Source organism: Pseudoalteromonas sp. SWXJZ10B, assembly GCF_015864475.1.
GTDB lineage: Bacteria > Pseudomonadota > Gammaproteobacteria > Enterobacterales > Alteromonadaceae > Pseudoalteromonas > Pseudoalteromonas arctica.
In genome coordinates this window covers 403,700-452,643 of record NZ_JADYXD010000001.1, presented here as the reverse complement: position 1 = coordinate 452,643, position 48,944 = coordinate 403,700, and the positions used below count along the sequence as shown (strand labels likewise).

The following is a 48,944-nucleotide window of genomic DNA, read 5'->3' as shown; positions in this document are numbered from 1 at the left end:
AGTTAGTTTCCTAACTACGGATTTTGCATGATCGTTTGGATCGGTCAACCGGTCATTTTCTTAACTGATCGGCATTAGGCTAAATAGCCCACTTTATAGTTTTAACATGTTCTTCCCTGCAGAGCGCTTACGCGCTCTTTTAGATTAAGCTAATGCACAACGATTTTTTGCTTAATTGCTGGCATTAATGTTTTACCATTGCCGTCTACTTTGTTTAACAATTTAAGTCCCATCACTTTTGCAAGTACTGGGTAAATATCAAGGTTATTTACTTCTTTAAGGCTTACACCTTGTTTAAATGCAGGGCCTACAGCAATAAATGATGCTGCCATATCCTCGGTATATGCATAACCGTGAGTCCCTAAATAGGTTGGTTTTTTACCATTGGTAAATACCGCTGGCGCTGTAGTTTGCACCACAATATCGCCTACGCGAGTGCCTTTATTGTAATGATACGCTGCTAATTGCTCGTCAGTTAATACTGTATAACGACCGTTTGACGCATCTCGTAAACGTGCTTTGTAACCTTCAATATCAGCGTTTTTAGCATCCGGTTGGGTATAAATAAGTAAACGTGGGCCAGTATTTTTAACTAAAAAGTTTTCATCTTGAGGCAGTGTGGTTACATCAATGCTTTTATCTGGATCTATACTCGCCATACCATGATCCGAGACAATAACTAAGTTTACCTCTTGCTCTAATTTACTTAAGCGAGTTTGTAATTGCCCCATTAATTCATCAAGCTGTTTAACTGCATCACGCGTTTGTGGTGCGTCTGGCCCAAATTCATGGCCCATGCTATCAACTAGCGAAAAGTAACTCGCAATAAAACGTGGGCGCTGTGCTTTTGGTAAGCTTAACCACTGAATAATTTGATCAACACGGCTTTGGTAATCGCTGTATTTAGAATAGTGATAAAAGTAATCTGGTGTCATGCCGTTAAATAATGCATCTGACTCAGGCCAAAAATAAGTAGCCGATTTAAGTCCCTGCATTTTGGCTAAATTCCAAAGCGGAATACCCTTTACCCATGTGCTATCGCCCAATGCTTTGCCCATGCTGTAACAGTCGTTTTTACGCGCTTTATCACAAAAGCTATTATCAACAATGCCATGGTTTACTGGCAGTAAGCCCGTAATAATAGAAATATGGTTAGGAAACGTTTTAGTTGGATAAACAGGTATTAGCTTTTGTGCGCGAACACCGCGCTCGGCCATTGCTTTTAAATTTGGCGCGCCGTGTTTTTCAATATAATCCCAACGCAGGCCATCAATTGATACAAGCACCACAGTTTGCTCTTTTGCAGCAAATGCGCTGTTCATTCCTAACATTAGGCAAATTGATACTGCCTTTAAAATCCACTGTTTCATTATAAACACCTATAAATGCACAACAATTACTCAAAAAATTATTTTAAAGCAAGTTGTTACTTTATGATACAAACTGATAGATTAAACCCTGTATATTAAAGACAAATGACTATGTGCTAAAAACTATGCCAGTCATCAATTGTAAAAAAGGACAAGTATAAAGATGACCATAGATTTTAGTAAAAAAATAACGCCAGCACGAATGTACCGCACAACCTCTAACTTACAGATGGCGCTAGAAAGCGACCGTGGCCGTATTATTAACAGTGCCGCTATTCGCAGGCTGCAGCAAAAAACACAAGTGTTTCCGCTTGAGCGTAACGCAGCTGTTCGTTCGCGCTTAACTCACTCGCTTGAGGTACAACAGGTTGGTCGTTTTATAGTGCAACGTATTTTTGCTAATTTAAGCTACCAACAGCAAAAAGATTACGGCTTAACCGACCTAGAACGCCCGCTAGAAAGCTTAGTAGAAATGGCCTGCCTAATGCACGACATAGGCAACCCACCGTTTGGGCATTTTGGCGAAGCGGCTATTAACCACTGGTTTAATAACAACCTAGCAAGCGTAACACCCGAGCGCTGTAAAGAACCAAACACCGGTATAGGTGTTGTTTTTAAACACCTTGCGCTTGATATTTGTAACTTTGAGGGCAACGCTCAAGGCATACGTATAATTCATTCTTTGCAAACGCTTAATTTAACCTACAGCCAAAGTGCTGGTATTTTAAAATACACTCGCCCTGCTGGGCTTGATGTAAAAGACATACCCCAAAATAAAAACTACTTAATGAAAAAAGTGGGTTACTACTACAGCGAAAAAAACTTTGTTGAAGCGCTACAAAAAGAGCTCACTATTGAGCCTTACTGCCGCCATCCTGCAAGTTACATAATGGAAGCCGCCGACGACATTTCGTATTGCCTAGCCGACATAGAAGACGCCGTAGAAAAAGACATAATAAGCACTGAGTTGCTGTGCGAAAAACTTAAAAGTAGTTACAAAAAAGTATTAATAAACCTGTTAATCGACGACGCTCAACATCAAAATTTTGTAGACAAAGCAGTAGACTACGCACTAGAACGTGCACAAGCACAACCCTATAATTTTAATAGTGAATTTTTTATATACTTGCGGGTTGCATTGCTACATCCGCTAGTAAATCACGCCGCAAAACGCTTTATCGAAAATATAGAACCTATTTATCATGGCGATTTTAACCAAGCGCTTTTAGAAGATAGAAGCCATCTACATGCAGTAACTAAAACACTAAAGCAGGTAGCGCTTGAGCATGTATTTTCAAACAAAGAAGTCGAAAAATTAGAGCTACAAGGGTATCGCATAATTAATGGTTTGCTCGATTGCTATAAACCATTACTGCTACTAAACAAGGATGACTTTAAGCGTGCACTAAATGGCGATTCACGTTTATTAATAGAGTCGCGACTTGTTAAAAAGCTCTCTAAAAAGCACTTAAATAGTTACCAACACGCAATAGATGCGATGCAAGAAGAGCCCGATCACTTTGCGGCATACGAGTTTTATTATCGTTGTAGATTAATCCAAGATTATATAAGCGGTATGACCGACCAATTTGCTTACGATGAATATCGCAGCCTTATGGTTATTGATTAGTTGTATTACTCTGGATAATTTTTAATTTTGCGCTTAAAATCAAACTATTAATATTTAAGCGCGCATAACTTCATGATATCAAAACTAATTGGATTTACCCTTTGCTTTGCCTTATTTTATAGTGCGCAAAGTGCTGCATACAACGAAGCTATGTGCATTTTAATTAAACAAGAAATACAGCAAAATAGTAATAATAAAGCGAGTCAAAAATATCGTAAAGCTGCGCGTGATTACAAAAATAACTGTAATAAGCCAAAAGAAATTCAAGCACAACCTAAGCCCCAAATAATAGAGCCTGAACCGACTATTATTACTCAGCCACAACCTAAAATTGTTGAACCTGCCCCTGTAATTAAACCCACTGAAGAAGCTGTTAAAGAAAGCATCAACGAGCAAACCCTTAATTTAACTAATGATCAAAAACAACAAATAAACGATCAGCTAAATACCAACAGTAACGAAATAGTAATTGATGCAGAGCCAACAAAAGCAGCACCCGAGCAAGTAGTTACAGAGCAAAAAAACGAAGCTGTGATAGAGCAAGTAAAACCGGCAACGCCAGAGCAAAACGTTCAACCTACGCCTGAAAAGCCTGTACCTGTAAAACCAGCAGCAGTGTTAACTAAACCAGCGCCAGTAATTACGCCGCAACCTGTAGCGCAGAGCCCAAGCTCGTTACTTTTACCCACTTTAATACTTGTTATAGTGGTACTTATTGGCGCTATGATAGTCGTGCGCCTGCGCCGTGCAAAACAAAGCAAAGCGATGGCAGAACCGACTATAGCGGCTCCACCTAAAGTTAAATCAGAAAAAATTGCTACGTCAGCTAAACCTGAAATTAAAGCAACAAAGCCTGCACAAACAACAAAAGAGCCAAAGATTGAGCCTGTCGTCATTAACGAAGCAACTCAAAATAATAAAGCAGTTGAGAGCAGCGTAGCGACAAATGAAGAGTCAGTGGAACCTACTAACACAGCGCAAAATACTGATATTGAACATACAACAACGCAGATCTCAGATGAGCAAAACAACGTAGTTACTCCATCGCAAACAAGTGAAATTGAGTCTGCACAAATGGAGCCAGCAGATACTTTAGAGCAAACAAGTACCGCTACGTTTAACGAAGTAAAACAAAAACCTGAACCTAATACCGCCGAGTTTGAAGCCGCCGCCAAAACAACCTTAGAGCGCATTAAAAATGCCAGCAGCTTTAATGAGCCAGAGGTACGCGACTTTGACCCAGATGCAAAGCCAGTAAAAAAACAACGTAAGCACCATACAGCGCAAGTAACGGAATCTGCGCCAATAGAAGCTGAACATAACACTGTAGAGCCGGTTATTAGTACTCCCGAGCCAGTAACAGCGAGTGAGCCGGTTATAGATTTACACGCTCCAGAGCAAATATCTGACGCCCAATCGACTACGTATACAACCGAGCAAGACTTTAAAGAACCAGAGGTGCGTACATTTAACCCAGATGCACCATTACCTGGTGAAAAGCCGACGCCTAAAAAAGAAGACGCGATACCTGAGCAAGCACAAACAACACTGCTAGTTGATGAGCCAGTAATTGAGCCTAAAAAAGCGGACAGTAACAATCCATTTGCTAACTTATCGTTAGACTCAAGCTGGGATCCTGACTCGGCTGAAAAGCCCACAATAGAAGAGAAAAAACGCGCGCCAAAATCGCAAGCTTTAATAGATGCAGAAGAACGCGCTAAAAACATGCAAACCAAGTAGTAAGTTTTAAAATAACGCTTCATATTGTGAGGCGCTATTTTCGTAACCAAATAATTAACTGCTTTTCACCGTATTACTTACACTCTTATCCCATCCTAAAATGCGCCTTAGTAATTAGAAGCTTCGCTTCGTGCGCGAGCAAGCTCAGCGCCTAGTGCAATATTCAAGCTTGAGAGTCTTTTGTGAGCCTACAATTTGTTGACGCGATGGGTGCTGAGCATACATTTAACAGGTGGTATTTTTAGACTGGAGTTTACGGCTACGTTATCCGCAGCCATAAATTAAAGTAACTTGGTCAACATGCCCTAATTAAAAGTCCTAGTTAACAGCCCTAGCGGTACGTTTATTTTTAAGCTTTAACCCGCCAATTAATAGCAGTGGCCCTATAAACATAGCAAGTCCATACACGCCACCGGTAACCGCGTATTCTGGTTTATTCAAAAAGCTAATAGCAATTAAAATAGCTAACGATGCATTTTGAATTCCAACCTCAATTGAAAGCGTCAGCGTCAGCGTCAGCGTCAGCGAATCAGTTAAATTTAATTTTGAACACTTAGCAATTAACCAACCAACAACCATTGAACCAATATTAAGTGCTATGCACGCCCAAAATACATCGTTAAATGAGCTAACTAATAAATCGCGCTCTTTTATTACTAGTGCTGCAATCATCATAAGCATAAAAAACAACGAGAAGCGTCTAAAAAACGGCTCTGCTTTAATGGCAAAATCACTTTTAAAGTGACGTAACCAAATGCCTATAGCAACTGGCACTAAGGTAATAAAAAATAGCCCTAATGAAGTAATTAAAATAGAGAAAGTAGCATCGTCTGCTGGGGCAAACTGGCTCATAGCAAAGCCAATAATAAACGGTGTGGTTATTATACTAATTGCGGTAGAGGCAGCGGTTAAACTTACCGAAAGCGCTAAATTAGCTTTAGCAAGCTGGCTTACTACATTTGACATAGTACCGCCTGGGCAGGCAGCTAATATCATTAAACCAATAGCTATAGGCGTTGGTAGGTTAAGTAAATAACACAGCCCTAATGCTAATAAAGGCATTGCTACAAGTTGGCCTATTAAACCCATAACAATGGCGAGCGGGCTTTTAAATAGACGAGTAAAATCGTTTGTTGTGAGCCCAAGACCCATACCAAACATAATAAGTGCAAGGGCGAGCGGAAGTATTACTTCAGTTAATATAGATGCATTCAAATTAGACAGCCTCGTTTGTTATTGTTTTTAATTGGAGTGTTAATTTTTAAGTTAACTGTATACCAATTCGCTTAATTAAGTGATCTATTTTGAGGATAGAAAAACGTGTTGATAGCTAGGCAAAAAATTCGCTATTTAGTTGTTCTAAATGAGAATTTTTTAACACAGGTAGCGACACATTTAGCCCCGAAAAATGATTAAGTATTATTGCGGATTGGTATAACGCCCCTTTACAATAAATCCTAATGCTAGAAGTATTACTTATTTAAAATAGTCGCAATGCGTTTACCCAGTTCTGGAAGTACATCTTGCTCAAACCATGGATTCTTTTTAAGCCATATATTATTGCGCGGACTGGGGTGTGGAAGCACTAAATAATTTGGCCAATACTCACGCCACGATTTTACTAACTCCGTAAGTGGCATTTTTTTAGTCTCCGGTAAATGATACGCCTGCGCGTATTTACCTAATATTATTGTCAGCTCAATATTTGGTAGTGCAGCCAATAATTGCTCGCGCCATGCTGGGGCACATTCTTTTCTCGGTGGTAAATCACCCGACTTCCCCCTACCCGGGTAGCAAAAGCCCATAGGTAAAATTGCTATATTATTAGCGTCGTAAAATTCATCACGTGTTAGCCCAAGCCATTCTCGTAGGCGGTTTCCGCTTGCATCGTTAAACGGCACGCCTGTTTCGTGAACTTTTATACCCGGTGCTTGGCCTGCGATTAAAATACGTGCGTTTGGGTTAAATTGTATTACAGGTCGAGCCCCTAAAGGTAAATGAGGATCACAGATCACGCATTTACTAACTTGGTCTATTAATTGGTGACTATTCATGTTTATTTGGCCTTAAATGCTTAATTTTTATCCTAAATGGCCATTTAGGATAAATGAGTTGGTAAAAAATCGGTTTATTTTATCTAAAATGGCGATTAGTTAGTAAAATCCTGATCTTTAAGCCTAAATGCCCTACAGCCCTTATAGTACCTAGTGTTCTTTCGCCCATACCGCAAATTCGTTACCACTTGGTTCTGTAAAGTGAAACCGACAACCGCCAGGAAACTCAAAAATAGGTTTTAATATTACTCCGCCAAATGTCTCTACTTTTTTAAAGGTTGCGTGTATGTCGTCGCTATAAAAAATAAGTAATGCTGCCCCATGCTGAGTTAGTGATTTTAATGGAGCCTGAAAAATCCCACCATCTAACCCCTGCCCACTAAACGCCGTGTATTCTGGGCCGTAGTCAGTAAACTGCCAATTAAATACATGACTAAAAAAGGCCTTAGTTGCGGGTAAGTCGCATGCAGGAAACTCTACGTAATTTAGTTTTTCGTGATCGCTCATCGTTATTTCACTCTTTATTTTTACTCAGTTTATTAACCTTAAGCTTTACATGCAGCCTGTGCAATATCATTAAACAATAACAGATCAGTATTTTACTAAGTAATCTGAACTCTGGATAATAAATCTATCTCGAGCAGCTATTTTCAGCGCTAGAGAAAATAAATTTAAATATCACCATAATTCAATACGTATAAAACCTGTTAACCAAGGTTCAGGTTAAGTAAGAAGGATAATTTACTAAAAGTTAGTCGCCGTAAATGAGAATAGCTATCTTTTGTATTTGTAACATATATAATAGCGCCTTTGTTTTATCCTCAGCTTTAAATAAAGGGATTAATTAACTATGCAGGCACCTTTGCACAGTGCGCCATTCGATAAGGTGAACGTAATTGCGCTTATAGTAAAAAGCGTAAGCAGTTATCGAGTTTTGGTATTTTTACGTTTTTTTATTGCCATAATTGGTGGCTATGCCTTTACCTCTGCAAGTACTGCGTTATTAAGCTTTGTATTACCAATAGCTAAGCAAGACGCTGTACTGTTTAGTGTTTCAATCAGCATTTTAATTTATGCCGTCGTATTTATTTATGCCTTTAGCGTTAAATCATTAAGAAAAGTTTGGATCAGTATTTTACTAAGTACAGGTGCGTTTATCGGATTGCTTGTATTACTAAAGGGTTGGGTATGAAAGACAGCTTTTTTAGATCGATGACTTGGTTACACACTTGGGTAGGGTTACTCGTTTGTTGGTTATTATATTTAATATTTTTTGCAGGAACACTTAGCTTTTTTAGAGACGAAATAACGCTGTGGAATCAACCTGCCATACATAATGTACAAGCCCAAACACAGCGTATAGAAGCGCAAAAACAACAAATAATTACAGGGTTTGATTACTTAGCTAACCATGGAGCTAACTCATCAAGCTGGCGTATTACATTGCCTGAGCCGCGTATTCCTTATTTAATTTATGGTTATGCAAAGCCAAAAGAGCCAGGCCAGCGCCGCAGCCAGTTTAAAAACACACAGTTAAACCCTAATACCATGAAAGAGCTTGAGCCCTTTGTAGATACTAAAGGTGGTAACTTTTTTTATCGGCTACATTATGATTTACATTACATGGATGCAATAACCGCACGCTGGATTGTGTGCTTTGCTAGCTTTTTTATGCTAATTGCCATTATATCGGGTGTGGTTATTCACAAGCGTATTTTTAAAGATATGTTTAGTTTTAGGCGTAATAAAGGTAGCCGTACGTGGTTAGATGCACACAATTTAAGCTCTGTGCTTGCCCTGCCTTTTCATTTAATGATTACTTACACGGGCATGATTACCCTCATATTTATGTTGTTTCCCTATCCTGCTCAAACGTCTTACGATAACGGCATGCGTGGCTTTTTTAACGATGTAACCCCTCGCAACACCATGACCGATAAAGCCCAAGGCGAATCGTCAATGGTGCCGATTCAAAGCATTTTGGATCAGGTTTATACTAAGTGGCCTCATGCAGATATTACTCGCGTACAAGTTAACCAACCAAATATGGCAGCTTCAACAATTATCGTATTAGTAAGCGCAGGTAAAACACTACGTGACCAAGCACCACGCTTAATATTTAGTGGTGCTATAGGGCAAATGGTTGCTAAAACTGATGACGAGCTAACTAGTAGCAAAGCGCTTTACGAATCACTTAATTCAATGCATACGGGGCGTTTAGCTACGTGGTTGTTGCGCTGGTTATACGTATTAGGCGGTATTGCAGGCTGTGTAATGATTGGCTCTGGCTGTATTATGTGGGCTAAGCGAATTCGCGAGCGAACTAAAAATAACGTTAAACCTTCGTTTAGTTTAAAACTAGTTGAAGGGTTAAACCTAGCCACTATTATGGGACTTCCACTGGCAACGTGTGCATTTTTTATCGCTAACAGACTACTTAGCCCAACTACCGCAGAGCGCGCCGATAAAGAAATACTCGCGTTCTTTTTAACATGGCTAGCGGTTGCTCTTTTAGCACTTATAAAGCGCGACACACTGCAATGGCGAGTTATGGCAGCTATAAATGCTGTTGCATGTTTAAGTGTACCGGTTATTAATGCCCTTACAACCAACGGTAATATAGTTAGCTATTTGATGCACAAACAGTGGGCTTTATTTACTTTTGATGCACTGTTTTTATTGTTTAGTATATTGTTTTTTATACAAACCGAAAAATTACGTACTGCTAAAAACACCTCAAAAATAATTAGCCCTAACCAATCTAATAATCTTAAAAGGCAAAAATCATGATTGATTTACTTGGTTTTAGTCTGTGTTTGTTTGGTTTTAATGGTTTTGCACTGGCTAAGTTTAATCATTTTAAAGATGTATTTAAAAAACGCCCTACAGAATTACAAAGTAAAAGCCTGCTATTTATTGCTTGGATCAGTATTTTACTAAGCTTAGTACTTTGCGTAACAACTCAAAGTGGTTATGGCGCGTTACTATTTTGTGGGTTTATGAGCCTAAGTGTCTTAATTATAATGGTTTTTTATAACTTTTTAGTAGGCTACGTAAAGTGGTTTAGTGTTTTAAATAGCGTGTTAGTTGTACTAAGTGGGTTATTTTTAGCGTTAAACTAGCTTTAGTTAGTAAAAACGTGATCCGTTACTTTCCCATAGATTAGGGCGTGTTGATCTTTGGTGGGTGAATTTGCAGCAGACTGTTTGGTATTTAGGCAAGGCAGAGCCTATGTAGTGTGGTTATTCCCCATAAATAGGCGATAACGCAGCATAAATACCAAACATGCGCTGCCCTTTGGGTTCTTTCTAGGGACGATTAACTCTTTGTTGCCTACATGGATGTAGGTAAGGGGCGTGAGCAGGACGCGGAAGCTTTGCTCGGTTTTTACTTAGCCCACTAGGTTACAAACCTCGCGCCGCGATTTAATCGCCCCTAGATTGAACAGATTTCAATCCACAAAGATCAATACGCCCTAGGCAAAAAAAATGGCAAGCTATATAGCTTGCCAACAATAGGGGATATTCAGTGTTCCTAATACTTACTGTCTCACTGTAAGTGCTAGCAATATAGCGTTTATATATTTAAGTTACTTTACAGTTAGATGACGTTTTTATTACCACTTTAAAAGCGCATACAGCTAACTGTAAACCCCCTTTACATGCTCTCTTGATTTACCCAAATAATTTGATCGGTAGCAAAGCCTAACTCTTTCGCTTTAGTTAAAAAGTGCTCTTTAAGCTCTTTGCTAACTGTTGGTGTACGCGACAAAAACCACAAGTAATCTTTGTTGTAACTGGTTATAAAAGCATATTGGTAATCGGGTTGGTCAAGCTCAAAAATAACGTAAGCGCCGTAAAATGGACCAAAAAACGAGACTTTAAAATGCCCTGTGTCGGTGTTTTCAACAAACTTAGCTAAGCCCTCAGCTTCATCCCACTTTTTATCATCCGTTAAATAACCTTTGTTAAGGACCTTTACTGTGCCGTCGTCGTTAATAGAATACGTAGCGGTAACTTGCTCCATACCTTCTTCAAATGAGTGATTGAGCCGCGCTATTTCAAACCACTTTCCTTTATATTTTTGTATGTCGAAGTTTTTAACGGGTATTATTCCCTCAGGAGGGCTGGTACAGGCACTAAGAAAAAATAGCCCTGTAATAAGTAAACCGTATTTTATGGCCTTCATGTAAGCTCCTTTTCGATTATGTAATTTATACTATTTCACAAGAATAAAATTTGCTATAGGATCGTCTTAATTCTAAAGCAATAAGAATGACCATAGCATGAAAATTTGGGTAGATGCAGACGCGTGTCCTGTCGTTATAAAAGAAATACTTTTTAGAGCGGCAGAGCGTATGAAAATCGAGACTATTTTAGTGGCTAATCACGCAATGCGTATTCCGCCGTCAAAATACATAAGTCGCGTTCAAGTATCGTCAGGCTTTGATGTAGCCGATGATGAAATAGTGAAACGTATTGAAAAAGGCGATTTAGTGATTACTGGCGATATACCGCTGGCGAGTGAAGTAATTGATAACGGTGGGCAGGCGCTCAACCCGCGTGGCGAGCTTTACACCACGGAGAATATTCGCTCAATACTTAACGTACGCGACTTTATGGATACCATGCGCTCAAGTGGTGTAGAAATGAGTGGTGGGCCGCCTCCACTTAGTCAAACCGACCGTCAAAATTTTGCTAATAATCTCGATCGTATTTTAGCGCAAAACAAGGCTAACTAACTTGAACACACAATTAGTTGGCTTAGGCGATACGCAATTTAGCGTGGCAGTGTACGTAGCAAAAGCGCCACCAATGCCGTTTTTTGAAACACTTCAATGCCTTGAACCGGTTATAAATGAGCAAATAAATACCATAAACCAGCACTGTGGTAATGGTTGGCGCAAAGTGTTTAACGTGTACGCCAAAGTATTGTTTGCTCTACCAAGTGAGCATTACTCATTTGCTAAACAAGCGTCTACTTGGCAGCAATATCGCGATGAGTTTTTACTGCAAAAGAATAGTAAAACGGCCCTGTTATTTAGCGCGCCTAATATTACTGTTACTTGTACAGATAAAGCTTCGAATAATAAAAACCAACTACATATAATCGCAGGTCGTACGCACGCTAAAAGCTTACTCCAACAAGGTAAGCTTAATGCTCAATTTGAGTGGCTCGACGACGAATTTGCAATAGATACAGCCAACAACATTATAGTATGCCCGTATTTTGATTACAGGCAGCTAAGTAATATAAAAATAGCTAGGCTTAGCGAGCTAGTTGCAAAACTAAAAAATAGTTAAAAGTACCTAAATGCACACGTATTAAACAAAGGTAGTGGTGCTTAGCTTAAAAGCTGAATCTGCCACTTATATAAAATATATTATTTGGATTTTAAATTATGACAGAAAAAGAAAAAATGCTATCTGGTCAGTATTATGACCCAAGTGACCCTGAGCTTATTGAATTACGATTAAAAGCTAGCTTAAAAACGGAGGCGCTAAATCAAACAAGCGTTATTAATTTGGGTGAAAGAGCTCAAATTATACATGCGTTATTTGGCTCAACAGGAAAACAAGTTCATGTAGAGTCATCATTTAATTGTGATTATGGGTCAAATATTCATGTAGGTGAAAATTTTTATGCTAATTTTGGCTGCGTTATTTTAGACGCTGCGGAAGTTAATATTGGTAACAATTGCTTTATTGCACCACAGGTTGGAATTTATACCGCTACACACCCTATAAACCCAATTGATAGAAGAAGTGGGCTCGAATATGCAAAAACAATAACAATAGGAAATGATTGTTGGATTGGTGGTCATGCAGTCATAAATCCAGGCGTTACTTTAGGTAATAATGTAGTTGTTGCATCGGGTGCTGTTGTTACAAAATCGTTTGGCGATAACGTTGTTATAGGTGGGAATCCTGCAAAAATAATAAAAATGATTGAAAGTTAATTTGCTCAACTTAAAAACTAAGCGACTCTTTAAACTTACTCCTTTTATAGTATTTAATACCAATTCCATTAAGTATGTGATCTAAATTTTACGCCGAAAAAACAATTCAGTTCTAGGCGTAAATTGATGTAAATGGTTGTTCCCTTTGCGAAATTGACAACAAAGAAATGGGTTGTTTTAGCAAGTAAAATAGATCTGCTATTTATTGGAATGGTATAAGCTTAAACCAATCGCCAATAGAGCCTTAAAATTTGATCGGTGTTTGGGATATTGTCGAAAAAATAATAGTTAAACGAGATAGTAATTTAATTAAAAAACAGTTTGAAAATAGACTTACTTATTTGAATTGAATTAGGTTAATAAGAGCGACCATGGCCGGAATTTTAGAGTTAAACCAATTATTAAAATCAATGCAGCCAGAGCTTAAGCAAGGCGAGTATATTTTTTGTTGTTTGGCAGGAAAGCTTGCTGATTATGTTCATTTAGACCCACTTGCCACTTACGTTGAAGAGGAAGGGCTAACCCTTATTTTAAAAGCTGAAACCGCCGATAAAGCAGGTATTACCTTTGAGAGTAAATATAATTTAATTACTCTTAACGTACATTCAAGCTTAGAGGCCGTAGGGTTAACCGCTGCGGTATCTGCAAAGCTCACTGAGCATGGCATTAGCGCTAATGTGGTAGCTGCGTTTTATCACGACCATATTTTTGTACAAACAGATAAAGCACAAGCTGCAATGAAAGCACTTGGAGAGATTGGTTAGGTTGCTGGTGAAGCAACAATCTGATTGATATGAATATTGGAGCGTCGGGTGGCGCTTCACTTAACCGACCTACGTTTCATAATGCTCTTGTATTAAAAGCTTTATTAAAACCGCTTTATTTTTTATTACAAATAATAACTCTCAAATCACTCAACCACCAACTTTGATACTACCCATTTATGAAGCGGGTTTTTATTGTAGCGCGGATGCCATGCGGCTATTACGTCAAACGGCGCGGGTAACTGTAGCAGCTCTATTTTTACTAGCTCTGAGCTTACTGCGCGTGAGGGTAAAAATGCGATAGAGTCGGTTGTTTCTAGGTACATCGGCACAATAGAAAAACACGGTGCCGACACCACTACGTTACGCGTTAAATCAAAGCTTTTAAACCAATCGTCAATAGACCCTTTAAAATTTGGACGCGAAGGCGAGGCAATAATACTTGGATAACTGGCGATTTCAGCAAGGCTTGGCTTAGTTCCTGCTATTGATGAATTCGGCGAGGTAACACAAATATGTTGCTCTTCAAACAATTTAATAATGGGATATAGTCAGGAAATGCAATAGCAAGGTTTACTTTGCCGTTTTCCATTAAATCGTGCAGGCTGTCTATCTCGAAGTCTCTTATTATAAGCTTTAAATTTGGCGCTTGTGCCCGGAGTACTTTAACCAATGCTGGCAAAACGACTTGCTGTGCGTAGTCGGTAGCGGCTATTACAAACTCATCATTAACTGTTTTTGGGTCAAATATTTTAGGTGCTAATAATGCCTGAAAGTCGTTTAGGAGTTTGTCTATGTCTACCGACAACTCCTCTGCATAAGGTGTAGGCACAAAGCCAGTGGTTTTTCTCAAAAACAGCTGGTCGTCAAACACATCGCGTAACTTTTTTAGTTGCTCACTCACTGCTTGTTGGGTTAAGCCCAATTTACTCGCTGCTTTTGAGGCGTTCTTCTCGCGAATGAGCGCTTGGAAAATACGCAATTGTTTTATATCTAATCGGTCTAACTTGCTCATGCTGCTGCCAGTGTTATTTAGTAATAATATTTAACTTATCACATAACCAAATTATCTTGTATCTCTTACATAAAAGGGTTGTTTCTAATTGTTAAAATACTCCCTTACTATGCTCCTACACACTAAAGTGAACAAATGATTGGAGCAAACAATGAAAACAGTAATATTAATAGGCGCACTAGGAAAAATGGGTCAAGCGGCATTAACCGGTTTATCTAAGCATAAAGTAATTACAGCGGGTCGTTCGGGCGATGTGGATCATATTGTTGATATTACCAGCGAGCAATCAATTACTGAGCTGTATGAAAAAGTAGGCCATTTTGATGCCGTAGTTAATACCGTAGGTTTATGTGAGTACGAAACGTTTGCAGATATGAGCGAAGCCCAGTGGATGAGCACTATTATGAGCAAAATGATGGGGCAAATTAACCTTGTACGCATTGGTCAAAAGTACATTGCCGATAGCGGTTCATTTACGCTAATTAGCGGTATTTTAAACGTTAAACCTATTCCGTTTGCGATTGCTGATGCAACAACTAGCGGCGCAATAGATACGTTTGCAAAATGCGTATCACTTGAAATGCCACGTGGCACACGTATTAATGTGGTTAACCCTACCGTACTTGAAGAAGCATGGGACGTATACGGCGAGATGATGCCAGGTTTTCAACCAGTGCCAGGCAAGCTTGTAGGTAAAGCGTTTGAGCGTTCGGTTGATGGCTTTATTACTGGCGAAGTTATTTTTGTAGATGCATAACTACCCGCCATATTGGTGAGAGATGCTAGCAAACTAATAAGCGCTTTGTATTTACAGTAACTGCAAAGCGCTTTAAAACATATTTTAATAGGTGATGAGATGAAAAAATTAATACCCGTATTTGCTATATTATTGGCTGCAGGTTGTGCCAATGTAGCGCCAAGCTCGCAATATGCTAGCGAGCCAGGTGCCGACTCTAATAAAGAATGTAAAACAATACCGCGCCATAAGCACACAGTTCAGTGGTGTAAGCCACATTCTTCTAAATAGATCGATAAATTAAACTACATACCCACTAAAACCTAGCGCTTTAAAATACAGCTTTGGAATACCAAATTTGCACTCATTTAGCAGCTCGCTAAAGCGCATTCTATCGAGTGGGTAAAACTCATTTTCTAAATCGTGTCCCATTTGTGTTTTACCGGTTTCGGTTAAACCTAATTGCGCACACGTGGTAAGTTGAGCTTCGCGCTCAAACGTCGTTTCGGGGCGCATTAAATCAGCAATATAAAGGAGTGCATCTTTTTTAAGATTGCCCTTCATTGTTTTTAATAGCTGCTTTTTATCGCCATTGTCTTGTACAAAATGCATGACTAATAAACATAAAATGGCATCAGCTTTAACTGATAATTTATCAACAGGACCATTGTGAATCGTTACGCGACTAGTTATGCCCTGCTCGTCAAATTGCTGCTTTGCAATTGCTAGCATATCGGCTGATGTATCTTGCGCGGTAAATTGCCATGTTGGGTTTAATGCAGCCAGTGCGAGCACTTCTTTACCTGTGCCTGCCCCTACTACTAAAACATGTGCATTGTCGCTTAGCGTTGCTTGTAGCTGTGCGCTAGTTAGTTGGTGTAATAACTCATAACCTGGGACTAAACGAGTAATGCGGCTATCGTATTGTGTTGCTTGTTCGCCTGTAAATGTTGGCATTTTTAAACTCCCTAATAGCTATATAACTTCAACTGTGGAATATCCACCTGGCTTTTTGGCTACATGCACTTGAGTGGCTACGCGCTCGCTCATTTGTGTTACGTGCGATATAACGCCTACTTTTCTACCTTGTGCTTGTAATGAATCAAGAGCGTCCATTGCAATGCTGAGGGTTTCGCTATCTAACGTACCAAACCCTTCGTCAATAAACAAAGAATTGATTTGCACTTTGTTTGACGAAAGCGATGCTAAGCCAAGTGCAAGCGCTAGTGATACTAAAAATGACTCACCGCCCGAGAGCGTATTAACAGAGCGTTGCTCGTCGGCCATGTCGCGGTCAATAATCGCAATGTCGAGCGTTTGTGCTATTGCCGTTAATTCGTAGCGCTTGTTGAGTGTTTTTAAATGGCTGTTAGCGTAGTGCAGTAATATTCTTAGCGTTTGTGTTTGCGCTAAGTTACGCATTTTTTTACCTTCTTTATCTCCAATTACCTTATTAAGTAAGTGCCACTGCTCAACCTGCGTTTTAAGCGTTGTAAGTTCAGCTTGTTTGCCTTCAAGCGCCTTTGCGTTTTGGTTATGTTGCTCAATGGCAGTATTGGTTGCCAGTAATGAACTTTGCAGCTGTGCTTGTTGCTCGTTTAAGCTGCTTAGTTGCGTACTTAAAGCCTCCGCGCTTTGCGTTGGTTTATCGCTACTGTTGTGTTTTTCAAGCGTAAGTTGCTGCTGTTTTAATGCGGCATTTGCATCGGTTAGCGCTTGAGTTAACTGCTCGTGCTGATTTAAATGCGCTTTAATAACATCGCTACTAAGTGTTAGTAAAATTTTGACCTGTTCGTGCGTCGCATTGCTATATTGCGCTTTAAAGTCAGTAAACCACTGGTTATAACGTGCCTCAAGCGTTGCTAGCTCTTGGCTGTTTTCAAGCAAGCGTTGCTCAACATTTTTAAGCGTTATGGCGTGCTCATCTCGTTGTTTTATAGCGTCGTCATATGCTTTTTGACTGGCTTGAACCAGCAATTGCAGTTGCTCTTGCGCACTTGTAAGTTTTGCTTGGTAGTCGTCTGCACTTATTTGCTCATTATTAAATAAAGCTGAGCGCTCACTTTGTACAGCGTCTAATAGCTCTTTAGCTTTTACAAACTCTTCATTAAGTACTTTTAACGATTGCTCGTTGTTACTTATAAGCGGTGTGAGCTGCTTTATTTGCTCATTAGCAGTGCCTTGACGTTTTTGGCTTTGATCAAGCTGCGTTTGAGTTTGCTGATACTGCGTAACTTGCTCATGCAATTGGGTAAGCTCAAGCGTATTGGCTTGTAGTTGCTGCCAAAAATCACTGTTTTCAAATTGATTATTAAGCGTTGTACCAAGCTCGTTAATTTGCGCACTTAGCTCGCTATGCTTACTCGTTAACTGGTTTTGCTTATGTGTAAGCTCAAGGTGTTTATTACTAAGCTGCTGCTGTGCTTGCTGCTCTGCTTTAAGTGCTGCTTGTAGCTCATTTACTTTAGTTTGCAGTGTACGTTGGCGTTTTTGCTGCTCAAAGTATTGCGCTTTTTGCTCCGTTAACTGCTTATAAGTGACCTCAAGCTGATCAGGCGTTAAGTCGTTAAGCTCGGTACGTGCGCCTTGCATGGTATTTTTAATGTCGAGCTGTTTGGCTTTTGCTGTTTGTATTATTTGCTCAAGTTGTCCGTGTTCAGCAGTTAATACGGCATATTGAGTTTGGTGCTTATGCAGCTCGCTTTGTGCATGGTCAAATTGCTTTTTAGCTATATTAAAAGCATTTTCAAAATCAGTAATTAAGTTATTTAATTGCTGATTTTGATTTACCGCATACGGGTGCTCAGTAGCGCCGCATACCATGCAAGGCTCATTAGAGCGAAGCTCTGTGCGTAAATGTTCTACGTTTTCGCTGGCTCTTAAGCGCGCTTGGTTAAGTGCGTACTCGCTACCTTTAAGCGCTTGCTCGCTGGTTATTAAATGCTGATTAAGTAAAGCATGGGCTTGCTGGCTTTCATTTAACTGCTGATTAAGTACTTGTTGGCGGTGAGTGCTTTGTTTTAGTTCTGCGTTAAATTGCCCGTAGCGCTCTCGCTGCTCTTTTAAGTAATCAATACTTTTTAGCTGCGCGTCGCAGTGCTCTGCATTAAATTCATTAAGCTGAGTATTTAATGCCTGTAAAGTTGATTGCTCGCCACTAAGTGCCACCTCGCATTGCTGCACTTTATTATTTTGCGCATTTAAAAGATCGTTCTGACCTGCAAGCTCGCTATTAAGAGTTTGGCTTTGCGTAACGTTTGCGGCTAATTGCTGCTGTGCACTTAAGTAAGTAGTAAAGCTTTGCTTATAATAGCTCCAATCTTTTGCTAAAACATGCAGCTGCTCATGCTCATTAAGCCATTGCTGGCTTTTTGTAGAGTCGGTATTAGCGAGTTCTAACTCGTTACTGCTTTGCTTTAACTGCTGATTGAGTTCATCAAGTTGCGTTTTCTCTTTAGCTATTTGTGACTCAGTACCTTTTATACTTTGGCTTTGCAAAGCAATGTTGCTGTCGAGCTCGCGCGCTTTAGCGATAACGGGCGCTGCATTTTGTTTTTGCTCATTGGCGTTATTAAGCTGCTCGGTATGTTTGGTCAGCGCAGTACTACACTCATTAATTACCGCTAAATGATCAACACTTTTAAGCGTTGTAATTTGCTCATTTTGCACCGTGTTTTGATCTGTTAACAAACTAAAACGGCTGCGGTTATCTTTTATTTCAAGCGCTTGTTTAGCTTGTTTTGCCTGCTCGCTTTGCTCAACGATACTTTCAAGCGCTGAACTTGCTTGTTGCTGCGTTTGCTGTGCTTGCAGTAAGTTTTGCTCAAGCACTGTAGCTTGCTGATACCAGCTAAGTGCTTTTTCTGTTTTGGTCAGCTCTTTTTTAGTGTGTTCGGTTTGCGTTTTTAAATCGGCTAACTTGGTTTGTTGTAACTCAAGCTCTTCGCTTGTTAATAAGGTATAGCTTTCAAGGCCTGCTTTAAGCGCTTCAAGCTTTGCTACTTGCTCTTTATGGCGTTCAAAAATACGCACGCCAATACGGCTAAACTTGTCGGTGCCTGTTAAGCACTCCAAAAGTTGCGCTCGCTCATCGCCCGTAGCTTTTAAAAAGGCAGCAAACTCGTGTTGCGCTAATAAAACCGCACGGGAGAATTGCTCAAAGTTAAGCCCTATTTTGCTTTCTACTTCTTTTATTGTGTGGCTTTTGTCAGCTATTAGGGTTTCGTCTGGCAGGGTTACTAATGTGTGCTCTGCTACTTTAAGTTTGCCTGTTACTTTTTTATGGGTGCGTGAAATTGTATAGCGTGCACGATAAAGCTGTTTATCTTGCCCTAAAAAGTCGACCTCAGCGTAGCCTTCCCAGGTACCTCTACGCAGTAAGTTTCGCGCATCATTTAGCTTAATGCTGTCGCCGTTAAACTCTATTAAATTACCTTTATCGCCACGTAGCCGTGCTGTTTTTGTATAAAGCGCTAAACATATCGCATCTAAAAAGGTACTTTTACCTGCGCCGGTATCGCCTGTAATGGCAAATAAACCCGCGTCTTTTAATGGGGCTTTAGTAAAGTCTATTTCAGCGTCAACAATTGAGGCCAAGTTATGAATACGAACTGCGGTTATTTTCATAGTTGTTCTTGCTCCGTTAGCTCGTTTATCACGTCACTTAAAAGTGCTTTTAGCTCATCGGGTACGCTTTGCCCTGCCATGTCTTTATCGTTTGCGAATGCTTGTTCTAATAGGTTTAGTGGGTTGAGCATTTCAACCTCGCTTAAATCTTCAAATACGGTGCTGTCGTCATTGTTAGCTAATTGCTCGCGTACGCGTTCAATACCACAAAATTTAATATGTTTACCTTCAAGTGCTTGTTCTATTTGCTCTCTGAAGGTGGTGTCGGTATCGCTCGATTTAAGCTTTACACGTAAATAAGGCGCTATTGTATTTTGTGATGTGTCGAGTGCTTTTATTTGCTCGCACAGTTCACTTAATGGAACGCACTCCCCTTTTGGTAAAACAATTACATCGGCAGAGCGCGGAATGTAAAGGGGGTTTACAGTTGTACTAATATGTTGTTTTTCATCAGTAATAAACTCAACAACATTTACTTGGTGCGTGTAGTTACGCTCTGAAAACGACATTGGAATGGGTGTGCCGCTGTAGCGAATAACATCGCTTTTAGCAACTTGTTGCGCTTTGTGTAAATGCCCAAGAGCAACATAGTTGGCTTGTTTACCAAATACATTAGCTGAAATAGAATCTTCACCGCCTATTACTAAGTTACGCTCAGAATCACTTGATATATCTCCGCCTTTAGCGTGTAAGTGCCCCATAACTATTAATGGTGAGTTTTGCTCATTTATATTAACAGCTTGCTCTAGTGCAAGTTCGTAAGCTTTTGCAACGCCTTGTGCATAGCTAGAGCCGTTTTCAGTTTGGCTAAGTGAACTTACATCGCTTGCGCGTAAAAATGGCATAGCGACGATTACAGCGCGTTTACCATTAGTATTTATGGTAATAACAGTTTCATCGGGTATTACGGCATCAAAGCGCCCTATTACGTGAGTATCAAACTGGGCTAGTAATGGCTGAGCTGCCAAAATACGATTTGCAGAGTCGTGGTTACCCGCAATAATCACTACATGTAATAGTGGGCATGCTTTTTTGGCATCTTTAATAAATTGATAAAGCTGATTTTCGGCGCTAGCACTTGGAGTCGCTGTATGATAAATGTCGCCAGCAACTAAAAGTAAGTCTATTTGTTGATCAACAAGAGTGGCTAATAGCCAGGTAAAAAAAGCTTGATGTTCAACACGGCGATCGTGTTCGTAAAATTGTTGGCCAAGGTGCCAATCTGAGGTGTGGAGGACTTTCATGTCGCGCTCTTAATAAAACCGTAAGAGCGCCAATATACCCAAGGCAGTTAAAGATGCAAGCCTAAGACCCGCATTACTTTAGGTTAAACTGTACCACGCTGAAAAAACAACCGGCAATGCTAAAAGTGCCATTAATAATGGGATTTTTAACGTTTTAGTTTGTTTTGCGTGTAGCGCCTTTAGTGCATTAGTTTCGTTGCACGCTGCTACTTTATCGATATAAAAATAACCCGAATCGAGATACTGCTTACAGTTATTCTCACTTGCTGGAATCGCAATTAGTTCTTGTTGTTTTTTTAGGATATAAAAATCCATAAGCCCACCGCATTTCTTGCTAGTAATCGATATTAATTTGAGGATAAATATGACGAATTTATTTGCCTCAAATAAAAAGGTTGGCGATTTTAAATATAAACGGCACTAAAGATCAACCTAAAAATGCACTATTTTTAATTTATCGTACAAATAGTTAATATTACTGAAAACACAGCAATATTTGCGCCAATTAATAGCCACTTTTTACTGTGTTTTTGTTCAGTAGATAGGCGTTTAAGCGCATCTTGCTTATTACAACCCGATACCACATTTACATAGGAGTAATGGTTTGCTTGATAGCGCTCAAGTAATGCTTTTTTAGCAGGAATTGCTTCGAGCTGATGATCTTTTTTTACAATGTAAAATTTCATATCGTGCCCCTACAAATTGCGACTTACTTTTAATTTAAGCTATTACTATGAATTAGGCCTGAAAACCCTAAATTCAAGGGCTTGTTCCTGTTTTGACACTTTAAATCGAATTGCTGTTTGTAAACCCCCTTTACAGTTTTTATCCATTCGTATTTTGTTACAAATTAATTGTACTTTTTAACCTAAAAAACGAAGTGAACATCACCCTAAAAATACGGTATTTGGTCGCTAATTTATTGAAGCTTGCCGATATTTTTGTCAAAGTACGCTCACAAAATTATATTAGGACTAACAATGAAAAAAATAGGTCTTACGCTAAGTGCTTTAATGTTGCCATTGGCAATATCGAGTGCAGCTATGGCGTCTTCGGTTGAGCAAACAAAAGGTTCTTTTGTTGATAAATTTCGTCAATTAGACGAAGCACTGCCAACTCCAAACGTTTATCGTAGTGCCGCTGGCGAACCAGGTGAAAAATACTGGCAGCAACAAGTTAATTACGATATTGATGTAAAACTAGATGAAAAAAAGCACCGTATTACGGGTAGCCAAAACATCGAATACAAAAATAACTCTCCACATACGCTTAAATATTTATGGTTGCAGTTAGATCAAAATATTTTTAAAAGTGACTCAATTGCCGAAACAACTAAAACGTTTAAAAGCACTTTAGAAAGCTTACCAGCCCAAAAGCCCGCTAAATTAAGTTTAGGCGAGCTACGTCGTCAACAGTTTATGAGCGACAACGAACTTGGTTATACAATTAGTGGCGTTAAAGATGACGACGGTAAAGAACTACGTGTAACGGTAGTTGATACCCTAATGCGCATCGATTTAAACGAGCCATTAAAACCAGGTAAAGAAGTCGAATTTAGCATGAACTTTGCCTTCAACATTGTTGAAGAAGATGCAGTGGGTGCACGTTCTGGTTACGAGCACTTTGAAGAAGACGGCAACGACATATTCTTAATTGCTCAGTGGTTTCCTCGTTTAGCGGCTTATACCGATTACGAAGCATGGACAAACAAGCCGTTTTTAGGCTCAGGTGAGTTTACGCTTGAGTTTGGTGATTACGATGTTGAGATTACTGTTCCGGCAGATCACATTGTATCGGCAACAGGTAAACTTGATAACGCGAGCAAAGTACTTACGAGTACTCAGCGTAAACGTTTAAAGCAAGCCGAAACATCTAAGCGTCCTGTGTTTATTGTTAACGCAGAAGAAGCGCTAGAAAACGAAAAAGAAGGCACCGACAAAACTAAAACGTGGCACTTTAAAGCGCAAAACGTACGTGACTTTGCTTGGGCGTCGTCTCGTAAGTTTATGTGGGATGCAAAGGGTTATCAGCAAGGTGGTGACGTTCAACCTTTAGTTATGGCAATGTCGTTCTTCCCTAAAGAAGGTGGTGACTTATGGGAGAAGTACTCAACTGAAGCGGTAGTACACACAATGGAAGTGTACTCTAAGTATTCTTTTGACTACCCATACCCAACTGCGCAATCGGTAAATGGCCCTGTTGGCGGTATGGAATACCCAATGATTACCTTTAACGGCCCGCGTACTAAGTTACAAGATGATGGTACACGTACTTATTCTCAAGCTGAAAAGCGCTTTTTACTTGGCGTAGTTATTCATGAAGTGGGTCATATTTACTTTCCAATGATTGTTAACTCAGATGAGCGCCAATGGACGTGGATGGATGAAGGCTTAAATAGCTTTTTAGATGGCGTTGCTGGTCGTGAATGGGATCCTACTATTCCTTGGGGTGTTGAGCCTCGCGATATAGTGAGCTACATGAAGTCTGAAAACCAAGTACCTGTTATGACTCAGTCAGACAGTGTATTACGCTTAGGTCCTAATGCTTATACTAAACCTGCAGCAGCCCTTAATATTTTACGTGAAGTAATTTTAGGCCGTGACTTATTCGACTTTGCATTTAAAGAGTATGCTCAGCGCTGGAAATACAAGCGCCCTACTCCAGCTGATTTTTTCCGTACAATGGAAGAAGCCTCTGGTGTTGATTTAGATTGGTTTTGGCGTGGCTGGTTTTACACCACAGACCATGTAGATATCTCTTTAGATAAAGTATATCAACTACGTTTAGACACTAAAAACCCTGATATTGATTACAGCCGTTTACGTGATATTGAAGCAGACAAACCTACTTCATTATTTGTTGAGCGTAACCGCGCACAAGGTAAAAAAACATGGGTTGAGAAAAACTCTGATGTTACCGATTTTTATGACGAAAACGACCGTTTTACTGTAACCAATAAAGAACGTAACTCGTACAATAAGTTTTTAAAAGGCTTAGAGCCGTGGGAGCGTAAAACGCTTGAGCGTGCTTTAGAAGAAGATAAAAACTATTACGTTATGGAATTTTCAAACCTTGGTGGTTTGGTAATGCCTATTTTATTAGAGCTAACATATGAAGATGGCACTAAAGAAGAGCGCTATATTCCTGCTGAAATTTGGCGTCGTAATTATAAAAACGTTCAAAAGCTGATTGTTACCGATAAAAACAAACCGCTTGTATCAGTTACTGTTGACCCAGGCTGGGAAACAGCTGACGTAGATGTTGAAAACAATAACTACCCTCGTCGTATTATTCCTTCACGTATTGAAGTGTTTAAAAAGGAAAAGAGTAAAGCTAAAGTAAGTCGCGATATCATGCAAGATATTAAAACTGAGCTTAAAACTGATGAGAAGAAAGACGAAAAGGATGACGGTGAGGAGCAGCAATAATGCGCTTTTTGCTTATTATTGTTTGCCTTTTAGTTGCTGCGCCAAGTATGGCGCATCAACTAAAGTCGTCAGTTACAACCGTGCTTTTTAATAAACGAACGCATAATGTTGAATTAATGCATCGCTTTTATTTACATGATACCGAACACGCCGTAGGAACATTGTTTAAAGGCAAAATTGATATTATTAGTAATAAAGCCGACCAACAACGTTTTGCTAAGTATGTTGAATCGCATGTTGCTCTACAAACGTTAAGTGGTGAACCTTTACCACTTAACTTTGTGGGAGCACAAGTTGATGGTAAGTTTTTTTGGGTTTACCAAGAAGCACCAATTCCTGAAAATATTGAAGGAATTAAAATGAGTAATGGCGCACTTCGTGATTTATGGCCATCTCAGGTAAATATGGTAAACGTTGAGGGCAAAGGTAAGATTAAAACTTTAAACTTTGCTCAAGATGATACTTGGCTCGAAGCCCGCTTTGAGCAAAATTAATATTTAAAACTTCCCCAACCGACGCGCACAGCAGTTGTTTATGTGCGCGTTTTCTTCATACGTTTAAACTGCGTTCATGTTTGATCTGTTATTTGTAAATTTACGTAAAATTTGTGAGTTCAATTTGTATATTTACCTTTTTTTGCGCATGATATATCAAGCACTTAAATTACTTTGTTATCAATAGATTGATAATGGTGCGTATTAATATTTAAATATAGTTAGTTTCATTTATCCCTTTGTATTTACCGGCCTAGGGCATAAGCAGTAGAGAATTTTATGTTTAAATTTCATTTAGTAATAACTAAATTCAGGGAATGATATGACTACTCAGGTTGAGGCTATTTTTGGAGTGATTTTTGATTTAGATGGAACATTGGTTTCATCAGAATTAGATTTTGCATTAATAAAGGCCCAAATAGGTTGCCCTTGCGAGCAAGACTTACTTGATTACATTGCTCAGTTGCCCTCACCGTATATGCGTGAAGAGGCAATGAATATAGTTCACCAACACGAATTAATAGATGCACAACATGCCAGAATATTACCTGGTGTGAGTGAAGCTATTCATGCTTTAAAGTCTAAAAATATTCCGATGGCGATTGTTACTCGCAATTTTGATAAAGCAGCGGCAATTAAATTACAAAATAATCCACTCCCTATCAGTACAGTTTTAACACGAAGCGATGCCCCAGCAAAGCCAGATCCCAGCGCTTTAAATGCCATTGCTACACTTTGGAACATTAACGCCAGAAATTTACTTTATGTAGGCGATTACCTTTACGACATTCAAGCTGCGCACAATGCAAATATGCGCGCGTGTTTATACGCTCCAGAGTCAACGCCTGCTTATGCCGATCAGGCAGATTACGTTTTACATGACTTTGTTGAATTAGTGACATTAGTTGAGAGTTATTCTGAAAAAATAGAGTTATGTTAAATAGCGCACTATTAAATTTATTTAAGAATAAGTGCTACGTTATTTAAATTACAAAATAACGTTTGTTCCTAGCCCAATACGTTTTGAATTGGTAAAATACCGCAAAACGTAACGTATTCATTAGGGGCAAAAAATGGGCAGAGCATTTGTAGTTCGTCAAAGTTCTATGATCAAAACAGCTAATGCAAAAACAAAAGTAAACTCAAAGTATGGTAAAGAGATTTACGTTGCAGCAAAAAGTGGCGATCCCGATCCCGAAGTAAATCAAACACTACGCCGTCTAATCGAAAAAGCTAAAAAAGACCAAGTACCCGCGCACGTTATCGATAAAGCAATTGAAAAAGCAGCCGGTGGCGCAGGGGAAGATTACTCTGTTGCCCGTTACGAAGGCTATGGTCCTGGTAATTGCATGGTTATAGTTGACTGTTTAACTGACAATCCGAACCGTACAATTAAAGATGTACGCTTACCGTTTACTAAAACAGACTCAAAAATTGGTACTCCTGGCTGCGTAGCACATATGTTTGATCATTATGCGGTACTTGGCTTTGCGGGTGATGACGACGAAATAGTATTAGAAGCATTAATGATGGCTGATGTTGATGTTAGCGATGTTGAAGCCGAGGACGGTAAAATATCGGTATTTGCACCGCCAACAGAATACTTTAAAGCTAAAACTGCCCTTGAAGACGCATTTGAAGGCATTAACTTTGAAGTTGACGAAATTACGTTTATTCCTCAAGTTAATATTGTAATTGAAGACGAAGAAGTTATTGCTAACTTTGATAAGTTTATAAATATGCTTGAAGATTGTGACGATGTACAAAACATTTATCACAATGCTATTGTAAAAAATTAGATTTAATTAGCTAAAAGATTTAAAAAGCGTGTTTTGTGTATGCAAAACACGCTTTTTTACGTTTGAATAAATGTTAGATATTCATGTGTATTATGCTTATTTGAATATATATTTTTAAAATGCCTTAAAAGTGCTGTTATTCTAATTTTAGGCGATAAAAAACCAGCTTAAAAGCTGGTTTAGTACTTAATCTGAACTTTGCTTAAGCGCTTAAAGCGTATTCGTTTTTTGTGCTTTATATTTTATACGGTAGCTATGTAGTAGTGGTTCAGTGTAACCACTCGGTTGTGTTGCGCCTTCTAAAACCAGTGCAAGTGCAGCTTGAAACGCAATGCTGTTATTAAGGGTTTCTTCGTTTATTGCCATGGGTGTATACGCAGTGTCGTGCTCGTTTTGACCATCAACTACTTTGGCCATTTTAGCCATTGTTGATTTTATTTGCGCCTGTGAACACACGCCATTTAGCAACCAATTAGCCATATGCTGGCTTGAAATACGCAGTGTTGCTCTGTCTTCCATTAGCCCGATATGGTTAATGTCGGGTACTTTTGAGCAGCCAACACCTTGATCAATCCAACGTACAACGTAACCTAAAATGCCTTGTGCGTTGTTTTCTAGCTCACTTTGAATATCTTCTTTTGAAAGCGTTTTAGGGTCTGCCATTAGCGGCGGTGTAAGCAGGTCATTAAGGCTAGCAATAGTACGTTTAGCAATACTTTGCTGCTCGGTAAATACGTTTACATCGTGATAATGCATTGCGTGCAGAGTAGCGGCTGTAGGGGAGGGCACCCATGCTGTATTAGCGCCTGATTTAGGATGTGCTAGTTTTTGCTCCATCATTAATGCCATTTTATCTGGCATTGGCCACATGCCTTTACCAATTTGTGCTTTATGACTTAAGCCACAAGCAAGGCCAATATCGACATTGCGATCCTCATATGCGCTTATCCATGATTGCTGTTTAATCTGTGCTTTTGGAAGTACAACACCCGCTTGCATAGAGGTATGAATTTCATCGCCGGTTCTATCTAAAAATCCGGTGTTGATAAATACCACACGCTCTTTAGCTGCATGAATACAGGCTTTTAGGTTTACAGATGTACGGCGTTCTTCATCCATAATACCCATTTTAAGGGTGTTTTTAGGTAAGCTTAGCGCTTCCTCTACTAGGCTAAATAAAGTGTTAGTAAACGCCACTTCTTCAGGGCCGTGCATTTTTGGTTTTACTATATTAATACTTTGCGCGCTGGTATTTTTTATACCTGTTTTTTTGTTTAGGTCGTGCAGGGCAGCGGTGGCTGTAAACATCGCATCCATAATGCCTTCAAATACCGGTTGATTGTACACATCGGTAATAGCAGGGTTCGTCATTAAATGGCCAACGTTTCTAACAAACATCATGCTGCGGCCTTTTAAAGTAACGGTGCCGCCGTCAAGTGCGGTGTATATTTTATCACTTTGTAGGGTACGCTCTACGGTTTTATCGCCTTTTTTAAACAATTCAACTAAGTTACCTTGCATCAAACCAAGCCAATTTTTATAAACCTGTACTTTATCTTCTGCATCTACTGCAGCTACTGAATCTTCACAGTCCATAATGGTGGTGAGTGCGGCCTCTAACACTACATCTTTTAAGCCTGCTTTATCTGCTTGGCCAATAATGTGGTGGTGATCGATATGTAGCTCTATGTGTAAATCATTGTTTTTTAATAATACTACAGTAGGATTTTGCGCTTCACCTTGATAGCCAATAAGCTGAGATGGGTCGGCTAATGTGGTTTGAGAGCTATCACGTAACGTAATTAAAAGTGCGCCATCTACTACTGAATAATTAGTGCTTTCTATGTGCGAGCCATTAGTCAGCGGCAATGCTTTATCTAAAAACTGACGAGCGTAGGCCATGACTTTAAAACCACGTACTGGGTTGTAAGTAGTGCCTTTTTCGGCGCCGTCTTCTTCGCTTAACACATCAGTGCCGTATAAAGCGTCGTATAACGAACCCCAACGTGCGTTAGCAGCATTAAGTGCAAAGCGTGCGTTACTTACAGGCACAACCAACTGAGGCCCTGCTGTAAGCGCTACCTCGGGTTCTACATTTTGAGTTTCAATCTCAAAGTTGGCAGGCTCTTTTACTAAATAACCAATATCTTGCAAAAAGGCTTGGTACTTAACGCTATCCCACGCTTTATTAGCAAGATGGTAGTCGTCTATTTGCTTTTGAAGCAGCTCTCGCTTTTCAAGCAATGCTGTGTTTGTAGGGGTAAGTGTTTGCACTATATGTGCAAAGTTTTGCCAAAACTGCTGCTCACTCAAATGCGTGCCAGGGAGTAATTGGTTTTTAACGAAATCAGCAAGTTGTGTGTCTACGCTGAGTCCTGAATGTGTGAGAGTGTGGGACATAATTGCCTTCCTTAAACGGTCGCGATGTTGTTGTGTGCTTGTGCGTTAAGGCAACAATAACTCAAAAAAGCAATGTTGAGTGCTTTTTAGCCATTCACAAAATGTATAGCCGCAATAATAACTATAAATTTACTAAATCTAAAAAATGAGCCTAATGTTGAATCAAGCGAAACGGAGCACACACTCCTAGCCACTCTCACAACATTAAAATAATTTACACACTCGTTCGAAGGATTTTATTATGACAACATATCAACGCGAAACAGACACTCTTTCTACTCTTTGCCAATCTCAAGGCAGCCCATGGAAAGCTATTAACCCTGAATACGCAAGCCGTATGCGTTTACAAAACCGCTTTCGTACTGGGATTGAAATTGCGCAATACACAGCAGACGTAATGCGTGAAGATATGGCTGCATATGACGCAGACACAAGCCAGTACACACAGTCTTTGGGGTGTTGGCATGGTTTTACTGCCCAACAAATGATGATGGCTATTAAGCGCCACCAAAAAACAACTAAACGCAGCTATGTGTACTTAAGTGGCTGGATGGTTGCAGCGCTTCGCTCTGCATTTGGCCCGCTGCCAGATCAAAGCATGCACGAAAAAACGTCGGTTCCTGCATTAATTGAAGAAATTTATACGTTTTTAAAGCAAGCTGATGCACGCGAACTTGACCACTTATTTAATGACCTAGATGCAGCAAAAGCGAATGGCGGTGACGTTCAAGCGGTTATTGATAAAATAGACAACTTTGAAACCCATGTTGTGCCAATTATTGCTGATATTGACGCTGGTTTTGGTAACGAAGAAGCAACTTATTTACTCGCTAAAAAAATGATTGAAGCCGGTGCGTGTGCCATTCAAATAGAAAACCAAGTGTCTGACGCTAAGCAATGTGGTCACCAAGCGGGTAAAGTTACAGTACCGCACGAAGACTTTTTAGCAAAAATCAATGCAGTACGTTACGCTTTTTTAGAACTCGGTATTGATAACGGTATTATTGTGGCACGCACAGATTCATTAGGTGCCAGCCTTACTCAAAAAGTACCTGTGTCGCAAACACCTGGTGATTTAGCAAGCCAGTACAATGCATTTTTAGAAACCACGCCAATTAACGGTGTTGATGACTTAAATGAAGGCGACACGGCAATGAAAATTAATGGCCAGTTATGTAAACCAACTCGCCTAGATAACGGTTTATTTCAATTCCGCGAAGGCACTGAAAAAGACCGCGTAGTTCTAGATTGTATTACGAGCTTGCAGTCGGGCGCTGATTTACTGTGGATTGAAACAGAAAAACCACATGTTAAACAAATCGCAGAGCTGGTAAATCGTGTAAAAGAACACGTGCCAAATGCAAAACTGGTATACAACAACTCGCCTTCGTTTAACTGGACGCTTAAGTTCCGTGAGCAAGTATATCAAGAATGGCAAGAAGCTGGCCGTGACTTAAGTGCTTACCCAAGCCTTGGCGACAACAAAGGCTTAATGGCTCCAGAAATGGATGCAACAGAGCTTGCTCAAGCAGCCGATTTACTAGTGCAAAACTTCCAACGCGATGGCGCACGTGAAGCTGGTATTTTCCATCACTTAATTACTCTGCCTACGTACCATACAGCTGCGCTAAGCACTGATATTTTATCAGAAGGTTACTTTGGCGACATGGGTATGCTGGCGTACGTACGTGATGTACAGCGCCAAGAGATTCGCCGTGAGCAGGCTTCTGTTAAGCACCAAGATTTAGCGGGTTCTAACATGGGCGATACACACAAAGAATACTTCTCTGGTGATAATGCGCTAAAAGCCGGTGGTGAAGATAACACCATGAACCAATTTTAATTCCTAACTAGATAGTGTTACTCAAGGGCCAATAGGCCCTTTTTTATTGTTTTAAATAAAGTTAGAACATTGAAGCATAATTACAGATCAGACTTTAACTAACCTAATCATGTTGGATCACGATTTAACTACCTGAGTAAATTTACAGATCAGAGTTTAACTAACCTTTCATAAAACGACCTTTTTTAGGTGATTTTGCTGTAAATAGCGTTTACAGCAACTAAAAAAAGCGGATAAGTGACTGATTTTTGCTTTAATAGACAAACAGAGGGAATTTATAAACCGATTTTTTACTAACTTCTCGTTGCTATAAAACAAAATTTTACTAACTGAGAGGGTATAAACAGTGACTCAAACCGATATTTTACCAACTCAAGTTACAAAAAAGGCTATAAACCGAAATTTTACTAACTGAAGTTTTAGCTAAGTCCGATATTTAATTGTCACAGAAGTGTAAAGGGGGTTTACAGTTTGAATACTATAGCGGTAAATATAAAAGCCACTTATTTGAAGTGGCTTTTATTTAAACTATAAATTTATTACATAGAGTTTAGGGTCTGTTAATCTTTCAAGGTTAAATTTGCAGCAGCCTGTTTGGTATTCAGGCGAGGCAGAGCCTACATAGTGTGGTTATTTACCATAAGTAGGTGATGGCAAGCATAAATGACACTCGCTGCTATTTAGGTTTGACTTGGTGATGAAACCCTTTTGTTACCCAGTATTTTACTTATTCTTACAAGGATACAGCCATTAGAGTAATGCGGGCCGTATGAGGTGACTTGGTTACACATTTCACGCCGTGATTAAATAGCCTTTAAATTGAAATCATTTAACTCCGAAAGCTCACATACCTTATTACCTAAGAGGTTAAACTAAATTTTATAGGGCATTAAAACAATCATAATAAAAGCTACTAGTTGCAAATAAAAACTGTTATTGTTATTGTTTTTATTTGTAATTTAAGTTTAACATCATGAAACTCTCATCTATTTTATTTATTCCGTTTGTTATTTTACTTGCTAATAGCTATGTACATGCAAGTCCGCAGCCTCTTAACCCACAGCGAATAGTGGTTGCAGGGGGCTCAATAACAGAAGTTATTTACGCCCTTGGTGAACAACAACGCATTGTTGGCGTTGATAGCACCAGTGTTTATCCAGCCGCTGCAACTCAGAAGCCACAAATTGGCTATGTTCGCAAAATAAGCGTTGAAGGTGTGTTGTCATTAAATCCAGATATTATCCTCGCTGAATCAGATATTGGTCCTAAAAAAATGGTTGAGCAATTAAAGCTCACTGGCGCTAACTTGGTTATCTTGCATGAAAACGACAACTTTTGGCGTATTGAAAATAAAATAGAGCAAATAGCCAAACAATTAAATGTTGTGAGTAAGGGCAATATGCTCGCAGACTCTTTGCAAGCGGACCGCAAGGCCTTGTCATATATTTTAGAGCAAACAAGTACTAAACCTAAGGTTTTGGTTATCCGCAGTAGTCAACTTATGGTTGCAGGGGCAGAGACAACTGCTGATGAGTTGGTAACTATTGCAGGTGGAGTGAATATGATGGCTCAAACAATGGTTAACTGGCAGACGATTTCAAGCGAGGCCGCATTAGCACTAAATCCTGATGTGATTATTAGTATGGGAATTGGCGCCAATGATCAGCAACCAAGCGCTGAAATATTATCTGTTTTTAAATATTCAAATGCGATAAAAAATGGACGTATTTACAATTTTGATGCGCTCTATTTGTTAAGTATGGGCCCTAGAACGCCTCAAGCCGCGGTAGAACTAGCGCATGCATTTTATCCTAAAACACGCTTGCCGGATGGCTATCAATATAGATTTTTAAAATTAGCTGAAAACAGCACAAAACAACAGGACGAGCGATAGCTATGCTGGCGTTAGGAAATAGGTTATTAGCGCAACAACGGATACGGGTTTTATCTATTCCTGTTTTGTTTATTATTTGTATATTGGTATTTTTTATTGCCCTAAGTCAGGGAGGGGTTGTGATAACGCTGCGCGAGACGATGCTTATGCTAACCCAGCCGGTAGATGATCAGCTTAAGCACGCTATAATTTGGCAGATCCGCCTTCCTCGTATTCTACTTTCGATGGTTGTTGGAGCTGGTTTAGCAACCTGCGGTGCTGCAATGCAAGCTTTATTTAGAAATCCATTAGCAGATCCTGGCTTGATTGGCATTGCCAGTGGTGCAGCGTTAGGTGCAGTAGCAACTATTGTATTAGGAACAAGCTTGTTTGCTAATTTTAGCGACAACTTAGGCTACTATGCGGTGCCTGTAGGGGCATTTTTGAGTTGTATTGCGGTATGCATGTTTATCTATCGGTTGGGCGCGCAAAATGGGCGTTTTACTATTGTTAGCCTACTACTGGCAGGGATTGCCGTAAATGCGATTGTAAACGCTATTATCGGTATCTTAACACTGGTAAGTAATGAGCAACAATTGCGTGATTTAACATTTTGGAGTATGGGCTCTTTGGCGGGAAATCACCTTGCGATGATAATGCCAACACTCGGTATTATTATTGGTTGTTGTATTGGTTTATTACGTTTATCTAAACCTCTTAACGTGTATTTATTAGGAGAGGCTCAAGCGAAGCATGTCGGCATTAATGTGACTAAATTGAAAAAGCAGGTTTTTATATATACGGCACTTTGTACAGCAGCAGCCGTCGCAATTACGGGCGTTATTAGTTTTGTCGGCTTAATAGTACCGCATATTATGCGCTTAATATTAGGCCCAGATCACCGTTATTTATTACCAGCTTGTATGTTAGGGGGAGCATTAATGCTTAGCCTTGCTGATTTATTTGCCCGTACCATAATGCTACCAGCAGAAGTCCCCATTGGTCTAATAACCAGTGCTATTGGCGGTCCATTCTTTTTGATTATGCTGTTAAAAACTTACCAAGGAGCAAAGTGAACTATGTTAATTGGCAACCAACTTAGCGTAAAAATTAAACATAAAACGTTGCTGGATAATATTGATTTTTATGTAAAACCAAATGAAATTGTAGTTATCATTGGTCCCAATGGCGCAGGTAAATCATCATTAATGAAAGCATTATCAGGAGATTTACCGTTAAGTGGCGGAACTGTAAATATTAATCAACGAGAGTTAAATGAGTATAGTTTGCTAGAGCTTGCTAAATTAAGGGCGGTATTAACCCAGAGCTACGAGTTAGATTTTCCTTTCACCGTTAATGAAGTTGTTGATATGGCGCATTTTAGTCATCAAGAACAGTGCACGCAGGCTACCTTGAAACAGTTCTCTAATGATGCAATGAAAGCCGTAGGGATTACTCACCTAGCACAGCAATGCTTTACTCAGCTTTCTGGTGGTGAAAAGCAACGTACTCAATTAGCTCGTGTATTGTGCCAATTACAGCCAAGTTTAACTCAGCAAAAAAATGCTTATTTATTAATTGATGAGCCAACTGCTAGCTTAGATTTATATCATCAATATGAAGTCATGAACCAAGCCGTTACAACCGCAAAACAAGGCGCGGGAGTTGTTGCTGTTCTTCATGATTTATCACTTGCTGCGAGCTTTGCAGATCGAATTTACATGCTTGATAAAGGAAAAGTTGTTGCTCATGGCTCGCCTGAAGAAGTACTAACACAGCGCCATTTAAGTAATGTTTATAATATTAATGCAAAGCTGCAAACAGATATTGAAGATGTACTTCCCCACATTATGGTGGCGGAAAAAACACTCACAAATATATGATTTTAAGTTGTATCGATTACATATTATTGAGTGTTTTTATAAAGGGGTAATACCAATTCCATTAAGTATGTGATCTAAATTTTACGCAAAAAAAATAATTCAGTTCTAGGCGTAAATTGATGTAAATGGTTGTTCCCTTTACGAAATTTACAACAAAGAAATGGGTTGTTTTAGCAAGTAAAATAGATCAGCTATTTATTGGTATTGGTATAACTAGGGCATGTTGAATTTTGGTGGTTGAATTTACAGCGGCCTGTTTGGTTTTTAGGTAAGGCAGAGCCTATGTAGTGTGGTCACTGCCCATAAATAGGCGATAACGCAGCATAAAGACCAAACATGCGCTTCCCTTTGAGGGACGATTAACTCTTTATTGCCTTGTTATTAACACGATTTGCTTACCTCAAAATAGATCACTTAATTAAGCTAATTGGTATTACCGCAATGAGAGTGGACAAGTGTAGCTACATCTTGTAATTCAATATTTTCAGGTATCGCTATCTCTTTGGTTGATGCCTGCAGCCATGTTGCAGCATCATCAAGTGATTTAAATACGGCTCCAGGTATACCAAAGGCTTTTTGAACGCTCATATTCTGCAATTTTTGATATTGCTCCTCAGGAACAACGATAAGCATCGCTTGAACAAGTTGTAGCATTTTCTCTGCCGCACCATTTTTAAGCCATTCTTGTGTTGCAGGACCCGCCCCTTTAGGGTGTTGTAAGGATGCTTCATCTGTATAAACACGCACTACAATAAATGCTTCAGCTCTATCAAACCAACGATCCCATGATATTAAAGAGTCTAAGTGCATTGCTAGCGTGCACTCCCCCTTTGCTACTGTTACAGCTAATGGCCAGAGGCTGCTATCGTATTTAATTGTTGTCATACTTAATAACCTTTGTTATTGATTTTATAGATTTTTTCACGGCAAATGATTTAGCTTTGCTGTGGAAAAATCTGATTGATTAGAATGTATACTGTATGCCCGCACTAATAGTTCTTGGTTGGGTCAATACTGCTGTATCAAAGTTAGTATCAGGTTCATTGCTATCAGCAGGTGCTGTACCTGGATACAATGCAACAGGAGCATCTTCATCAAAAATATTACGTACTGAAAGATACACTTTAGCTTGCTCAGAGATAACGTAGTTCAAACTTGTATCAAAGGTCGCAAAAGCGTCTGTTTTACCGCCTTCATCGTTTGAAATACTGGTATACCAGCCATCAGTGTACTGGCCACTAACGTTAACAACCCAATTATTTGATTGCCATGTGGTCCCTAATTTCATAGAAGCAGAAGGAACCGTAAGTAATGAGTTCCCTTCTAGGCCTGAGTTTGGATAATCAGTGATCTCAGAATCTAACAGTGCAAAACCACCATAAAGATTGAACTGATCATTAATCTGCCAATCGGCATTAAATTCAAAACCAATAGTAGTTACTTCGTCTGCATTTCTAACTACATAAGCTTCATCACGTGAGTTTTCAGGTGTTAAATCAAAAGGTAGTTGCATGTCTGTATATTGCGAATAAAACAGGTTTTGAGATGTGCTTATACTGTTATTAGCCCATTGCTGACGACCATAGATTTCTAAAGAGTTTACGTACTCTTCATCATATTCATAGTTAACAATTGGTGCGCCAAAGGAAATGCCGCCGCCGCCTGCATTATACCCGCGAGATAATTGTAAACCGACAATATGCGTATCACTTACTTGGTAGCTGAGCCCAAGCTTAGGTAATAAGGCACTGTAGTCGTTATCAGATTCTATTTTTGCAATCGCTCTATCAGGATCACCGCCTTCACGTTTGCGATTTTCTTTTTCGTAGCGTAAACCTGCCGTTAGCTCAAATTTGTCACTAAATGGGAGGGCACCCTCAGAGTAAATTGCAAAATTATCTGAATCATCAGTAAAGCTTTGTTTTACAATGAATTGGATCCAATCATCTTGTTTTGAAGTGTAGTAGCGACTACCAATAACCCATTGTTCGCCGTTATCACCTTGATAGCGTAAACGAGGTTCTATCACAAACTCTTTGTTATCAATATTCGCTTTAGAACCATCTGGCGTAGATTTACGTTCAAAATTAAAGTCTGTTGCTGAAGCCGTTACCTCTAACTGTAGTTGTTGAGTTAATGATGCGCTGTATTCAATGCCTAAGCTTTTAGTATGCGTAACATGAACGGGTTGTTGCGGAAAGTTAGAACGACGCTGATCAAATGGATAATCAATGATTTCACTATTTGGACCACTGTATTTGTTATCGGTTAGTGTGACAACAACGCGTGTACCGTATTTGTCATCGCCCTCATAAAGTAATTTCCCTCTAATTGCACGGCCTTCCATGTCAGCTGGGTCTTTAACACCAGGGTAAGATTCATAATCAACAGATGAACTACGTTCAAATTGATCTGCTGCAATTCGTAAGGAAAACTGCTCAGAAAGAGGTTGATTATAAATAGCTGAAAGTCGTTTTTGGTCTAAATTCCCGCCTTCAGCACGAATTGTGAACTCTTGTTCAAACGTCGGATCTTGTGTTTCTACGCGTATTGTACCTGCTATTGCATTACGCCCAGCTAAAGTACTTTGTGGCCCTCTGAGAACTTCAATTTGTTCAAGGTCCCAAATACCTAAATCGCCAAAAACTATTTCGTTATAAGTAGCTGAACGACCATCAATTTGCCAGTTTAAGCGTGCTCTGCTGCCTGCAAAAAATGCATTCGCGTTTTCTGCAGCTCCAGTACCATCAATACCCCTTACTGTTGGAGCTTTACCAGTACCAGTGACCATTGTGATGTTTGGAATTTCGCTTAGTACGTCTCTTACGGTTCTTAATTCGGGGCGGCTTTCAAGTTCTTTACTATCGAAAACAACAACGCTATTACCACTTTGTAGTAGACTTCTTGATAATAACTCTCCAGTAACTTCAATAACGGTCATTTGATCCACTGCGTCATTGTTATCAGTATTAGCTAAAGCTGTAGTAGATGTAAGTGCTGCGAGGGGGATTAAAACATCCTTAAATTTCACAGGTATTCCCTTCTGTAAATGTAAATGACAATTGTTTTCAATGCTATATTCAATTGTATTAAAATACAACACTAAAGTTAATTAATGTTGTATTTTTAACTTAATTGTTAATCAGTAGAGAGGTGGTTTGGCTGTTATTTCAATCTAGGGCGATTTAATCGCGGCGTGAGGTTTGTAACCTAGTGGGCTTGGTAACGGCTCCTGCGTTACCCTACTGGCAGCGCATATTTGGCATTTATTCAACGTTATCGCCTATTTATGGGGAATAACCACACTACATAAGCTCAGCCTTGCCTAAATACCAAGCATACGGCTGAAAATTTAACCTCGAAAGATAAACAGGTCCTAGACAAATTTTTTATCTATTTGTTTCAAATAAAAATTTTAACGACGTATAGTGCAATTTAATTCGTTAAATTGCTCAAAGGTTTATGCAGGTTGGTATAACTAGGAATTTTTGAATTCGCACTCTGTGAGCACTATATTTTTGTCACATTGGTAAAATACGGTTAAGTAAGTGTCTTTAGGCACTTGCGGTGAAAGTGCTTGGGTTATTTTAAATTGCAGTTGTTGTTCATTAAAGGCAATGAGCGTAGCCGCTTCAAAGCCAAAAAATTGTTTCACATTTGCGTACAAAGCTTTAAAAATACTTTCTTTTGCTGAGAAGATAATGGTTAACGGGTGTGATACCTGCTCTGCGAACAATCTAAACTGAGGATAGTCATTAGGGTGCAAAATTTGTTCTTGTAGCTCTCGCTCTTGTTTTGCGCTCATTAGCTGTTCGATATCAATACCAATGCCAGCGATATCTGTGCGCTGAGAGGCCATTGCCATTGCAATCCCTTGAGTATGGGTAATACTAGCGATAACTTTATCAGGCCATATCGGCGCGCGATCATTGCCAGAAAGAATATCAAAAGAGGAAATACCGAGTGCGTTTAGTACTTTTTTCGCACAAAATCGGCCAGCCAAATACTCGGCCTTTCGTTTTGTGACTGCTTTTTGAAGTTGCAGCGGTGAAAAAATCTGATAACTCGAAAAGTCACTATCAATAAAGTGGTTACTATCAAATTTACAACAAAAAGTGCTGTGGCTAAGGTAGGGTGTAAACTGAGTATAAGGGGAAAGTTCCATATGCTATTTGCATTTTTCCTAAAATTAAGAGTAGCGCTTTAATGGTACGTTAAAAATATAATAAATAAAGTAAAGTTTATGACCTGTGCTGAGCTTAAGCTCATTGCGTAATGTACAATATGCATGATTAATTAACCTGAACTCTGGATAATAAATCTATATCGAGCAGCTATTTTCAGCGCTAACTGCGTTGAATTTACTTGCAATAGGCCCGCTATTGATGCGTAAATTCGTCTTTTTTTCACTGAGAATCTCTGGCTAGAGAAAATAAAGTTAAATATCACCATGGTTCAATACGCAGTAAATCTCTTAACCAGAGTCAGGTTACTTAGTTTTTGAGTGTTTAACGAGTTTGGCACAGAGCTTTGATCTCCTGAATAAGGGCAATGCTTGCTTCGTTATCGCTATGCACACATAAACTATCAGCATGTAAAGGTAATACCTTTCCCGATTGAGTTGTTACACAGCCTGTAGTTAACAATTGTTTTACTTGCGCAATCAGTGCCGATTTATTATGCACGCTACCAGGAATATTCCGCGATACTAACAGTCCTGCATCGGTATATTGACGGTCCGCGAAGGCTTCTAAAATTAATGTTAATTGGTATGTTTTGGCAAGTTGCTGATGGCTTTGTGCTTTAGCTGTTGCAAGTAGCATGAGCTTTAATGGGGTTGGGTAGATGGCAATGGCATGCATGACAGTGTTTAATATTGTTTCATCAGCCATCATGTCGTTATAAAGCGCACCATGTGGCTTTACGTAGCTAAGTGTTAATCCCTGCACTTTTGCCATACCTTCAACCGCTGCAATTTGATAATGCAGGCAATGTGTAAGCTCTTTTTCGCTAAGATTCATTGAGCGTCTACCAAAGCCTTGCCTATCGGGGTAACTTGGGTGAGCACCAATTTGAACATTATGCTGTTTGGCAAGTAGCAGCGTATTTGCCATTACATCAGCATCACCAGCATGGAATCCACAGGCAATATTAGCCATATCAATATGAGGCATTACATCATCGTCTAGCCCCATTTTCCACGCGCCAAAGCTTTCACCTAAATCGCAATTAAGTTTCATATTAGTGCGCCTTTCGCGATTTTATTGTGACAGGCAGTACGCCGTTAGCAGGTGCTTCACCAAATAACACTTTTGCAAGGGCGGTAAAAGCAGGCCCAGATACAATATCGTTTTTATCTACATCAATATTATATGCGTAAGATGCAAGTACAGCATTTGCATAATCGCCAAATTTAGCAATGTCGTAAGGGGCTCTTAAGCTTATAAAAACAGTTTTTTTATTTTCATCTTTTGCCATATCTAATAATGACTCAAGTGCTTTTGGTTGCTCTGCATTATTAAGTGCAAAATTAGGGTCGTCTTTTAAATCATCCATACCGCCAATTTCTACCGCACTTTGATTAGGCGTTGCATTGCCGGCTATCACTACATCAGCAGCGTGTATTTGTGCTTTTGCGAGTGCAGGGTCGACCCCTTGTAAGCTACTACAGCTATAGGTGAATTTTTGCTGGCTGGTAGCTTCAATTGCTTGCTGCATTGCCATACATTTACGCGTGTCGGGCATAATAATATGAACATTACTTCCTGCTTTTAAATTAAGCGGCAAAGTACTGTTATTATTTTTAACCTGCGTTATTGCCTCTACAGCAAGTTGCGCTTCTATTTCACGATGTGCAGCACTGCCAATAACCTGCTTAGCTTCTGTAAGCGCGGTAATAGGGTCAAAATTAGTGCTTAATCTAAATTTATTTTTAAGAGAGGTAATACGCATCGCAGATTGCGCTATTTCTTGCTCATCAAGTTGTTTTGATTTAACCGCTGCAACAAGCTCTTTAATAAGGTCATCGAGCTTATTAAAGTCATTGGGTGTTCTAATTTCAACGGGCATTAGGGCAATGTCAGCCCCAGCCGCAAACGTATTAATTACCGCTTGAGTTGGTGTAAAAAAGTTACTAATACCAGCCATATCAAGCGCATCGGTTACTACAACACCTTGGTAATTAAGCTCACCGCGTAAAATATCAGTAATGATTGCACGTGACATTGTTGCCGGTTTTATCATGGTTTTGCCATCAACACTTACAAACGTTGTGCTATCGAGCGCTGGATACTGGATGTGCGCCGTCATTATCATGCCAGGGTTTTGCTTGGCGATAATGTGTTTAAACGGCGCTAGGTCTTGCTCGTAAATAACTTCTTTTGCATGGTTTACTTTAGGCAAACCTGTATGGCTATCTACGTTTGTATCGCCGTGACCAGGAAAGTGCTTTAACGAGGTAATAACACCGTTGTTTTCAAATCCTGCAACTTGAGCTGCGCCTAATTTACTAACGAGTGCTGGGTTTTCACCAAATGAGCGTACGTTAATAACAGGGTTATCGGGATTCATATTTACATCAACGGTAGGCGCATAATTTACATTGATACCCAGCGAGTTTAGCTCTTTCGCTATTACCGTTGCTGTTTTTGTGGCAAAGCTTGTACCGTGTTTTTTGTAGGTTGCGCCAATCGACATATTACCGGTAAATGATGTAGCAACATCGCGTGGTAACCGTGCTACACGTCCGCCTTCTTGATCTATTGATATAAATAGCGGCAGCTTACTACTGGATTTACTTGCAGCTGTTTGCAATTGGCTATTAAGCGTAATGGTTTGTTCTATTGATTGGGTATTTTCAGAAAATAAAATAACTCCACCAATATCGTATTTAGCAATAGCGGTAGCAAGCTCATTAGGTAACTCGGTCATTGGAGTTCGGCATTTATTACTTGCTCCTTGCTGGCAAAAGTAGCGAAAGTCGAGTATTAACTTTTGCCCAAGTTGTTGTTCAAGAGAAAGCACGGGTTTAGCAAACGAGGATTGTAATGGCATTAAACACCCAGATAAAAAAACGATAGACGGTACAATACACTTATTTAGCAAAACACACTCCAAGGCTAAAAAGTAGATAAATGTATGCAGCTTAACTACTTTTTAAAGTAACTGCAAAAGAAGGTTTTCTTTACAAAAACCATTAACGTATTGTAAAAATTGAAGAAAAATTATAGTTTTGAACTTAGTGAAAAGTTATATTTTTTCTGGCTTTATTGATATTAGGTAATAAATTTTTAATAGGGTGTAATTGCAGGCTTTATGCTCAATTATAGGTGCAAGTATTGAATGCCTAATACTTAGGATGGCATTCATTTTCGAAAGAATTATTAATAGCCTTAATCTTCGATTTCTTATTTTTCATTTAACGATTACAGCCTTTATTAGTACTTTAGTAAGTCGCTTTTATTCTACCTACCAAGCACAAAAGGAGCAGTTAAAAACTTACACTAAAAATAACTATGCCTGCGCTAATAAACTAGCATCAACAACTTATACTCTTTAGAATCAGCAATGCAATAACCTGCCTATTCAACTAAAAATCATCTTGAAAAGACAATATTGTGGCGCATTTAGGTAGAGAAGAATTTGTATTTTTTTACCTAATAAGAACAGTAAAGTGCGCAAAATAGCGGAGCGATCACGTCAAACCGTTGAGTCTATAAATACGTAAACTATTGGATTTATAATAATTCCTATTGGCATTGCAACTTGGTCTGAGCGTAGTAACGAAATAGACCAAGTTTACAAATGTGCTGACAAAGTACTTTACCATGTTAATAAGTATGGTAGTGGTAAGTGCATTGTTGCTGATTAAAAGTGTGTTTCGATAGGAGAGTAATCAATTGCAACTTCTACATTGCTCACTGAGCTATAATTGTTTAGATCTTTAGATAATCCTGCAATATCAACATCCTTTTCAACAAGTAATGTGTAATTGTGAGCTGTCGATTTAACTAACTCATAATTATTTTTTAACTCATCAGGCAAAGAATCGGTATTTAATGTAATGGTAAGAGTACCTGTTACTACACCTTTTTGCTTTAAGTTCTGATTATAAATAACGTCGCCTTTAAATAACTGCTCAGAGTTAAAAATAAGCTTATCACCCGATGAATTTATGCTTTTAGATGCTTTTTTCATAATACCTTGACTACTTTCTTTTTTAGGAAAAATAGTGTCAGTTTTCTGGTTCTTAGATGGTTCTTTTATAATGATTTCTGCTGTTTTAGGTAGCGCCTGAGAGTTGTTAACCTCTGTTTTTTCACTGTTATTACATGCAGATAGTAATAAAGCTGCAATTATTGGCACTGAACTTATAAAAATTATTTTTTGCATTCGTTTACCTTTGTTTACTTTTCTCTAAATTTAAAGCTATTCAGCTTCATTCAAGTATGTATATTAACAACTTAACTATGCGTTTACATAAAATAATCAATTAAAAAATATTAAGTACTTTAATATAATAAATACAAACAGGTGGATACATGTCTCAATTTAAATTAACAACTATTGCCATAGTTGTAGCATCAACATTAGCAGCAGGTGAGCTAACGGCCGCTGAACAAACCCGATTTTATGATGTAAGTGCTACAAATGCAGTTACTCAGGGTACTTCTTTAGCTGCTGTTCAGCAGAGAACCTTAGCCGAACGCGCCACTGTATCGGGTCAAAAATCTATTTACGATGCACAAATGGGTAAAGCAACATTTTTATGGCAAGCAATAGGTCAGCGTAAGCCTGACATGGCTTTAATCGCAGCTGATAACCGTAATCAATATGCTGCTGACTTTTATATTGAAACTTTAACAGGTATTAGTAATCGTAAAACAACAGCATCTTCTGCTGTTATGGTTGATTTATCAGAGCAAAAACGCGGTTCTATTAGTGCAAAATACAAGCAACAAGTAAACGGTGTTGAAGTTTTTAACCGCGAATACAACTTGTTAATGGATAAAGAGTACAACCTAGTAGCAAGCTCGGGTTATTTTGCGGATACGTCGTCATCTAAAAATAAACTTGCTGCATTAACGGGTTTTGTAAGCTCTGAGCAAAGTATAAAAAAAGCATTTAGTGAATTAGCAAATATTGATGTCTCACTTCGTAAAATTGGTAACGAGGGTGGATATGCAAAGTATGAGGCTAAATCATTAGATGACTCTAAGATTGTTTTAGGTACACCACGTGCAAAAGAAGTGTTTTTTGAAGTTGCAGGCGAGCTTAAATCTGCTTACTACATTGAAGTAGAAGTAGCAGAAGTTGGCTCTTTAGAAAGTGACTACTTTAGTTATGTAGTAGATTCGAATAACAGCAAAGTATATTTTGCGAAAGATTTGAAATCTCATGCAGCTGACTTTAATTACCGTGTTTACGCTAACCAAGATGGCTACCCAATGGAAAGCCCGCACGGTGACGTAATTCCTGCAGATGGCCCAGGGCAAGTAGACGAGACTGAGATTTTAGACGCGCCAATGGTATCTCTATCTTACTACAGTAAACTAAGCACAATGGACCCATGGTTAGCTGATGATGCAACGACAACATCAGGTAATAACGTATTTGCTTACGCAGATGTGGTTGCACCTCAAGACTTTAGTGAAGGTGACTTTACTGCTGAAACAACAGCAGACTTCACATTTGACTACCCTTATAAAGTAGATGAAGTTGCAAATAGCTACGCAAACCGTAAAGCGGCTATTGTTAACTTGTTTTATATGAATAACTTTTTACATGATTTTTTCTATGATCATGGTTTTGATGAAACGTCAAATGTAGCTCAAGTATCTAACTTTGGTCGTGGCGGCGTAGAAGGTGACCCGATTGAAGCACAGGCTCAAGATAACTCAGGTCGTAATAACGCAAATATGTCTACGCCAGCTGATGGTGCTAGCCCACGTATGCAAATGTACTTGTACAACAGTAAAGATGCCGTTGTTGGTGTAGATTTTGGTATTACAGTAACTTCACATGACTCTTTAGGCCTTTTAGCTTCAACAAAAGAATCTGGCTTTGGTAAATACCAATTCAGTGATGTGGCTGCAGAAGTTGTTCGTTTAGATGATGGAAATACAGTAGATTCAACAAGTGTGAATGATGGTTGTGAGCCTGCTATAAATGCAGCTGTACTAGCGGGTAAAATTGCAATTGTAGACCGTGGCTCATGCTCATTTACAATTAAAGTAAAAAATGCACAAGATGCGGGTGCAATAGCAACTATCGTTGTTAATAATGACCCAGATACAGCAGAACCGGCACCAATGGGCGGTGAAGACGATACTGTAACTATTCCAAATATGGGTTTAAATTACGCTGATGGTCATGCAATGTATGACCTAATTGATGCTAGTGAAGTTGTTACTGTAAACATGTTTACCAAAGCAACATTAAAAGATGGTACGTTTGATAATGGTATTATTGCTCATGAATGGGGTCACTACATTAGTAACCGCTTAGTCGGTAATTCATCAGGCCTTATTAACTTCCAAGGCCGCGCAATGGGCGAAGGCTGGGGCGATTTCCACTCATTAATGTTTATCGCTAAAGAAAGCGATATAAATATCACAGGTAACGATAAGTTCCAAAAAGCATATGGTAGCGGCACATTTGTAGAAGACTTCTACTTCGGTATTCGTCGTCTTCCTTATTCAACTGATACAGATGTAAATGCATTATCGTTCCGACATATTACTGAAAATGCTGGTGCTGATATTGGTATTTCACCAACAAGCGTGGCTTCTCCTCATGCTGCCGGCGAAATTTGGGCAACTGTATTATGGGAAAACTACGTAACGCTTATTAACGAGCATGGCTTTAATGAAGCACAAACTCGAATGGCAGATTACTTAGTTGCAGGTTACAAATTAACACCTATAGCACCAACCTACACTGAAGCACGTGATGCTATTTTAGCTGCTGCCTATGCAGTAGACCCTGCTGATTACAAGTTAATGGTAGGCGCATTTGCTAAACGTGGTATGGGTCTTGGCGCAGTATCGCCAGATCGTTTCAGTGAAGACCTTACTGGTGTAGTTGAATCAGATAAAACACAGCTTTCTAGCTATGCTTTTGCAAGTGCTGACTTAAACAACATGTACAATGGTACAGAGCTTGGTTTTTGTACTAACGACAATATTTTAGATAAAGGCGAAACGAGTACGGTTAGCGTAACAATTACTAACCGTGGTAGTGAAGTACTTAGTGGTACAACAGCACAACTGACAGTTATAAGCGATCATGATGTAACATTTGAAAATGATGGCCTACTTACTTTTGGTGAAGTTCAACCGTACGAAGCAATAACAAGTAACGATATTAAAGTTACTTTGAACGAAGCAGGTACAGCTGAAACACTAGAAATTGAAGTCACATTCCCTGAAATTGAAACGGATGATGATATCGTTGAAGCGCTTGATCAAACACTTACGTTTGAAGTAAATATGGGCTTTAAATCAGAAACGCCTGTTGGAGCTGTAGTTTCAGATGATATGGAAGTAGCAAGTTCATCACTATTAGATTTGAAAGAAAACGTAATGTTTGGTGGTGATTTAGCTGCTGGCACTCAAGTAATGGATAATAGTAGTAATATTGCATTCTTTGAACAAGGTGGCTTTGGGCTAGGCACACAAGCAATGCGCCTTGTAAATAATGGCTTCCAATCGGATGTAGCAGTAGAGAGTAAGTCATTCGAAGTCGGTTACTCTGGCGACTTTGAAATTTCATTCTGGCATTTCTATAGTATCGAGGAAAACTGGGATGGTGGTGTTGTAGAAGTTAGTGTTAATGGTGGTGACTGGGTTGATGCTACTGAAATTGGCGGCACATTTGATGTTGGCTATGACGCTGTTCTAATCGAAAACGATTCTCAAGAGCTTCAAGAACGTGAAACATACACAGGTAATAACGTACAAGATAGTGGCGCGTATGGTAATTATGAAACTATCAACTTTGGTGATGCTCTAAACGGCAACTTAGTAAAAGTACGCTTTAGAATTTCATCAGATGGCGCAGTAAGTGATTTAGGTTGGTGGATTGATAACCTAACTATGTCTAACGTTTTATCTCCTGTATTTTCAGAACTTGTAGCGGGTGATTCACTAGCATGTGATAACGCAGCTCCACTTGTTTTAGTCGAAAGCGCATCAGCGGAAATTACTGAATCTGCTACAGGAACAATTACAGCAACAGCGTCAGATCGCAATGGTCAAACACTAACTTATGCTTGGACTCAGGTTAGCGGTAGTGATGCTACGCTCACTGGTACTGATACAGCAACTTTGAGCTTCACACCTGCAGCTATTACTGCAGATGAAGAGCTTGTTTTTGAAGTTGCCGTAAGTGATGGTGTAACAACTGTGACTCAACAAAGTACTGTAATGGTAAAAAATGAAGCGGTAGCAACAGTGCCTGTAACAGAAGCAAAATCTAGCGGTGGTGGTAGTTTTGGCTTTATAGCTTTATTACTTACTCCATTAGTATGGTTTAATAGACGTCGTAAAAGCGTTAGTAAATAAGTTTAAATAACATCCCGTCGTCTCTAAACACATGACGGCTTTAATGAAAGGCCAGTAGCTTTTGCTTCTGGCCTTTTTTATAAACTTAGTGTGATGTTTTTAGTCCTGACCTCATATTAACTTTCTCATGGCCATACACTTTGACTTATCTATTAGTCATATTGCCTTTTTATACGACATCAACAACTTATATCTTAAAGCTTAATAAACAACCTCGGTGCGTTCACTTAGTTGGCTAGAGTTTTACTGATTAAAGGATAAAAAATGGCAATGCTGGAATATATTATTTATCACGCCATACCCTAACGCATAGTCGCTAAATTAGACAAACCAACTTAATTAAAAACACTTAAACGGGTATAATACTTAACTTCGTATAATACGCGCTGAATTTGAGTGCTTTGGGATGCAGCTTTGCTATATAAATTACTACCCGCTTTAAATTTAAGATTTCTTATATTGCTACTCGCATTCTCTGCAGCACTGAGCACATTGGTAGGGAGTTTTTATTCTACCTATCAGGTTCAAAAAGAGCAGTTAACATCATATACGCTAAAAAGTAATTTAGCCTATGCACAAAAATTAGCCTCCGCAACTGATAACTTTTTAAAGTCTGCGCTTCAGCAGCTTGAATACTCAGCTAAAATTATTGAGCAATCACCAAATAACTCCAAATTATTAAACGATGAAGCCATTCGTTTAAATCATCAAACGGATAGCTTTAACTCTGTTGTGATTAATTTACATGGTGTAGTTGCAGCGACGTCGCCTCACTTTGAAAGTTTAATAGGCCAACAAATACAGTCTCCAGGAGCAATAGAAGCACTAAAAGAAAAACGCCCATTAATTAGTGAGCCTTATTTATCGGCAGCTGATAATTTAATTGTTTTTATTTCGCACCCGCTATTTGATTCTGAAGATAAGTATTTAGGTTATATTGGGGGCTCTCTTTATTTAAAAGAGAAAAATATTTTAAATGAGCTTTTAGAACAACATTACTACAAAGGTGGTTCGTACCTTTATGTTGTTAGCTCAAATAAGCGCATTTTATATCACCCAGAACCTGCCAGAATCGGCAACGTTATTGCTAACAATGCTGTGATTGACGCTGTTATAGATGGCGAAATAGGCACTTCAACGGTTATTAATAGCTTAAATAAGCCGATGCTCGCAGGCTACGCACCCATTACTTTATCTAAATGGGGAATAGTGGCGCAAAGACCATTAGAATCAACGCTCTCTTCGCTAGATACATTAACTATTGAAGTCATTAAACAAACAATACCTATGGCATTAGTCACATTTATTTTTATTGGTTTATTCGCACACTTTATAGCAAGGCCGCTAAAGCGATTAGCCGATAACGCAAATACACTCGATGATCCAAAAAGCTTAGAGAAACTTAAAAGCGTGAAGTCGTGGTATTTTGAAAGTCAAAAACTGAAGTTAGCGATGTTAAGAGAGGTTACTTTATTACAAGCACAAATAGGTGTGCTACGCCATGACTCACAAACAGATCCCTT

At 39.2% G+C, this 48,944-nt stretch carries 40 protein-coding genes (1 of these 40 cut by a window edge); 21 read left to right on the top strand and 19 right to left on the bottom strand.

Features of this window, described 5'->3' with window-relative positions:
* Window positions 1–149: 149 nt before the first annotated feature.
* Window positions 150–1,370, bottom strand: coding sequence for an alkaline phosphatase family protein (locus I6F54_RS01965; RefSeq protein ID WP_165728810.1), 1,221 nt, complete (start codon window positions 1,368–1,370; stop codon window positions 150–152).
* A 163-nt stretch (window positions 1,371–1,533) separates the two neighbouring features.
* Between I6F54_RS01965 and dgt the strand changes: the two genes are divergently transcribed.
* Both dgt and I6F54_RS01955 read left to right on the top strand, forming a co-directional pair.
* Window positions 1,534–3,000 carry a dGTPase gene (gene dgt, locus I6F54_RS01960; protein WP_007583580.1) on the top strand — a complete coding sequence of 489 codons (1,467 nt, stop codon included), beginning with the start codon at window positions 1,534–1,536 and terminating at the stop codon, window positions 2,998–3,000.
* Between the two features lie 72 nt (window positions 3,001–3,072).
* Complete coding sequence (locus I6F54_RS01955; RefSeq protein WP_197139459.1) at window positions 3,073–4,740, top strand: cell surface protein; 1,668 nt, start codon at window positions 3,073–3,075, stop codon at window positions 4,738–4,740.
* A gap of 318 nt (window positions 4,741–5,058) precedes the next feature.
* On the opposite strand, the gene I6F54_RS01950 is transcribed toward I6F54_RS01955, so the two are convergent.
* The 3 genes from I6F54_RS01950 to I6F54_RS01940 form a co-directional block, all read right to left on the bottom strand.
* Complete coding sequence (locus I6F54_RS01950) at window positions 5,059–5,955, bottom strand: bile acid:sodium symporter family protein (protein WP_197139458.1); 897 nt, start codon at window positions 5,953–5,955, stop codon at window positions 5,059–5,061.
* A gap of 257 nt (window positions 5,956–6,212) precedes the next feature.
* Entirely contained in the window at window positions 6,213–6,794 is a 582-nt protein-coding gene (locus tag I6F54_RS01945) for a uracil-DNA glycosylase family protein (RefSeq protein WP_197139457.1), read from the bottom strand.
* Between the two features lie 150 nt (window positions 6,795–6,944).
* A complete protein-coding gene (locus I6F54_RS01940; protein WP_007583589.1) occupies window positions 6,945–7,301 on the bottom strand; it encodes a VOC family protein in 357 nt (118 codons plus the stop codon).
* A gap of 343 nt (window positions 7,302–7,644) precedes the next feature.
* Here I6F54_RS01940 and I6F54_RS01935 point away from each other — a divergent pair, with 343 nt between their 5' ends.
* The 3 genes from I6F54_RS01935 to I6F54_RS01925 are packed head-to-tail and all read left to right on the top strand — an operon-like array spanning window position 7,645 to window position 9,916.
* Window positions 7,645–7,986 carry a hypothetical protein gene (locus I6F54_RS01935; protein WP_007583591.1) on the top strand — a complete coding sequence of 114 codons (342 nt, stop codon included), beginning with the start codon at window positions 7,645–7,647 and terminating at the stop codon, window positions 7,984–7,986.
* Window positions 7,983–9,584 carry a PepSY-associated TM helix domain-containing protein gene (locus tag I6F54_RS01930; protein WP_197139456.1) on the top strand — a complete coding sequence of 534 codons (1,602 nt, stop codon included), beginning with the start codon at window positions 7,983–7,985 and terminating at the stop codon, window positions 9,582–9,584. Before I6F54_RS01935 ends, I6F54_RS01930 begins: the two co-directional genes overlap by 4 nt.
* Window positions 9,581–9,916 carry a DUF3325 domain-containing protein gene (locus I6F54_RS01925; protein ID WP_197139455.1) on the top strand — a complete coding sequence of 112 codons (336 nt, stop codon included), beginning with the start codon at window positions 9,581–9,583 and terminating at the stop codon, window positions 9,914–9,916. Before I6F54_RS01930 ends, I6F54_RS01925 begins: the two co-directional genes overlap by 4 nt.
* 535 nt (window positions 9,917–10,451) lie before the next feature.
* Here the strand turns inward: I6F54_RS01925 and I6F54_RS01920 are convergent.
* Entirely contained in the window at window positions 10,452–10,982 is a 531-nt protein-coding gene (locus tag I6F54_RS01920) for a lipocalin family protein (RefSeq protein WP_197139454.1), read from the bottom strand.
* 97 nt (window positions 10,983–11,079) lie between these two features.
* On the opposite strand from I6F54_RS01920, the gene I6F54_RS01915 reads away from it, so the two are divergent.
* The 4 genes from I6F54_RS01915 (at window position 11,080) to I6F54_RS01900 (ending at window position 13,517) form a co-directional block, all read left to right on the top strand.
* Window positions 11,080–11,535 carry a YaiI/YqxD family protein gene (locus tag I6F54_RS01915; RefSeq protein WP_007376692.1) on the top strand — a complete coding sequence of 152 codons (456 nt, stop codon included), beginning with the start codon at window positions 11,080–11,082 and terminating at the stop codon, window positions 11,533–11,535.
* Between the two features lies 1 nt (window position 11,536).
* On the top strand, window positions 11,537–12,097 hold the full coding sequence (locus I6F54_RS01910) for a DUF6942 family protein (protein WP_166421460.1): 561 nt from the start codon (window positions 11,537–11,539) through the stop codon (window positions 12,095–12,097).
* 98 nt (window positions 12,098–12,195) lie between these two features.
* A complete protein-coding gene (locus I6F54_RS01905; protein WP_166421459.1) occupies window positions 12,196–12,753 on the top strand; it encodes a sugar O-acetyltransferase in 558 nt (185 codons plus the stop codon).
* 371 nt (window positions 12,754–13,124) lie between these two features.
* Window positions 13,125–13,517, top strand: coding sequence for an ACT domain-containing protein (locus I6F54_RS01900; protein ID WP_165741054.1), 393 nt, complete (start codon window positions 13,125–13,127; stop codon window positions 13,515–13,517).
* 146 nt (window positions 13,518–13,663) lie between these two features.
* Here I6F54_RS01900 and I6F54_RS20235 read toward each other — a convergent pair whose 3' ends face one another.
* The gene (locus I6F54_RS20235; RefSeq protein WP_231616973.1) at window positions 13,664–14,050 is read right to left on the bottom strand and encodes a LysR substrate-binding domain-containing protein; all 387 of its coding nucleotides are present in this window, start codon (window positions 14,048–14,050) and stop codon (window positions 13,664–13,666) included.
* Entirely contained in the window at window positions 14,002–14,532 is a 531-nt protein-coding gene (locus tag I6F54_RS20230) for a LysR family transcriptional regulator (RefSeq protein WP_231616972.1), read from the bottom strand. The genes I6F54_RS20235 and I6F54_RS20230 overlap by 49 nt, the downstream gene beginning before the upstream one ends.
* Before the next feature lie 151 nt (window positions 14,533–14,683).
* On the opposite strand from I6F54_RS20230, the gene I6F54_RS01890 reads away from it, so the two are divergent.
* Together I6F54_RS01890 and I6F54_RS01885 are read left to right on the top strand one after the other, a co-directional pair.
* A complete protein-coding gene (locus I6F54_RS01890; RefSeq protein ID WP_165727910.1) occupies window positions 14,684–15,289 on the top strand; it encodes a short chain dehydrogenase in 606 nt (201 codons plus the stop codon).
* A gap of 99 nt (window positions 15,290–15,388) precedes the next feature.
* On the top strand, window positions 15,389–15,559 hold the full coding sequence (locus I6F54_RS01885; protein ID WP_165727911.1) for a hypothetical protein: 171 nt from the start codon (window positions 15,389–15,391) through the stop codon (window positions 15,557–15,559).
* A 9-nt stretch (window positions 15,560–15,568) separates the two neighbouring features.
* Here the strand turns inward: I6F54_RS01885 and I6F54_RS01880 are convergent, their stop codons facing one another.
* The 5 genes from I6F54_RS01880 to I6F54_RS01860 all read right to left on the bottom strand — a co-directional run bounded on the left by I6F54_RS01880 (window position 15,569) and on the right by I6F54_RS01860 (window position 21,824).
* A complete protein-coding gene (locus tag I6F54_RS01880) occupies window positions 15,569–16,225 on the bottom strand; it encodes a class I SAM-dependent methyltransferase (protein WP_166421457.1) in 657 nt (218 codons plus the stop codon).
* A gap of 18 nt (window positions 16,226–16,243) precedes the next feature.
* Window positions 16,244–19,894: an AAA family ATPase gene (locus I6F54_RS01875; RefSeq protein ID WP_197139453.1), complete on the bottom strand. Its 3,651-nt coding sequence runs from the start codon at window positions 19,892–19,894 to the stop codon at window positions 16,244–16,246.
* Window positions 19,891–21,138, bottom strand: coding sequence for an exonuclease SbcCD subunit D C-terminal domain-containing protein (locus tag I6F54_RS01870; protein ID WP_197139452.1), 1,248 nt, complete (start codon window positions 21,136–21,138; stop codon window positions 19,891–19,893). The genes I6F54_RS01875 and I6F54_RS01870 overlap by 4 nt, the downstream gene beginning before the upstream one ends.
* Window positions 21,139–21,216: 78 nt before the next feature.
* Window positions 21,217–21,453 carry a hypothetical protein gene (locus I6F54_RS01865; RefSeq protein WP_002959190.1) on the bottom strand — a complete coding sequence of 79 codons (237 nt, stop codon included), beginning with the start codon at window positions 21,451–21,453 and terminating at the stop codon, window positions 21,217–21,219.
* A gap of 134 nt (window positions 21,454–21,587) precedes the next feature.
* Window positions 21,588–21,824 (bottom strand): hypothetical protein, encoded by a 237-nt coding sequence (locus I6F54_RS01860; protein WP_166421454.1) that lies wholly within the window; start codon window positions 21,822–21,824, stop codon window positions 21,588–21,590.
* Window positions 21,825–22,118: 294 nt separating this feature from the next.
* Between I6F54_RS01860 and I6F54_RS01855 the strand changes: the two genes are divergently transcribed.
* The 4 genes from I6F54_RS01855 (at window position 22,119) to I6F54_RS01840 (ending at window position 26,859) form a co-directional block, all read left to right on the top strand.
* Entirely contained in the window at window positions 22,119–24,566 is a 2,448-nt protein-coding gene (locus I6F54_RS01855) for a M1 family metallopeptidase (protein WP_197139451.1), read from the top strand.
* Window positions 24,566–25,060, top strand: coding sequence for a DUF6702 family protein (locus I6F54_RS01850; protein ID WP_007583614.1), 495 nt, complete (start codon window positions 24,566–24,568; stop codon window positions 25,058–25,060). Before I6F54_RS01855 ends, I6F54_RS01850 begins: the two co-directional genes overlap by 1 nt.
* Window positions 25,061–25,382: 322 nt before the next feature.
* A complete protein-coding gene (locus tag I6F54_RS01845; protein ID WP_024592706.1) occupies window positions 25,383–26,000 on the top strand; it encodes an HAD family hydrolase in 618 nt (205 codons plus the stop codon).
* A 133-nt stretch (window positions 26,001–26,133) separates the two neighbouring features.
* Window positions 26,134–26,859 carry a YebC/PmpR family DNA-binding transcriptional regulator gene (locus I6F54_RS01840; protein WP_197139450.1) on the top strand — a complete coding sequence of 242 codons (726 nt, stop codon included), beginning with the start codon at window positions 26,134–26,136 and terminating at the stop codon, window positions 26,857–26,859.
* A 210-nt stretch (window positions 26,860–27,069) separates the two neighbouring features.
* Here I6F54_RS01840 and I6F54_RS01835 read toward each other — a convergent pair whose 3' ends face one another.
* Window positions 27,070–29,259 carry a malate synthase G gene (locus I6F54_RS01835; protein WP_197139449.1) on the bottom strand — a complete coding sequence of 730 codons (2,190 nt, stop codon included), beginning with the start codon at window positions 29,257–29,259 and terminating at the stop codon, window positions 27,070–27,072.
* A gap of 241 nt (window positions 29,260–29,500) precedes the next feature.
* On the opposite strand from I6F54_RS01835, the gene I6F54_RS01830 reads away from it, so the two are divergent.
* The 4 genes from I6F54_RS01830 (at window position 29,501) to I6F54_RS01815 (ending at window position 34,858) form a co-directional block, all read left to right on the top strand.
* Window positions 29,501–31,102, top strand: a complete 1,602-nt coding sequence (locus I6F54_RS01830; protein ID WP_165741547.1) for an isocitrate lyase — start codon at window positions 29,501–29,503, stop codon at window positions 31,100–31,102.
* Window positions 31,103–32,075: 973 nt separating this feature from the next.
* Window positions 32,076–32,996 carry a heme/hemin ABC transporter substrate-binding protein gene (locus I6F54_RS01825; protein WP_197119014.1) on the top strand — a complete coding sequence of 307 codons (921 nt, stop codon included), beginning with the start codon at window positions 32,076–32,078 and terminating at the stop codon, window positions 32,994–32,996.
* Window positions 32,997–32,998: 2 nt separating this feature from the next.
* Window positions 32,999–34,051: a FecCD family ABC transporter permease gene (locus I6F54_RS01820; RefSeq protein WP_197119013.1), complete on the top strand. Its 1,053-nt coding sequence runs from the start codon at window positions 32,999–33,001 to the stop codon at window positions 34,049–34,051.
* Between the two features lie 3 nt (window positions 34,052–34,054).
* Complete coding sequence (locus I6F54_RS01815) at window positions 34,055–34,858, top strand: heme ABC transporter ATP-binding protein (protein ID WP_166421815.1); 804 nt, start codon at window positions 34,055–34,057, stop codon at window positions 34,856–34,858.
* Window positions 34,859–35,281: 423 nt separating this feature from the next.
* On the opposite strand, the gene I6F54_RS01810 is transcribed toward I6F54_RS01815, so the two are convergent.
* From I6F54_RS01810 to I6F54_RS01785, 6 genes are all read right to left on the bottom strand, one after another.
* Entirely contained in the window at window positions 35,282–35,743 is a 462-nt protein-coding gene (locus I6F54_RS01810; protein WP_166377515.1) for a hypothetical protein, read from the bottom strand.
* 79 nt (window positions 35,744–35,822) lie between these two features.
* Window positions 35,823–37,889, bottom strand: coding sequence for a TonB-dependent receptor (locus tag I6F54_RS01805; RefSeq protein WP_165740910.1), 2,067 nt, complete (start codon window positions 37,887–37,889; stop codon window positions 35,823–35,825).
* Window positions 37,890–38,336: 447 nt separating this feature from the next.
* Window positions 38,337–39,023 carry a 4'-phosphopantetheinyl transferase family protein gene (locus I6F54_RS01800; RefSeq protein WP_197139448.1) on the bottom strand — a complete coding sequence of 229 codons (687 nt, stop codon included), beginning with the start codon at window positions 39,021–39,023 and terminating at the stop codon, window positions 38,337–38,339.
* 343 nt (window positions 39,024–39,366) lie between these two features.
* Complete coding sequence (locus tag I6F54_RS01795; RefSeq protein ID WP_165727923.1) at window positions 39,367–40,098, bottom strand: 5-oxoprolinase subunit PxpA; 732 nt, start codon at window positions 40,096–40,098, stop codon at window positions 39,367–39,369.
* A gap of 1 nt (window position 40,099) precedes the next feature.
* Complete coding sequence (locus I6F54_RS01790) at window positions 40,100–41,911, bottom strand: glycoside hydrolase family 3 protein (RefSeq protein ID WP_197139447.1); 1,812 nt, start codon at window positions 41,909–41,911, stop codon at window positions 40,100–40,102.
* Window positions 41,912–42,724: 813 nt separating this feature from the next.
* Window positions 42,725–43,249 carry a hypothetical protein gene (locus I6F54_RS01785; protein WP_024592711.1) on the bottom strand — a complete coding sequence of 175 codons (525 nt, stop codon included), beginning with the start codon at window positions 43,247–43,249 and terminating at the stop codon, window positions 42,725–42,727.
* A 149-nt stretch (window positions 43,250–43,398) separates the two neighbouring features.
* On the opposite strand from I6F54_RS01785, the gene I6F54_RS01780 reads away from it, so the two are divergent.
* Both I6F54_RS01780 and I6F54_RS01775 read left to right on the top strand, forming a co-directional pair.
* The gene (locus I6F54_RS01780) at window positions 43,399–47,421 is read left to right on the top strand and encodes a rhombosortase-dependent M36 family metallopeptidase (protein WP_197139446.1); all 4,023 of its coding nucleotides are present in this window, start codon (window positions 43,399–43,401) and stop codon (window positions 47,419–47,421) included.
* Window positions 47,422–47,880: 459 nt separating this feature from the next.
* Window positions 47,881–48,944, top strand: the 5' portion of a protein-coding gene (locus I6F54_RS01775) for a sensor domain-containing diguanylate cyclase (RefSeq protein WP_197139445.1). Its footprint extends 460 nt past the window's final position; the window shows 1,064 of its 1,524 coding nt (coding positions 1–1,064); it begins with the start codon at window positions 47,881–47,883; the stop codon falls past the right edge of the window.

Coding starts and splice junctions, on each gene's coding strand:
- I6F54_RS01965 (WP_165728810.1), bottom strand. CDS start 1,370: ATGAAACAGTGGATTTTAAAGGCAGTATCAATTTGCCTAATGTTAGGA.
- dgt (WP_007583580.1), top strand. CDS start 1,534: ATGACCATAGATTTTAGTAAAAAAATAACGCCAGCACGAATGTACCGC.
- I6F54_RS01955 (WP_197139459.1), top strand. CDS start 3,073: ATGATATCAAAACTAATTGGATTTACCCTTTGCTTTGCCTTATTTTAT.
- I6F54_RS01945 (WP_197139457.1), bottom strand. CDS start 6,794: ATGAATAGTCACCAATTAATAGACCAAGTTAGTAAATGCGTGATCTGT.
- I6F54_RS01940 (WP_007583589.1), bottom strand. CDS start 7,301: ATGAGCGATCACGAAAAACTAAATTACGTAGAGTTTCCTGCATGCGAC.
- I6F54_RS01935 (WP_007583591.1), top strand. CDS start 7,645: ATGCAGGCACCTTTGCACAGTGCGCCATTCGATAAGGTGAACGTAATT.
- I6F54_RS01930 (WP_197139456.1), top strand. CDS start 7,983: ATGAAAGACAGCTTTTTTAGATCGATGACTTGGTTACACACTTGGGTA.
- I6F54_RS01925 (WP_197139455.1), top strand. CDS start 9,581: ATGATTGATTTACTTGGTTTTAGTCTGTGTTTGTTTGGTTTTAATGGT.
- I6F54_RS01920 (WP_197139454.1), bottom strand. CDS start 10,982: ATGAAGGCCATAAAATACGGTTTACTTATTACAGGGCTATTTTTTCTT.
- I6F54_RS01915 (WP_007376692.1), top strand. CDS start 11,080: ATGAAAATTTGGGTAGATGCAGACGCGTGTCCTGTCGTTATAAAAGAA.
- I6F54_RS01905 (WP_166421459.1), top strand. CDS start 12,196: ATGACAGAAAAAGAAAAAATGCTATCTGGTCAGTATTATGACCCAAGT.
- I6F54_RS01900 (WP_165741054.1), top strand. CDS start 13,125: ATGGCCGGAATTTTAGAGTTAAACCAATTATTAAAATCAATGCAGCCA.
- I6F54_RS20230 (WP_231616972.1), bottom strand. CDS start 14,532: ATGAGCAAGTTAGACCGATTAGATATAAAACAATTGCGTATTTTCCAA.
- I6F54_RS01890 (WP_165727910.1), top strand. CDS start 14,684: ATGAAAACAGTAATATTAATAGGCGCACTAGGAAAAATGGGTCAAGCG.
- I6F54_RS01885 (WP_165727911.1), top strand. CDS start 15,389: ATGAAAAAATTAATACCCGTATTTGCTATATTATTGGCTGCAGGTTGT.
- I6F54_RS01880 (WP_166421457.1), bottom strand. CDS start 16,225: ATGCCAACATTTACAGGCGAACAAGCAACACAATACGATAGCCGCATT.
- I6F54_RS01875 (WP_197139453.1), bottom strand. CDS start 19,894: ATGAAAATAACCGCAGTTCGTATTCATAACTTGGCCTCAATTGTTGAC.
- I6F54_RS01870 (WP_197139452.1), bottom strand. CDS start 21,138: ATGAAAGTCCTCCACACCTCAGATTGGCACCTTGGCCAACAATTTTAC.
- I6F54_RS01865 (WP_002959190.1), bottom strand. CDS start 21,453: ATGGATTTTTATATCCTAAAAAAACAACAAGAACTAATTGCGATTCCA.
- I6F54_RS01860 (WP_166421454.1), bottom strand. CDS start 21,824: ATGAAATTTTACATTGTAAAAAAAGATCATCAGCTCGAAGCAATTCCT.
- I6F54_RS01855 (WP_197139451.1), top strand. CDS start 22,119: ATGAAAAAAATAGGTCTTACGCTAAGTGCTTTAATGTTGCCATTGGCA.
- I6F54_RS01850 (WP_007583614.1), top strand. CDS start 24,566: ATGCGCTTTTTGCTTATTATTGTTTGCCTTTTAGTTGCTGCGCCAAGT.
- I6F54_RS01845 (WP_024592706.1), top strand. CDS start 25,383: ATGACTACTCAGGTTGAGGCTATTTTTGGAGTGATTTTTGATTTAGAT.
- I6F54_RS01840 (WP_197139450.1), top strand. CDS start 26,134: ATGGGCAGAGCATTTGTAGTTCGTCAAAGTTCTATGATCAAAACAGCT.
- I6F54_RS01835 (WP_197139449.1), bottom strand. CDS start 29,259: ATGTCCCACACTCTCACACATTCAGGACTCAGCGTAGACACACAACTT.
- I6F54_RS01830 (WP_165741547.1), top strand. CDS start 29,501: ATGACAACATATCAACGCGAAACAGACACTCTTTCTACTCTTTGCCAA.
- I6F54_RS01825 (WP_197119014.1), top strand. CDS start 32,076: ATGAAACTCTCATCTATTTTATTTATTCCGTTTGTTATTTTACTTGCT.
- I6F54_RS01820 (WP_197119013.1), top strand. CDS start 32,999: ATGCTGGCGTTAGGAAATAGGTTATTAGCGCAACAACGGATACGGGTT.
- I6F54_RS01815 (WP_166421815.1), top strand. CDS start 34,055: ATGTTAATTGGCAACCAACTTAGCGTAAAAATTAAACATAAAACGTTG.
- I6F54_RS01810 (WP_166377515.1), bottom strand. CDS start 35,743: ATGACAACAATTAAATACGATAGCAGCCTCTGGCCATTAGCTGTAACA.
- I6F54_RS01800 (WP_197139448.1), bottom strand. CDS start 39,023: ATGGAACTTTCCCCTTATACTCAGTTTACACCCTACCTTAGCCACAGC.
- I6F54_RS01795 (WP_165727923.1), bottom strand. CDS start 40,098: ATGAAACTTAATTGCGATTTAGGTGAAAGCTTTGGCGCGTGGAAAATG.
- I6F54_RS01790 (WP_197139447.1), bottom strand. CDS start 41,911: ATGCCATTACAATCCTCGTTTGCTAAACCCGTGCTTTCTCTTGAACAA.
- I6F54_RS01785 (WP_024592711.1), bottom strand. CDS start 43,249: ATGCAAAAAATAATTTTTATAAGTTCAGTGCCAATAATTGCAGCTTTA.
- I6F54_RS01780 (WP_197139446.1), top strand. CDS start 43,399: ATGTCTCAATTTAAATTAACAACTATTGCCATAGTTGTAGCATCAACA.